This window comes from Pseudanabaena sp. BC1403 (genome assembly GCF_002914585.1).
Classification (GTDB): Bacteria; Cyanobacteriota; Cyanobacteriia; order Pseudanabaenales; family Pseudanabaenaceae; genus Pseudanabaena.
This window is the reverse complement of the sequence record NZ_PDDM01000020.1, coordinates 57,672-105,825: the sequence shown is the minus strand read 5'-3', so window position 1 is coordinate 105,825 and position 48,154 is coordinate 57,672. Positions and strand designations below refer to the sequence as shown.

Annotated in this window: 33 protein-coding genes and 1 pseudogene (1 of these 34 running past the window's edge); 18 read left to right on the top strand and 16 right to left on the bottom strand. The window is 43.5% G+C overall.

Annotated features, from left to right (window positions below; translation table 11 throughout):
- Positions 1-104 precede the first annotated feature (104 nt).
- Positions 105-626 (top strand): annotated as a pseudogene (locus CQ839_RS17420) (transposase); the annotation flags it as partial.
- A 334-nt stretch (positions 627-960) separates the two neighbouring features.
- Here the strand turns inward: CQ839_RS17420 and CQ839_RS17415 are convergent.
- Positions 961-2,061 carry a glycosyltransferase family 4 protein gene (locus CQ839_RS17415; RefSeq protein ID WP_103669560.1) on the bottom strand — a complete coding sequence of 367 codons (1,101 nt, stop codon included), beginning with the start codon at positions 2,059-2,061 and terminating at the stop codon, positions 961-963.
- Between CQ839_RS17415 and CQ839_RS17410 the strand changes: the two genes are divergently transcribed.
- Both CQ839_RS17410 and ykgO read left to right on the top strand, forming a co-directional pair.
- Entirely contained in the window at positions 2,042-2,326 is a 285-nt protein-coding gene (locus CQ839_RS17410; protein WP_103669559.1) for a hypothetical protein, read from the top strand. The two genes, CQ839_RS17415 and CQ839_RS17410, sit on opposite strands and share 20 nt — an antisense overlap.
- 83 nt (positions 2,327-2,409) lie before the next feature.
- Positions 2,410-2,535: a type B 50S ribosomal protein L36 gene (ykgO, locus tag CQ839_RS17405; protein ID WP_094534052.1), complete on the top strand. Its 126-nt coding sequence runs from the start codon at positions 2,410-2,412 to the stop codon at positions 2,533-2,535.
- A gap of 103 nt (positions 2,536-2,638) precedes the next feature.
- On the opposite strand, the gene CQ839_RS17400 is transcribed toward ykgO, so the two are convergent.
- From CQ839_RS17400 to CQ839_RS17360, 9 genes are all read right to left on the bottom strand, one after another.
- Positions 2,639-5,737, bottom strand: a complete 3,099-nt coding sequence (locus tag CQ839_RS17400) for a beta-ketoacyl synthase N-terminal-like domain-containing protein (protein ID WP_103669558.1) — start codon at positions 5,735-5,737, stop codon at positions 2,639-2,641.
- A complete protein-coding gene (locus CQ839_RS17395) occupies positions 5,734-6,963 on the bottom strand; it encodes a cytochrome P450 (RefSeq protein WP_103669565.1) in 1,230 nt (409 codons plus the stop codon). The genes CQ839_RS17400 and CQ839_RS17395 overlap by 4 nt, the downstream gene beginning before the upstream one ends.
- Positions 6,964-7,085: 122 nt before the next feature.
- Complete coding sequence (locus tag CQ839_RS17390; RefSeq protein WP_103669557.1) at positions 7,086-9,113, bottom strand: AMP-binding protein; 2,028 nt, start codon at positions 9,111-9,113, stop codon at positions 7,086-7,088.
- Positions 9,114-9,187: 74 nt separating this feature from the next.
- Positions 9,188-13,702, bottom strand: coding sequence for an S-layer family protein (locus CQ839_RS17385; protein ID WP_219817803.1), 4,515 nt, complete (start codon positions 13,700-13,702; stop codon positions 9,188-9,190).
- A gap of 181 nt (positions 13,703-13,883) precedes the next feature.
- A complete protein-coding gene (locus CQ839_RS17380; RefSeq protein WP_103669556.1) occupies positions 13,884-15,992 on the bottom strand; it encodes an OmpA family protein in 2,109 nt (702 codons plus the stop codon).
- 5 nt (positions 15,993-15,997) lie between these two features.
- Positions 15,998-21,058 (bottom strand): OmpA family protein, encoded by a 5,061-nt coding sequence (locus CQ839_RS17375; protein WP_103669555.1) that lies wholly within the window; start codon positions 21,056-21,058, stop codon positions 15,998-16,000.
- Complete coding sequence (locus CQ839_RS17370; protein ID WP_103669554.1) at positions 21,058-22,605, bottom strand: DUF11 domain-containing protein; 1,548 nt, start codon at positions 22,603-22,605, stop codon at positions 21,058-21,060. The genes CQ839_RS17375 and CQ839_RS17370 overlap by 1 nt, the downstream gene beginning before the upstream one ends.
- A 139-nt stretch (positions 22,606-22,744) precedes the next feature.
- The gene (locus CQ839_RS17365) at positions 22,745-23,311 is read right to left on the bottom strand and encodes a DUF11 domain-containing protein (RefSeq protein ID WP_103669553.1); all 567 of its coding nucleotides are present in this window, start codon (positions 23,309-23,311) and stop codon (positions 22,745-22,747) included.
- Between the two features lie 92 nt (positions 23,312-23,403).
- Positions 23,404-26,046, bottom strand: coding sequence for a hypothetical protein (locus tag CQ839_RS17360; protein ID WP_103669552.1), 2,643 nt, complete (start codon positions 26,044-26,046; stop codon positions 23,404-23,406).
- 702 nt (positions 26,047-26,748) lie between these two features.
- Here CQ839_RS17360 and CQ839_RS17355 point away from each other — a divergent pair.
- On the top strand, positions 26,749-27,342 hold the full coding sequence (locus CQ839_RS17355; RefSeq protein ID WP_103669551.1) for a PAP/fibrillin family protein: 594 nt from the start codon (positions 26,749-26,751) through the stop codon (positions 27,340-27,342).
- A gap of 211 nt (positions 27,343-27,553) precedes the next feature.
- Here the strand turns inward: CQ839_RS17355 and lepA are convergent, their stop codons facing one another.
- On the bottom strand, positions 27,554-29,365 hold the full coding sequence (lepA, locus tag CQ839_RS17350; protein WP_103669550.1) for a translation elongation factor 4: 1,812 nt from the start codon (positions 29,363-29,365) through the stop codon (positions 27,554-27,556).
- A gap of 624 nt (positions 29,366-29,989) precedes the next feature.
- Between lepA and infB the strand changes: the two genes are divergently transcribed.
- Positions 29,990-33,418 carry a translation initiation factor IF-2 gene (gene infB / locus CQ839_RS17345; RefSeq protein WP_103669549.1) on the top strand — a complete coding sequence of 1,143 codons (3,429 nt, stop codon included), beginning with the start codon at positions 29,990-29,992 and terminating at the stop codon, positions 33,416-33,418.
- 43 nt (positions 33,419-33,461) lie between these two features.
- Here infB and CQ839_RS17340 read toward each other — a convergent pair whose 3' ends face one another.
- Together CQ839_RS17340 and CQ839_RS17335 are read right to left on the bottom strand one after the other, a co-directional pair.
- Positions 33,462-33,833 (bottom strand): clan AA aspartic protease, encoded by a 372-nt coding sequence (locus CQ839_RS17340; protein WP_103669548.1) that lies wholly within the window; start codon positions 33,831-33,833, stop codon positions 33,462-33,464.
- Positions 33,830-34,105, bottom strand: a complete 276-nt coding sequence (locus CQ839_RS17335) for a hypothetical protein (protein ID WP_103669547.1) — start codon at positions 34,103-34,105, stop codon at positions 33,830-33,832. Before CQ839_RS17335 ends, CQ839_RS17340 begins: the two co-directional genes overlap by 4 nt.
- A gap of 155 nt (positions 34,106-34,260) precedes the next feature.
- Between CQ839_RS17335 and CQ839_RS17330 the strand changes: the two genes are divergently transcribed.
- The 3 genes from CQ839_RS17330 to CQ839_RS17320 all read left to right on the top strand — a co-directional run bounded on the left by CQ839_RS17330 (position 34,261) and on the right by CQ839_RS17320 (position 36,903).
- A complete protein-coding gene (locus CQ839_RS17330) occupies positions 34,261-34,962 on the top strand; it encodes a pentapeptide repeat-containing protein (RefSeq protein ID WP_103669546.1) in 702 nt (233 codons plus the stop codon).
- 87 nt (positions 34,963-35,049) lie between these two features.
- Positions 35,050-35,274 carry a type II toxin-antitoxin system Phd/YefM family antitoxin gene (locus CQ839_RS17325; protein WP_103669545.1) on the top strand — a complete coding sequence of 75 codons (225 nt, stop codon included), beginning with the start codon at positions 35,050-35,052 and terminating at the stop codon, positions 35,272-35,274.
- A gap of 402 nt (positions 35,275-35,676) precedes the next feature.
- Positions 35,677-36,903, top strand: coding sequence for an acyl-CoA dehydrogenase family protein (locus CQ839_RS17320; RefSeq protein WP_374937749.1), 1,227 nt, complete (start codon positions 35,677-35,679; stop codon positions 36,901-36,903).
- Positions 36,904-36,955: 52 nt separating this feature from the next.
- On the opposite strand, the gene lipB is transcribed toward CQ839_RS17320, so the two are convergent.
- Positions 36,956-37,636 (bottom strand): lipoyl(octanoyl) transferase LipB, encoded by a 681-nt coding sequence (gene lipB / locus CQ839_RS17315; protein ID WP_103669543.1) that lies wholly within the window; start codon positions 37,634-37,636, stop codon positions 36,956-36,958.
- Positions 37,637-38,052: 416 nt separating this feature from the next.
- Complete coding sequence (locus CQ839_RS25510; protein WP_219817801.1) at positions 38,053-39,135, bottom strand: FecR domain-containing protein; 1,083 nt, start codon at positions 39,133-39,135, stop codon at positions 38,053-38,055.
- 49 nt (positions 39,136-39,184) lie between these two features.
- Between CQ839_RS25510 and CQ839_RS17305 the strand changes: the two genes are divergently transcribed.
- Positions 39,185-40,009 carry an energy-coupling factor ABC transporter ATP-binding protein gene (locus tag CQ839_RS17305; protein WP_258040774.1) on the top strand — a complete coding sequence of 275 codons (825 nt, stop codon included), beginning with the start codon at positions 39,185-39,187 and terminating at the stop codon, positions 40,007-40,009.
- 36 nt (positions 40,010-40,045) lie between these two features.
- Here CQ839_RS17305 and CQ839_RS17300 read toward each other — a convergent pair whose 3' ends face one another.
- Entirely contained in the window at positions 40,046-41,053 is a 1,008-nt protein-coding gene (locus CQ839_RS17300; RefSeq protein ID WP_103669542.1) for a PleD family two-component system response regulator, read from the bottom strand.
- 353 nt (positions 41,054-41,406) lie between these two features.
- Between CQ839_RS17300 and CQ839_RS17295 the strand changes: the two genes are divergently transcribed.
- The 9 genes from CQ839_RS17295 to CQ839_RS17260 form a co-directional block, all read left to right on the top strand.
- A complete protein-coding gene (locus CQ839_RS17295) occupies positions 41,407-42,153 on the top strand; it encodes a carbon dioxide-concentrating mechanism protein (protein WP_103669541.1) in 747 nt (248 codons plus the stop codon).
- A 546-nt stretch (positions 42,154-42,699) separates the two neighbouring features.
- Complete coding sequence (locus tag CQ839_RS25200; protein ID WP_181016230.1) at positions 42,700-42,864, top strand: hypothetical protein; 165 nt, start codon at positions 42,700-42,702, stop codon at positions 42,862-42,864.
- Positions 42,833-43,141, top strand: a complete 309-nt coding sequence (locus CQ839_RS17290; protein ID WP_009625737.1) for a carbon dioxide-concentrating mechanism protein CcmK — start codon at positions 42,833-42,835, stop codon at positions 43,139-43,141. Before CQ839_RS25200 ends, CQ839_RS17290 begins: the two co-directional genes overlap by 32 nt.
- A 115-nt stretch (positions 43,142-43,256) precedes the next feature.
- Entirely contained in the window at positions 43,257-43,598 is a 342-nt protein-coding gene (locus tag CQ839_RS17285; protein ID WP_009625736.1) for a carbon dioxide-concentrating mechanism protein CcmK, read from the top strand.
- Positions 43,599-43,701: 103 nt separating this feature from the next.
- The gene (locus tag CQ839_RS17280; RefSeq protein WP_103669540.1) at positions 43,702-44,010 is read left to right on the top strand and encodes a EutN/CcmL family microcompartment protein; all 309 of its coding nucleotides are present in this window, start codon (positions 43,702-43,704) and stop codon (positions 44,008-44,010) included.
- Between the two features lie 200 nt (positions 44,011-44,210).
- On the top strand, positions 44,211-46,259 hold the full coding sequence (locus CQ839_RS17275; protein WP_103669539.1) for a ribulose bisphosphate carboxylase small subunit: 2,049 nt from the start codon (positions 44,211-44,213) through the stop codon (positions 46,257-46,259).
- 137 nt (positions 46,260-46,396) lie between these two features.
- A complete protein-coding gene (locus CQ839_RS17270; protein ID WP_103669538.1) occupies positions 46,397-47,260 on the top strand; it encodes a hypothetical protein in 864 nt (287 codons plus the stop codon).
- A 332-nt stretch (positions 47,261-47,592) separates the two neighbouring features.
- Positions 47,593-47,772 (top strand): hypothetical protein, encoded by a 180-nt coding sequence (locus tag CQ839_RS17265; protein WP_103669537.1) that lies wholly within the window; start codon positions 47,593-47,595, stop codon positions 47,770-47,772.
- 246 nt (positions 47,773-48,018) lie between these two features.
- Positions 48,019-48,154, top strand: partial view of a ribonuclease catalytic domain-containing protein gene (locus tag CQ839_RS17260; protein WP_103669536.1) — the start only. It continues 1,943 nt past the right edge of the window; only the first 136 of its 2,079 coding nucleotides appear in the window; its start codon is at positions 48,019-48,021; the stop codon falls past the right edge of the window.

Here is a 48,154-nt window from a genome sequence, read left to right as displayed (position 1 = left end):
GTGACAATTAGTGCTTTCGTTTTTTCTCTCTTCTCTCAACCAGACAAGTTAGTTGTCGCGACTGGTCAAGTTAATTGTCGTCTAATACTCCAGAACGACCGAAGCAGATTTTTAGAGTTGAGGTGATTAAACCCTTGGGACGCAACCGTAAGTTTCAGCCCATGTGGTTGGCTTGGTTGGGTAAAACTATGCCTGCTTTGGAGACTATGTGGTTAAAATATTTGCGTCGCTTTGCCCTAGAGCATTGGTATCGTTTTGCCAAGCAACGCCTACATTGGACTCTACCCCAGATTACCTCTACTCAGGCGGCTGAGCGTTGGAGTGCTTTGATGCCTTTAATGACTTGGCAACTTTGGTTCGCTCGTCTCGATTGTGTTGATTCTCCTTTACCTTGGCAGTCTCCTCAGGATAATCTTGCTCCTGGTCGTGTCGCTCAATCATTTGCGGTAATTATTGCCGCGATTGGTACTCCTGCAATCCCTCCTAAACTACGCGGTAAATCGCCTGGGCGCTCCAAGGGCGATCGCCTTCCTCCTCGTATTCGCTATCCGACTGTTAAAAAACACGCCTCAAAAAGAAAGAAAACTGAAAAGACTCCTGTGCCAACCCATCCAATTGCCATTTAGGTTCTGCTTCTCTTCTCAATTTTGAGCTGGATTTTGCTATTGCAAGCTCCTGCTCAATTTTCTCGTGTCTTTTGGTTCCTCTCTCATACCTGCCCATTAGTCCAAACTAAAGGAGTAAATCCAGTCTAGAAACTTTATTTGTTGCCGAAGCAATGCAAAACATCCAACGAATCAATCTTTTTGCAGATGGAGTTTGGACACTTCTGAGCCTGATAATTGTCTCAATAGGGATTCACGGCATTTGTTTAGTTCCTCGCATCAGAAGATAAACGAAAAAGCTAAAACAGGCTGTTAAAAACAAAAAAGGATGTGCAAAGCACATCCTTTTTTTGTTTTATTGATCGCTAATCGACTGTTCTTTTTGCGATCGCAGTTCTTGCGCCCTAATCCTTTGCCAGACTTTAAAGCAAGCATACGCCATCAATAAAGTACTAATCGCCGCATAGGTTCCCCCAGCAGGCATCCCTGAAACCGCCATCGCAATGCTGCCGACCCAGAGGGTGAGAGCATAGATAAATAAAACCGTGAGCCTTTTTGATACACCTGCCTGCACTAAGCGATGGTGCAAATGATTCTTACCTGCGGACATTGGCGACTCACCTCGCCTAATTCGCTGCAAAATTACCGCAGTCGCATCCACAATCGGCACTGCAAGAATCATGTAGGGCATAATCAGTGCCACCGTCGCCACTGCCTTGACTAGACCAATGACGCTCACACCTGCAAGGGTAAACCCCAAGAAATAAGCACCACCATCGCCCATAAAGATTTCCGCAGAACCTTTAGGCTTGAAGTTGTAGCGCAAGAAACCCAGACATCCCCCAGCTAGTGCCGCAGCAATCAAGGCTGCCGCAGGTTGCTGCATAAATAAACTAGTTATTAAAATTACGGCGGCTGCGATCGTGGTTACTCCTGCGGCGAGTCCATCAAGTCCATCCAACCAATTGATTGCATTTGCCATACCCGATAGCCAAACCATCGTAATTGGCAAGCTAAACCAACCAAATTTGATAATGCCAATAAATGGCACTGAGATAAAATCTATTCTCACGCCCACGCGCCATGCGGCAGCGGATACTGCTAACTGCGCAATTAATCTGGGCAATGGAGGTAAGTTAAACAGGTCATCAGCAAACCCAATTAAGAAAAATGCTGCGCCACCGATGGTTACGCCCCAAACTTCATATTCTCTAGTTTGCGGTAATATCCCAAAGTATCCTCCTACCCAAACTAGCAGCAAGGCGCTGACACTTCCCAAAAAAATTGCCACCCCACCTACACGCACAACTGGAGTTGTATGCATTTTACGGTGGTTAGGTTTGTCTACTAATCCTGCTTGAAGACCAAAATGTCGAATAATCGGCGTACTCAGCCACACCACGATCGCAGATACTGCAAAGGCGACCAAGTAAGGAATGGCAGTTGGATGCAGCATTACAAGAATAAAATTAATTATTGGAATTGAGCAGATTTATGCTGCAAGCATAACACTGGATTGGCTAAACGCAACTATATTAAAGCCAATTTTAAAAAGAGTGCTAGGCACTCTTTTTAAAATTGGCAATTCTCATTATGAAACAGATTTTGGTGTTTCCAGCACCTTTGGCGCTGGAAACACCAAAATCTGTTTTTGGAAAGCCCACATTAGGTCGGCTTTCCAAAAACAGGTTTTCATAATGAGAATTGCTGCTTTAAATTAGCTTTAATATCTTGTCAAAAATCGTGTTAAGATTATAAGCCGTGTGAAAAAATTTGATCATCAGTAAACGTTAGGCATTAGTTAATGAAAGTTGTTAGCTCCCTCAGATCGGCAAAAACTCGCCATAAGGACTGCAAAGTTGTGCGTCGTCGCGGCAGAATTTATGTCATTTGTAAGTCAAACCCAAAGTTCAAAGCTCGTCAAGGATAATCAACGATTTTGCGTTATTTATCGAAAAAAGGAAAAAGCCCGTCATATGACGGGCTTTTTCCTTTTTTCGATAAATATGAGATACAACACTTCTTGCTGTATCTCATATTTGGGCTTGCCTTGCTCTATGCAAGCATTCCTGTAATTTCTGCGCCAATATTTGTACATGTGGCTCACGGAACATTGACATATGATCGCCAGAAATAGTTTGGATCTCTAATCCACCAGCCGCCAAATCACCCCAACCAAGATCCCAATCTAGAGGCACAAATCCCACACCTTGGTCAGATTCCTGCGTATCAGCTCGAAATAAAGTTACCTTGTCAGGATAGGCTTGCATTACATAGTTTTTCATTGCCTCTGTGCCAGCCTTTTCTAATGAATCCTCGATCGCAGATTGACGTAAATAGATCGGTAGCTGCCATTGCAAACGTTGATAAAACCGTCGAATAAGTCTCTTTGTCCAATACTGATACCTGCCGCTTAGCCAGTCTTGCCATTCTGGAAACTTTTGAGAAAGATATGTAAAACCCATTTCTCTGAAGCTTTGATAATGTAAAAAAATTCGCTTGCGAAAAGGCTGCCTAACTATATTTGCGGATCTAATTTTGCCATCAAATAAAGCTAGTAAGGCGACTTTTTCACCTTGTGCATATAGCTGTTGAGACATCTCCCACACCACATGACTCCCCAGAGAAAACCCACCTAAGAAATAAGGGCCTTTGGGTTGCACTGTGCGCACCGCTTGAATGTAGTAAGCCGCTATTTCTTCGATACTGGTGAGGGGCGGATGGATGCCATCTATGCCTCTTGGTTGCAGCCCATAAAAAGGCTGATCTGCACCCAAATGTTTAGCAAGATCGGCATATATGAGTACATTGCCATGAATGCCAGAAATACAAAATAGAGGAGAGTGAATACCTTTTGCCCTAATTGGTACAAGGGTTGACCAAGATACACTTTGCTCCGTTGGTTCTTGCTGATCTAGTTGGCTCAACATCTTGGCAAGTTGAGCAATAGTTGGACATTGAAATAAAACAACCAGACTAAGATGGTATTTAAAAGCCTGCTCAATTTTGGCAAATAAGTTAACTGCAATTATCGAAGTTCCACCGAGATCGAAAAAATTGTCATCAATGCCAATGGGTTTCTTATCAAAAACCTTTTCCCAAATAGCGGCGAGTTTCTTCTCCATGCGATCGCGTGGAGCAACAAAATTGCTTTCTGAATCTCTTGCTAGTTTTGTCTTGGTTGGATTGGTTGTGAGTATGTCAGAAGATATTAAGGTTACTTCTGGCAGATTTGATTGAGAAGATGGATGCACCCAAAAAGACTGCCGCTCAAATGGATAGGATGGTAATGAGATTGGCTGTATATGCGAATTAGCGTATACACTACTCCAATCAACTTTTACGCCATTTACCCAAAGCTGAACAATCTGACAGCGTAGAGATTGATATACGTTGGCATCTAATTCTGGTAATGACGACAAATTGAAAACGATGTTCTCTAGGGTGAATTGGGGATAGTTTTGGAGAAGTTGACTAATCGCAACTCCCTGCTGAGTAAGAATTGTTTGAAGTGACTGTTTTTTATACTTTTTAGGACTTGCTTTGCCGCTAAACACTTGACTTGACTGGTGATCGCTAAGACGATCGCAAATGTATGCACTCAGATTTTGCTGTAAAGTATCGATCGGATTGGAGCCGATCGCATTTACCACGATCGCAAGGCGGTAGTTAAACTGCGATCGGCGCATTGCTGTAGCACATACTTGGGCGATCTCGACTTCTGGATGTTCTTGCAAAAAGTCATGATAATTAACTGCCATTTGCCGCAAAGCCTGTTCGGTCTTAGCGCTCAGAATCAAAACATGGCAAGCACAATTAATCGATGAATTTGGATTGAGAATAGAATCTGGAGGTGCAGATTCTAAAACAACATGGGCATTCGTTCCACCCATACCAAAAGCACTTATACCTGCGTATAGATTTCCCTCTAGAGGAAAAGGAGTAAGAACGGTCGGGACTTGGAAAGATAACTTCTCAAACTCGATATATGGGCTAGGTCGATCAAAATGTAAATGGGCTGGGATTTGGCGATGGTGCAAGGCTAAGGCGACTTTGATCAACCCCGCAATTCCTGAAGCAGTTTCTGTATGCCCAATATTCGTTTTCACTGTGCCAATTTGACATGATTTGTCAGCAGAATGATCTAAGGCGCTAGAGTTAAATACTCGTTCGATCGCTTTCATTTCCACGGCATCCCCTATCAGCGTGCCCGTGGCGTGCGCTTCGAGATAGTGAACTGTATGAGGATCAATCTCGGCTTGGTGATACGCGCGACGCAATAGTGATTCCTGTGCTTGGAGATTGGGAGCAGCGAGTCCATTACCTCGACCATTATGGTTAACGGCACTGCCACGGATCGTTGCATAAATGCGATCGCTATTCTTGAGAGCTTCAGACAAAGGTTTAAGAACGACAATTCCTACACCTTCAGAGCGAACATAACCATCGGCTGTTGCCGCAAAAGACTGGCATCGATGGTTTTTAGAAAGTAGTTCTGAGGATTCTGGAGATATGCCTAAATTGGCAAAGATATTTACCCCCCCTGCCAAAGCAAGGGAGCTTTGACCAGACCAAAGACTCTGGCAAGCTAGATCGACGGAAACTAATGCGGATGAACAAGTAGTATTGGTGGCGATACTTGCACCTTGCAAATCAAAGTAATGGGAAATGCGGTTAACGGCGATCGCATTACTTGTGCCAAAAGATATATAAGCGGTTTGGTCATTGCCTGCTTGCAAAAGTGCTTCATAACCATTTGCGGCAACGCCAATAAACACACCTGTTTGAGTGCCAGCAATTTGTTCTAACGTGAGGGCGGCATCTTCTAAGGCATCCCAACTCACTTCTAGCAATAGTCGCTGCTGTGGATCGATTACCTCTGCCTCACTAGGAGAAATTCCAAAAAAATCTGCATCGAATTGATCGACTCCATCTAGAAATCCGCCCCAGCTTCCATTGATAGCTTCAAGTGCATCGTCATCAAAGCTGCTAAAAGGATATAGTTGGCGACGATCGCTAGGCATGGGCGCGATCGCATCGACACCATCACGCAATAATTGCCAAAATGCTTGCACCCCATTGGCATGAGGGAAACGGCAGCCAATACCAATAATTGCGATCGGTTCTTTCATGATGCTGACAATCTCACGGACAAAGTTTTGAGACCTCTCAAAGTAATGCTTTCCCGCCACTGAAGATCGGAATTGCTAAAGTCTGTCAATGCTAAATGAGGATAACGCTGAATCAAACTCTTAATTGCAATCTGTCCTTGCACCCTTGCGAGAGCTGCACCTAAACAGTAATGCAGCCCGCCGCCAAACGGCAAATTATAATTATGGCGGTGAAAATTGATTTGGTCAGGTTCAGGAAAAGTTTTGCGATCGCGATTAGCTGCACCCAGACACAAAATGACTTTATCGCCAGCATGAATCGTTTTACCGCCATACTCAAAATCTTCAGTAGCAAGACGGGCAATCACTTGGACGGGGCTGTCATAGCGTAATAACTCCTCGATCGCTGCGGGAACTAAATCCAGATTTTGCTGTAATTCGGCTAAGGCTTGAGGATGCTGCAAAAGGGCTAGAACACTATTACCGATGAGACTTTTAGTGGTTTCCTGTCCCACAATTAACAGCATGATACAAAATCCTAAAATTTCGTCTTCACTTAGTTGCGTCCCCCGATCCCTTGCTGCCATGAGTTGCCCGATTAGCCCTGATGGTTTAGTTTCCATGAGGTTAATCAGATATTCTCGCGCTTCGATCGCAATTTCATTTTGCTTCTGATAGCCACTCAGAGACATCGGCTGATCGAATACAAAAAATAAATCGTAAGACCATCGCATTAACTTGTCATGATCTTCTAATGGCACACCCAGAATTTGAGTTACGGTCATCGCTGGCAAGGGTGCGGCAAAGTCAGTCATGACATCGATCTCACCATTATTTTGACTCGCCTTCTGCTCTGCTTGCGTAAGTAAGCGATCGACTAATTCTGCGATCGCTGGTCGCATGGTTTCAATCATCTGCGGCGAAAAAGCTTTTGCCACCAAACTCTTCAGCTTGGTATGGTGCGGTGGTTCTAGAAAAAATAGCCAGTTTTCGATAGTTTGTGCCAAGGCTTCAAAGTTACCCTGCTTGAGGTATTGGCTTTTTTGTCTTAACCGCATTGGCAAATCATCAACATGCAGTTGTGGGGCTTTGAGTAATGCATCAACATCATGATGGCGGGTGATTACCCAAGCTTGCATAAAGCTCCAATGAATTGGATCGTGCTGACGCAACCAATCATAAATAGGATAGGGATTAGCATGAAAATCTGGAGAAAATGGATCGAATTTGACCGAGTTCGTTGTCATACTAGTAGTGGTTTTCAAATGATTAGTAGCATTGCCCACCTTTGACCCAAATTTGTAAGGTTGCTCCTTCGCTGGAGGGCAACCTTACAAATTTGGGTTTGCAATTAATTATGATCATCTACTTACTTTAGTGTAATCAGATAAGCAGCTAGCTCGGCGATCGTGGGATATTCCCAAAACAAAGTTGGCATTAGTTGTTGCTTAAGCCAATCAGCTAAATCTGCGGTGAGGCTAAGCAAAACCGATGAGTCTAAGCCATGACGAGAGAGTGGCTCATCAATATCAATCTCATCTGGATCGAGGTTGGCAACTTGGCTAAGGCGAGTCACAATCCAGTCAGATATGGCTTCTTCGGTCAAAGAATTTCCTGATATTGATTCTGGGGTTTCTAGTATGGTGAGAGCATTTATATCTGATTGAGGTTGTGTCCACTGACCAACTATATCTAGGCTATTAACTAAAAATTTTTCTCGGCAAGCCTGACGTTGAATCTTTCCGCTTGAGGTTTTGGGGATGCTTGCTGGTTTGATTAGTGCGATCGCATATACGGAAATCTCATACTGCTCTGAAACTGCTTGACGAATTGAGGTGATGATCGCCTCAATATTGAGTTCACGTAATGCAGTACGCTCTACTTCTTGGACAATTACCAAACATTCTTGGCGATCGACATTGATCGAAAAAGCTGCTCCAGCGTCAATCCGCATTGCAGGATGACAGGTTTGGACGGTTAATTCAATATCTTGAGGATAATGATTGCGTCCCCACAGGATGAGCAAATCTTTGAGTCTTCCCGTGATAAAAAGTTCTCCGTCGCACACAAAACCTAAATCACCAGTCCGCAACCAATCTGCTGGATTACCCACAAGGTTTGCTTGAAATGTGGCTTTAGTCGCTTCGGGTTGCTGCCAATAGCCGAGAGCCACACTGCCACCCGATACCCAGATTTCACCGATGCGATCGGGATGGCATTCTGTATGTGTGTCTGGATCGACGATCGCAATTTTGGTATCCAACCATGCTTTGCCAACGCCTACAAAGTGTTTGGCATTCGGGGCAGTTTCGGCAACTGTGACAACCTGCTTTTGTTCGAGCGCTGGCGCGGCAATCACGCTATAAACTGGCTCTGCCTCAACATTACCACCCGAAATCATCAGTGTCGATTCGGCCATGCCGTAGCAAGGATAGAAAAATTTAGACTGGAATCCTAAAGGCTGAAACTTCGCTGCAAATTGTTCTAATGTCGATCGCCTAATTGGTTCTGCACCTGTATAAGCACTTTGCCAACTACTTAAATCGATTTGTGCCTGATTAATTTGGTCTTCACTAATTTTGCGGACACATAACTCATAGCCTTGATTGGGACCACCGCAATGGGTGGCTCGATAGCGCGAAATTGCTGCTAACCAACGCATTGGCTTTTGCAAGAAAGACGCAGGCGACATCAACACACCCAGAAAACCTGAATATATCGGCTGAATAATGCTATCAATTAGCCCCATATCATGAAAATTTGGTAACCAACTCACCGAAGCACTCTTTTGATCTAGTTCAAAAGCAGTCTGGATATAGGCGGAGTTGTGGAGTAGGTTTTGGTGGCTAACCACCACACCTTTGGGGCTGCCTGTCGAGCCAGAGGTATATTGCAAAAAAGCAATACTATCTAGCTTAATTTCTGGGTGTTGCCACTGTGCCGCCAGATCATCAGATAGGCGATCGCTTGCTATCCATTGCACAGATGGTAACTCTGGCAAACTCTGCCAAGCCTGCTTTAAGCTATCTAATAATGCTGATGTCGTTAGTACCACTGTAGGCTGAGCATCATTCACGATCGCCTGCAAGCGCGACTGCATCTGCCCCCGCTTGGGTGGGGCGACAGGAACGGCGATCGCTCCTGCATAGAGGCAACCAAAAAAGGCACTAATAAATTCAAGTCCTGATGGATAGCACAGCAGTACTCGCGAACCTGATGAAACCAGAGTTTGCAATTGCGCGGCGATCGCCCGTGCTTGTAAATCTAGTTCTCCATAACTGAGATGAACTGCATCTAATTCTCCATCTACCAAAAATGTAAATACAATCTGATTGGACTGATTTTGAGATCGCAATTGTAGACAATTTACTAAATCAGAAAAATTAGGATGGCTCATTTTGGCAGTTAGCTAAATTGTGGGACTGAATAATTTACAGCTAACAGAGATTGTACAGGTTCATACTATCTCCATCATTTAACTCTCACCTGAAAACGGATGAACCCATAGGAATTAGTAGGAGTACCTGATCCTGTAGCATTAGGGACATTGGTAGCTGCACCAAGTCGGACTAAGAGTGCACCGTCGGGATTTGTACTTCCATCGTTACAAGGCACTGGAGCATTAGTTACCGATACATTTGCCGCTATGAATTGACCTGCATCTGCATCTGGCACATTGTTGAGTGCAACTTTACCTGCGCCTAAAGTCGAATTTGTAGGATCGGGTAAAGGTAATGCTCCACCTGTAGTATTCCAACCCAGCAGAATTCCATTACCAGATCCATAGGTGTCAGGTTGGAAAATCGTATTCGCGGGGATGCGATCGCATAACTGTACATTTCTCGCTGGGATTGCACCATTAGATAGGAAGTAGATTGTATATTCTATTAATCCTCCAGGAGCAACACTTGAAATCGTCCCACCATTGCAAGGGGATGCTGTAGTACAGTCGATCGCCCCTCTTAAATATTGGGTATTAGCTGTGGGCCAATTGGTATCATTATCATTAGATGTGGCTGTATTTGCACCATCCACAAATCCAGTAATAGGAGTGCTGTTAATTGCTGTAATCCTTTTCACTAGATTAAGCCCTGGCACACCAGCGTTAGTAATGATGATTTGATAATCTTCAACTTCACCATTGCCCACAGCTCCATTAGGTGTCGCAGTAGTCAAAGCGCCATCACTAATACGGAAACGAGCGTAGGTATTACCCACAGTAGGTACAGTTATGCCTGTCCAGCTAAGGACAATATTTTGGGCGATCGCGCTACTTGGTACAGATGCAGTTTGAGCTTCAGTTGCCTCAAAATTACCATTTCGATTAAAGTCAACCCATCCTACTAAAGGTCTGTTCACTCCAGTGTTATTAAAGACATTAACTGTGACTGAGTAGGATGTGCTAGATGTGGTTAGGGCGGGGAAAGTGGCAACACCATCTTCATCATCAACACCGTTGGTATCGTCAGCATTAGCCGCCACATTTTGTAATAAGCCACTATCAGCATCAGGATCAATTGCCCCTAACCGAAGATTAGCGATAATTGTATGACTTGCACCACCGCTAGCACTAAGAGTTTCATAGTTATCCTGTCCTATACCTGCACCTGAATCTGGTGCATCACCATAGTCAATTGCATTAGTCACAACTAGTCGATAGTCTTCAACTTCACCGTTACCAATTAATCCATCGGGAGTAGCAGTAGTCAAGGTGGCACTATCACTTAGACGGAAATGTGCATAAAGAATATCGCCAGCAGTTAAGCCAGAAATTCCCGTCCATTGGAGCGGCAAATCTTGAGCGGTAGGACTAATAGCGATCGGCTGAATACCTGCTGTACCAGTGTCTGAGTCATAGGCTCTACCTTCGGTAACTTCAAACTGGCCATTTCTATTAAAGTCAATCCAACCCACTAAATAAGCTGGGGCTGCGGTATTGGTAACGTTGATGGTAGCTGTGTAAGAGGTCGTACTAGCGGTGATCGCAGGTAAGGTAACACCATCCTCATCATCGATACCTGTTGTATCGTCAAGATCGGCATTCGCGTTTTGTAAAGTACCATTATCAGCATCGTTAGTCGCACCAATTCTGAGAGTATTGACAATAATATGGCTGGCTCCTCCATTAGCTGCGGTAGTTTGATAGTTACCAATAGCAACTGCCGCAGTGGCATCAGGAGCATCACCATAGTCAACGGGATTAATCGCAACCAGATAATCTTCAACTTCACCGCTACCGATTAAGCCTGTAGGTGTGGCAGTGGTTAAAATTCCATTACTAATGCGGAACCGTGCGTAAGTATTGCCTGCCGTCAATCCACTCAACCCTGACCAAGTAAGAATAACGTTAGTACCATTGCTATTGTCAGCGACTGTTGCTGTTTGAGCTTCACCAACCTCAAACAGCCCATCTTGATCAAAGTCAATCCAGCCAACTAAAGTAGCTGGAGTACCGATGCTGTTAGTAACGTTAACTGTTGCACTGTAGCTAGTACTTGCAGTGGTCAAGGTATTTGTTAGAGTGACACCATCTTCGTCATCTGCCACACCTGTATTAGTGATGTCATCAGCATCAGCCGCCACACTTTGCAATGTGCCATTATCAGCGTCAGGAGCATTTGCGCCTAATCTCAAGTTCGTGTTAATCAGATGCGATGCTCCACTATCGGCACTTGTGGTGTTGTAATTTCCTATCCCCACGCCCACTGTTCCATCAGGAGCATCACCATAGTCTAGGGGCGAAGTTGCGCCAATGATAGTTAAAGCATAGTCTTCTACTTCACCATTTCTCTTACCGCCGATAAAATCACTAGTGGTTAAAGGATCGTTGTTAATCCGAAAACGTGCATAAGTGTTACCTTCGGCTAACCCTAATCCTCCCAATCCAGTCCAAGTTATATTGACGTTGCCATTGGTTCCTGTCGCGATTGGTGTTGGTTGGACTACACCTTCACCAGCCTCGAAACTGCCATTGCGGTTAAAGTCAATCCAACCAGCTAAGTAAGCATTGGCTCCAGATGTATTTTGAACTCTAATTGGAACAGTGTAAGTAGTATCAGTAGTTCTTAAAGAGTTAAAGCTAGTAACTCCATCTTCATCATCAGGTGCAACACCATTAATGTCATCACCATTAGCAGCAGCATTAGGCTGACCATTAGTATCTTTGTCGGTAACGGCCGTACCTAACCTAATGGTAGTACTAAGAATATGGCTAGCTCCTATCCCTTCAGTAGCACTATTAGTTCTATCAGTACCATAAGTATCTGGTGCATCACCATAGTCATTATCGTCACCATCAGAAATGATCGCTGGAATTGTACCTACGGCAAAACTCCCATAGACAAATGTATCAATATATCTGCGATCGCCCCAGCTACTATTATTAGCTCCTTGTGCGCCACCAGTAGAAGTCGTTCCCCAAGTGTGCCGACCTCCAGATAATCCACCTGGCAATGTGGTTGTACCTGCTGCGCCTAGAATTGTTTGGTCATCCCAATACACTAGAGTATTTGCGGTTGAAGATGGAGTTGTGGCTTGGTTGATTGTTAAACCAGTGCCGGGACCACTAGTTTCTACATCTCCCGCAACAAAGTGGTATTCTCCAACGATCGCTTTGACTTGAGCATTATAAGTTCCTTGAGGTACGATTACACCAGCATTATTTCTACCATTCCAAAGAGCGGAAACATTGCCAACAGCATCTGTATCGCCTCTTAACTGAACATCTCCTGCTCCATAAATGCCATCTTGATTGGTATCAACGATAATTTCATAAGTACCTGGAAGACTGGAGGTGAATCGAAAGAATCCTGAATCTTGGATTCCAGTAGTACCTCCTGGAGTAAATGTGTTATCTTCTCCAGCGCTATCTTCAAATCTTAAATTGGTGATAGTAGGACCTACCGTTGGGTTAACAAAAGTTTGATCGGGGTACTCAAGATACATTCTGTATTGTGGAGTAACACTATTACCTGAAATCGGAACGCTTAACCCTCGAACATTAGTACCCGCAATATTTGGCGAGTCAACACCTCGGTTATTTGCCACTAATTCATAAACATATCCAGCAAAGTCATTTAGGTCTAGTTGCCAAACAAAGTTTGTCCCTGGACTACCACCTGGGACAACAACATAAAAATTTTGGTCAGTAGATTCGGTCGCAGCAAATCCCTTAGCATTTAAAGCCCAAACATAGGACCAGACTCGTCCTTGTGAAATTTGAGGATTGGGGACGGCAGGGATTCTGGCTGTTGGACTAACAGTATTAGTGACTGAGATATCAAATTGACGAAAAACGGTATTATTGTCGGCTGCTGATGCCGTATTTTCAGTCAGGTTTTGTAAACGAATTTCATAAACTCCAGGGCCTGAACTGGCTGGAACACTAATGGCACTCCCATCATTTGTAAAAGGTGCAGCAGGAGTTACTAAGTCCATGTTCGCTGTATTCAGCAGATTATAGCCATAACAGTTGGCATTGTTGACGTTTGTACCAAAAGTACCCTGACCTCTGAAATTAGTATTTGTATTAACCGCTGTTCCTGCTTGCCCAAAGACTAACGTGCCAGAGGCAGGAGGATAGGAAGCAAGTGTGCCATTAAAGCTATAGGCAGAGGTGTCTGGTGAAGGCTGAGGACCGACGTAGTAAACATCTGCTTCCCAGTCATCTGTCCAAGCGTTGCCACAAGCACTGATATTGATGATTTCATTAGCGTCTTTAATGTCCACATAAATGGGACGGTTTAGAGACCGAATGTTGGTGTTTGTGCCAGTTGGATCATCATAAAGAGCAGTGTATTCAAATAAAGCCTGCCTACTTTCATTATTAGGACTAGGTCCAAATTGATAGCTACCTTCTGAATGTGCGGGTTGTATCCAACCAATAATCCCTGCGGCTTGAAGTGTAAATATAAATGCCAATAATGTAGAAATTAAGAAACGGGTTAAACGATCGCTATTTAATTTTTTGATTAACCGTTTAACCAAGTTCCTATTTAAAGAACTTGATTGCCATATATGGAATAAATTTATTGACTGTTGCTTTGAGTTTAACGATCTTCGGATAACTTTTTTAAGCGTTTTTTTGATTTTGGCAAACATTATTTTCGCACTCCGCATACTTCTGATAGATGTCAATTAATAAAAAGAACCGCTGAAAGAATTATTACTATTCCACTTGCAAATCTTCCTGTTGGGATTCAAAGCGGATTTCGACATCTCGAACGTCGGTAAATTCAATCTCGACACGCCGATCGCGAGCATAGTCGGTAATTTGATTACCCTGTGAGGATCGTTGAGTTTCGCCTAGCGATCGCACAGTCATTCGTTCAGAGGCAATACCCTGTCGCATTAGGTAATTACGCACTGCACGCGATCGCCTAAAGCCGAGTTCACGGTTATAGGTATCACTGGCTCTGGGGTCAGTATGTCCTGCGAGGGTAATCATAATTGTGGGATATTGCTTTAATACATCAGCGATCCGATCCAGAATTTTAGCGCTGATAGGACTGATTTCGTCGCGATCTAGCGCAAAGTGAATTTGGCGTGGTACGGATAAAGTGATTACTTCGGGAGGCGGCGGAATCTGCACGATTTGGGGAGGTGTCGTACAGGCAGGAATAGCTGCTTGCACATTGGCAGGAGTGGGAACTGAAAGATCGGGATTGACGATTTGGGCATTCAGGGCTGGCTCGGAAGTGCCATATTGGGGATCGGTAGCAATCGCGCTAATCGTATCGCCAACTTGGAGATTATTTAAAGAAACTGCAAATTTACCATTAGCATTGGTCTTGACTGTGGTGAGATATTCACTAAGAGAGCCATAGGGCAGGTTTGGATCGGTTTTGCCAGTGACGCGATAGAGATCTATTTCTGTATCAGGGTCTGCCGTACCATCGATATTCACTTGGCTAGAACTAAACATCGGAAAAGCTGTGGCTAAAAACGTTGGCGCGTTGATTGCCCCATTAGCAGTATCTACCCGCCGAAAATGAGAATCGCGTGGACGATTGATTCCATCGCCCGTGACAAAATCGCGGGTATTCACATGACTCTGAGCAATCAAATCAATGCTCAAGCCCTTCAGCGCCGTAAAAGTATTTTTGCGAATCAAATTGCGATCGCTTTTAGGATAAGCAGCGATCGCTACACCTGAACCGCGTTGATTGCGAATCTCGTTATTAGTAACTCGATGATCGTTGCCCATCAAGTAAATGGCAGCATAGTTGGTACTGCGATCGTTAAACAAAATACGGTTATCTTCGATCGCGATCGCGCCATTTGGTTTGAATAGATATACACCACTGCCATCATTAGCGCAGAGGGTATTGCCTTTGATTCGCAGATTGGCAATTTCGCCTTCGAGATAAATCCCGTGGGGCATTCCATCAAAACCATTGCTGGTAATCGCATTTTCGAGAATCTGCGTTCCTGTTGCCTTCACCGATGTGACGATGCCACTACCTTCGTGGAAGGCAATGCGATTGCGTCGAATCAGCGTGTCGGTACTATTAAATAAATAAACCCCAAAACTAGAAGGCTGTTTGGGCATTTTACCTGTGGGCGTGATGCCGAGCCAGTTAGCTTCGAGAATTACCGCTTGAGGTGGGCGATTGCTATCGTAGAAGGGCGAAAATTTGGCGGGCTGCTGCTGCTGTGTGGTGTCAGGCGGCGGCGCTTGGTGCGAAATGAAAATATCGGCGGATGGCGTGGTGGTGGGTACGCTTTCGATCGCATTAAAACCATAGATACTTAAGCCTCTGATCGTCACGCCATCAGCAACGATCGTCAAGCCGCGAAAAATCTCCACGCCATCGGCGGGCGCGATCGCCACAATTGGCTGTGGAATTGCTAGCTCTTGGGCAAATGAGCTTTGAGCGTCATACCCTGTTTGGGTCGTGCCATCAATAATCAGGTTTTGACTGCTGATATCAGGTAAAGCTTTGCGTAACTCGATCGTGGTGCGATCGCTAGGCAAATTAAAGCCAATCTGTGAACCTTTTTGATTAAGCAATGGCTGCACCTGAGCGCGTTCAGCATCACTAAGCCGTTCAAGCGTGAGACTACCATTAGCGATCGCAATAGCTTCACGCAAGGTCAATTCGCGATCGGCTTGAATGTCACCATCTTGATTGCTATTGACGGTAATTTGGTAACGAGGATTAATCTGGTTCGCGATCGCCAGATTTTCCGAACTAAAATCTGCACTGCAAATACCTATCAACCCTATAGAACCGATTAATGCAATTGATATTTTTCTGTTGGTTACTTTTCGCATGGTCTCTAATTCTTTAGATTTGAGAGTTGATCGGGATTGATCGCAAAACCGCTTTTTTCGGTGGTGCTAACACCTATTGCTCGCATGAACGCCGTTACGGTGTCGCCATTATTGCTCAACAAGAAGTTAAACGCAGTAGCGAGGCGACGATTAGCACTGTTATTAGCAGGAGCATTCACGATATCTTCGCTATTACTTGGCGGATTACTTGCTGTCAGCTCATTGCCAATCAACATGCTCAAGAGTTGAGTTGGTGATGACTCAAAGGCATAACTCCAGAGGCTGCGAACATCAGATGACAATGCAGGATCGGCAGGACTAGCGATCGCTAGCAGCAAGGATTCTACCTTAGGTAATTGAGTTAACAATGGTCTCGATCCCAGATTAGGTATTTGAATCGCGCTGTCAAATGCTGGCTTGAATTGAGGATCAAGTTGAGAATCTGGAATTGCACTTTCCAGCCAATTAGATAAACGGCGATCGGATGCTAGCAGAACTGCCAAAGGCGAAGTGGAAGTAGTTGAGCTTGCCAATGGTGTCGGAACAGTGGTGGTATTTGCTTGAGCCGTTGGTGATGCTTTTGGAGGCACTGCGGCAATATTGGTGTTGCTATCATCCTGACTTAGCGAAATATAGACTTGAGAATTTCCTGATTGATTCGCACTATTCGTATTTGCACCATTAGAACTTAACAAAATGCGATCCGAACTCACACCCTTGTCTAACAGATAACTCCTGACGGCAAGCATCTTAAACGTTTCGAGATCTTGACCAGCGGAAGCACTGAGAGTAGAACTGGTTTGAATCTCAAACATCGCATTAGGGTTGGCATTTAGTCGTTCAACCATGCGATCGAGTGTGGCATAGCTCAAGTCAGCGATTTTACCGTCATTGCCAACATTCACCCCTGTCGAGATGTTAGCGCTAGTATTATTGAGATTGTTGACTGGTGTCGCATTGGCTTGCAGTATCGGTGCGGCATTAGGCAAGATGCTCTGCAAGAACTCTGTCGCAGGTGAGTTGGATGATATCGTTTGCAAACGGGTAGCGATCGCATTAAAGACATCGGCTTTTCCACTAATTGCAAAACTGACTGGTGCCGCATTGGCAACAACACTAGCTTGATTGGAACTGTTGGCGCTAGCAATGCTACCTAAGGAGCGCAAGGTCATCTGCGTACTTGTCACACCGCGATCGAGTAGGTACTTTCTGGCTGCCATCATCCGATTAGCCGCAAGATTATCTCCTGAGTTCATATCCGCAAGTGAGCCAATATATCCTTGAATATCAATGGAGAGATTATTGTATTCCTTCAAGACTGCGGCTAAGTTTTCCAGAACCGCGATATCTGACGATGCTAACTCGGTACTACTGCCTTGACTGCCCTCTTTAAAGGTCAGCGATCGCGCCACATTCAGGCTGATGATTTGAGGGCTAGCGGGAATAATTGACGCTTGTTTCTGCGTGGGTTGTGGCGTTTGGGCGATGGGTGCTACAGGCTCAACTGGATCTTGTTGCTGGCGTGGAGGAGTCTTTTGCAAGCCAAAGCCATCAAACAATTCGTTCAACTTTACTGTGATTCCTGCATATAGCCCACCCGTAGAGCGAGAACCACTAAAATCGCGATCGACATTAACAGAACCACTACTATAACCTGCCGCTAAACGTAAATTTGGAGTCAGGAAATAACCAACTTCGCCAACTAGTCCTAGTTCGCTATAACCTGCGGTCGGTTGATTTAGTAATCTTGTTTCGCCGACTAGCTCGACGTTGTAGCCAAGACGATAGGTAACTCGAAACTGTGACAAATTGGTATTTGATACGCCTGTAAAATCGCGTGCGATCGTGGTGGTGCTATTTCGCAGGGCAAGTTTGCCATAAAATTCCCATTGCCAGTTAGGAGCATAAATTGCTTCTAGAGCAAGGGTGTGATCGTTATAGCCACTACCACTACCGAGCAGGAGCGAATCAGGGACAATACTGGGGTTTTGACGGTATTCATAACGTAAGAGAACGTTAAACTTGTCATCTTCAGGATCGCGATAGGCTAGCCCGACTTTGAGATTGGAGATCGTTCCCAATCCAGAGATTAATTGATTAGCGGCGCTAGATTGCTGGTAGTTAAACAACATCGTCAACGCAGGAGAAAGTTTGCCTAGCGCCGCAGCCGAAAACACCGTATTAGAGTTGGTATTATCACTGCGATGTTCAAATCTAGCACTTGCCTTGAAGTCTGGATTATCAGTATATTCCACACCAACGTTATAACTATGGCCATTTTGAATCGTCAGAGCGCTAGAGGCTTGACCAACCGCAAAGGGTTGTAAAAATGATGTTCCAGTAGTTGTAGCGGTGGTAAAACTACCAAATACATGTTCATAGCCAAAACTCATGCGTAGTCCTGGTAGTACTTGCCAGCGCTGGTTAATACCCAATGCTCCCTGAGTAGATGCGGCATTATTAGCACCACCGATCACAGAATAACGCCCCGTAAAGGTAGTATCAGTGCCGAGTTTATACTCTCCTAGCAAATCTGCACTAGTAATCGCCTGACCCGCTAAGGCTCCTGAATGGAACCACTGCTGCCCCAATCTTGCGGTCAATCCTTGAACAATTGTCCAATCTAGAGCTAAAACGCTGCGATCAGGAATGACAGCATCGGAACTTGCTGAAAGGCTAACTTCATTTTGGGCTGTGACTCGGAGATTATCGGCAATTGGCACGCTGAGACGCGATCGCAATTGGGTAGAGTTACTAGATAAAACATTAGGCAACTGCCGATCTTGGCGATCGCGATATAACACATCCAGATTAAGCAGTGCTGCACCGATATTTTGCTGCACACCTAAACTAATCGTGCGAAGCGAGTTATTTACAGCCGATCCAGGGATTGCTTCTTGCCTCACATTAAGCAGATCGTTAAGGCTAGTCAATGGACGTGGAGCAATACCAACATTGTCTTCTTGGTCATAGCGAAATTGCAGACTAGTTGTAGGACTAATCTTGGCACTTAAATCCCCTCCATATCGGGTCTGCCCTGGCACAAAACTAATCGTGGCATTATTGGCAAAACCCGTTTCAGCTTTGCTGTAATAGAGCTTACCGAGAATACCTGAAGCGATCTCACTGTTTAGCTCAAAGCGCATCGCCGAACCACTCACATAGCCCAGAACTTCCGAATCATTTTGCGATCGGGCATATTCAGCAATCAGTTGCGTTTTTTCGCCAAAGGAAATCAGCGCATTCGCTCCATAAAGAACAAAATTACGAATGCCGAGACTTTCTTTGAAATAATTTGCGCCAATCCAACTAGGTTGGCTCTGACTGCGGTTGAGATGATAACGCAGTTGTCCACCATAGATGTTACTATCACCACCGACCTGCTCGTTTTGATAGGTAACGACAATTTGACGGCGCAAGAGTTGTCCAACATCTCCCAATTGGGTTTGCAATAATGGCTGCCGAAATAGAATGGAACCATTGTCATAGTTGATATCGTAGTCTTTACCACGGACTAGCTCTTGGCGAGAAACCACAGTACCCGCACTAAAGAAATCAATTAACTCGATAGTTACATTTTCACTTCCATTAATCAACAGGCGTTTGGACAGAAAATAAGTTCCACTTGTGCCGTTAGGGGTGATCGTGTCGCGCTGGAATCCTTTGCCAACGTTGCTATAAAAGCCTGTGATTTGCAGATCGCCTAAATTAAAGTTCCCTTTAAATCCTTGCAATTGTCGTGAAATCGCACTAAACTGCTGCGATCGCGACGCAAACTCCTCTGTACTGTAATTTCCCCACATGAAGTAATCAGTACTCGCACCCTGCACAGGCGAGTTACGCTCAAAGCGCAAATACAAGCTGTCATAGGAAGGTGTTGTGCGCGTTACGGTAGAGCTATCGCCATAGACAGGATATTGCTGGTCACAATATTTTTCTGTGCCAGCTAAGCTACTGTTGCCAGCGCAGTCCTGATTGAGGGTGCGGCTGTTGTTATAAGCACCTGTAAATAGCCATTCACCCACACGCCCAGTCCCAAATACCGCACCATATAGGTCAACTTGAGTACTATTATTGAGATCGGCAGGTAAGAAATCGCGCAAGCTCCGATAGAAGTCAGTACCTCTCGCACCAACGCGCAGATCGATGACACCAGTCACTAAGGAAGGACGCAAATCAGTTTCAAACTGAACTTGCGTAAAAGCTTCCATTTGAGCATTGCGCGCTCGAATAGTCACCGTTCCTGTTTTTAGTCCAGCCTTTAACTGCGCCGAAAACTTACCTTGCTTAGCTTGGACTTGGAAGCCTGGCTGCTCTGATGAGGCATCAGTACCGATAAACTCACCTTCACTAGCTTCTAAAGTAACTAATGCTTCCCAGTTGGAACGATTGCCATCTTCATCAACTAGCTGTCCATCAACTGTCACATAGGAGCGCCCATCAGCAGGAACCTTCGACTCCAAGGTACTAACGACTAATTTGGTAGGAGCACCTCTAACTTTCAGATTAATAGAACTAGAAGCAGTATCTGAACCGATCGCCCTTGCCGTGATCTGATTATTACCTGCTTGCAGAGATACGCCGTACCAAGTTTGAGTAATGGTTTTATTAGTTTCATCTAGTTCCGATCGCCCAATCGAATTAGAATCAACAACCTTCCCATTGACCAAAAGCTCTATCTTGGTATTGCTTGGCATTTGGATCACCACTGTCGCCGCAGGTGCATCTAAAACAGTGCCAACCGTTGGCGAAAGAATAACGATGCGAGGTGATGAGCTATCGGAAGTATTAACAGTATTAGCAGTTTTAGGAATATCTGTAACAGATGCAGGAGTTTTTACAGGACTAGAAACTTTTTCAGTATTTGAGGATTGATCTAGGCTTTGACTAGGCTGCGTAGAAGCTGTCTCAACCTGATTAGTTAATGAGTCTTGTCGTTTAATTTCTGGATTGGGTTTTACATCTGTAACTAATTCTGCTTTCACAGTTGCCGACATTAGCAAAAGCAAGACTTGAGGGAACACCAAAATCCCTAGCTTCATCAGAGGTGCAGAAGTGTTTCTCATTACTTTGTACCTCCCTGATTTGCGTCACTGATACCACGAGCCGCAGGAGTCACAGCAAAGTTGACTCGCCCTAATCCTCCAGGAGCAAGACGCACCAAACGCGATTGACTATTGCGCTCAATAAAGTATAAATTTGGTGCAAGGGTATATCCCGGTACAGAAGTTAAGTCAAGCGCTAAAGTGCGGCTGCCAGATAGAACGCTACTGAGAGAATAGAGTCCATTTGGATCAGTGACAATTCGATTACCATCATCCATATAAATCACAGCATTTGGTACACCTGGCTCACCTGGTTGTTGTTCGCCATCAAAGTTTTTATCAACAAACACACGTCCTATTAAGGTTCCGCAATCTGACAAGATACCTGGGCGAATCCGCATCAAATAAGATACGGGACCAGTACGAACTTGTCGTTTATTATCATTACGAATACCTGATATAGTGGCTCGGTTAATGCCACTTCCGCGAATCGCATCATTGGTAAGTTGTGCAGCATAGACAATATTAAGGGGAATATTATCAGCAGCAACAGGAAGTGCAGCACTGGGACGGAAAATCAAGTTTCTGCCATTCCGTTCTACAGTCACAGCTACTGCATTTCCTCTAACCTCAGCACGAACGGAACCATCAACATATTGGAAACCTAGTGGTAATTCATCACGAAGTTCGGGATTAGTAATTTCCGTAGATGTAAGATTTTTCGCTGATAAACGATAAACGACAATATCGCCTGGCTCTGCTGCTGCGCGATCGCTTGTTTTTAAAAGTTGAATTGCTTGGGATTCACATGCGGCGACACTGAGATTGTTAACTGCAACGGCTAGACTCAAACCAACAGTTTCAGCATTAGAGATATTGATAACTCCATTTACAGAAGTAGCTGCATTAGTACCTGAGATGGGTTCCCCATCTAAGGAAGTCGCTGTATAGCCAGCAACATTGCCATTGCGTGACGTGATTGTAATTCTGACCCGCCGTTCTGCCAGTGTCGAGTTCGCTGGTGGTTTTACAGCCAGAATATATTCTCTGCCTACATCAACCTGTCCACGACTGACATCCAGCAAAAAGTTGAATTTGCCCTGATCGCCATTGACCAAGAAGAAAGGATTAGCGTTATAGAAATTGGGTGATATTCCAACAGATTGTTTTGTTTTAGGTGGAACTGTCGCTGTTAGCGAAACGGGTAAACCAATATCACCAGTTGAGTTTAATAATTCATACAAGCCCACACTAAAGCCTGTGTAATCTGGCAATAGATCGCCACTACAGGAGGTCAACTGCCCAAATGGATCAATTAAGGGCTCTGTTACTACTGGTGCTACTGCCGATGCTTGAAGCTGAGAAGAAACACCAGCATATGTAGAAGTTACTAATGTATCTGGATCGGTGTAACTATAACTAAAAGTAGCAGTGTTATTGATTTGGGTAGTTGTTTGTGCCAAGCTAGATTCGCAAACTTGCGCGATCGCACCAAACAGAAAAATCGCAGCAAGGTTTAAACTGTTCCGCAGAAAATTTTGTTTTATTACACAACTTAGATTCTTCATTTCTAACAGTTAACCAATTGCTGTAAATCTTTATTTGAGAGGAATAGCCATGTGAAGTAATGTCAAATGACGCTCTAAGCGATCGCATTTGACATTACTTCACATGGTTAAGGTTGCACTTAGCACAAGTTAGTAAACCTTAGCGAATGCGAACTTGATAGGTTGCATAAGCAACTGTTTTTGCTGAGAAATTATCACCAAATCTCCATCGGACATTGGTGTACATGCTGTCAGGAGCAGGACGAGTAACAATTTCACCGTTTTCAAGCTTGACCCGAATGGTGGGCTTTTCGCTGTAGGTTTTGCCGCCATCAATGCTGTAGTCTAATTTCGCCCCTTCTACTTTTGGCAGAGTTGCCGAACCTAAGACGTAAACTGAACCTTGGGGGATTGGTTGGTTGACAACTAATTTTTTGATTTGCCGATCGCTAATATTGCTAGCAGTCACAACATAGCGAATGGTTTCGCCTGGACGGAGTGAAGCATTGTCTGGTAGAGGTTTCCAATCAACTCTCCCAGAGGCAACTGCCACAATTGATTGTCTTTCAGCAGCAAGTTTTAGTTGCACTGGAGCTTCTTGCTTTGCAGTTTGAGCGATCGCAGGATCGCTATTTTGCAAGCTAGCTAAGCTAGGCATTACAGCAGAAAAAGAGATAGAAGAAATAAGGGCGATCGTGCCCAAGCTGATCATATTTATAGGTTTCATTTGGATCACCTGATTTATAGCAATCAAAAGTAGAAGTTTAGGATTTGAGAAGAGCAATCTCTTCTCAAATCCTAAACTTAGAGAGCAATTATCTATCTGACACGACGTTGGAACGTGAAGGTTCCAGAAGCACCTGGTGCTACCGTTGGAATGCTGTCGAGATATCTCGTGACGTTCACATCTGTAGGTGTCGTGGCTGTGACACCATTAAAGTAGGTGATCACCCCAGTAGTAGAATCTACCGCAGTACTAGGCACATTGAAAGTAGTAGTAGCCCAGTTGTTAGTTCCAGCCGCACCATCTTCTGTAATGACGAGACTGTTCGCATTCAAGATCACATTTCCAGTACCCGACGCAGGCGTGGAAATATTGTTGTAGGTAATCTGATACTCAATAATGTTGCCTGGAGCAGGCGTTTTATTAGTACCACTGAAGGTAGCATCTGCTGGGACAGACAATGCTGGGCCTGTTCCTACCAGAAGGCGAGATGCCTTGACGAGGTTCAAGTAGCCTGTGTAGACACGGTCAACTTTGATATTGAACGGATTGTCTTGAGCCAGAGATCCTACTGTTGTAGCGCCTGTTCCATTTGTGGTTCTCTTGAAAGTAGAGCCGTCGCCAGTATTACTATTTACGTAGGAAACGATCGGTACAGAGTAACCAGTCGTGACCACAGCACCAGCAGGTAGATCGACAATAACTGTATAGGTTTGAGAGATTCCTACTGCGAGAGTAGGAATGATGATCGGTGCTGCGATGGCATCTCCTGTACCAGCAGCATTTGATCCACTGGAAGTTAGGACGAACTCACCTGCAGTCAGGGTATAGAGAGCAGTGCGAGTACCAAAGGAAATTCTCACAATTGTGCCATTCGGCAAAGCTGCGTGATTGGCGAGGTTAGTTAAGTCATACACCTGAACATTGGCTGCCGAAGGCGTTGTCGTATTATTAACAGCTTGAGCCGCTAATGTTGCCGAAATTGGCTCCAAAGTTACGTTGTCTAACTGATTGGTGTTGGTAGCAGGGTTCTGAACCGTATTGGTAAATGTGATCGCCGCTGGATCGTAAGTGCTTGCTGGAGCCGCATTAGCAGGGACATCAGTTGCCGACTTGTTAACGAAGTCCGTTTGAGCTGTTCCATCTGGACCAAGAGCGCCAGGTACTCCTGGAGGACCATTCAAGATAATCCCAACAGGATTGATTGTGAATACGTTGGCTTCACCATTAGGACCAGTACCTGCGTTGTTGTTGGTGGTATCACCGATCGGGTCAGTACCGTCGGTAGCGGGGTTAGCGACACCAGTGGGAGAAGTTGCGGGTGTGGTGATCGGAGCTGGAGGAACACCAGCTTCATAGTTATTGGGGTTTTGGTCACCAGACTCGTCATAAACTAGGGGATTGGTAGGACTAATCACGCCAGCCGTAGATTGACCAAATACTTGAGCAATGTTGGCAATAGTGACGGGAAGAGCGGCAACACCAGTTGTGGTTACACGGAATTGGAAGCCAGTGGCATCGCCCACCGTAGTGGTTCCTGCTGGTAAAGGACCAACGGCAACATAACCAATTCGGGTCACGCCAGCAGCAGGGACAGCACCAGTTTGCCAGTTTTGCCCTACGGCTAGAGGTCCAGTCGCAGTGGCTACTGTGCTATAAACCCTTGTCCAAGTAACTCCACCAATGGTTACAGTGGCAGCTCCAAAAGTATTATCTAGAGTAGTCTGAGCAGGAATTGCATCAGATATTAAGATCCTCGGTGTATTAGCTGCACCATCAAGAGTAATGGCTGTAGGTAACAATGGAGCTGGAGTAATGCCAGTACTACCCGCAGGAGGGGTATTCTCAACCCTCAAATCTAAACGATAAGTAAGTTGGTCATCGGCGAGTGCGGCAGTTCCAGCAGCATAAGCAACGCGAGTCTTCAGGACTGTTGCTAATGCAACGTTATTAACGGCTGTCGCCAAAGGTACTGTCGTGAATGCAGCTGCCTCGCGAACGCCATTAACAGGTGCACCTGGTTGACCCGTAGCAGGATTGATCGTATAGACATCCGTAGGAAGAGCACCAGTTTGAACTACGTTTTGAGTTGCTGCGCTGTTGTCATTAGGGGCAACGTTACCGAGTTGCACTGATACTGGGTTACCTGCAACTGTTGCTGTGACTGTTACAGGGACTTGGACTCTAATTGTCCCGTTAGGAGCAATAGTGCCATCAAATGCAGGAATACCGCGAGCCTGAACCAAAGCTATAAATGCAGGATCGTTCGTTGCAACACCACCTGCGGCAACGTTGATCGGTGTCGTCAGAACAACACCATTAATTTCGGTGACAGTTATGGTTCCTTGGGTTCCACCTACAACCGTTGAAGTACCAGGAATATTGATGGCGGTAACATCGTTACCGACGTTAGTAATCAGGAAGTTGTAATTAACAACATCATTGGTGGTAACACTACCACCGTTAACATCAACGATACCAGTAGGAACGTTAGTAACGCCTGCAACTTCAGCTACTGTAGCTGTGACTTGATTTGATGTCGTGTTAATCGGTACACCAGGATTGTTTGGATCTTCGTATGTACCTGTAGCAGTATTTCTAATGACTGAGCCAGCTGGAGCTAGCTGTGCTGAGGCAATTAGCGGCATCAATAACGACACCCCACCCATCGTTAATGTGGCTGCTATCAACCGATAGAATGAAGATCTTTTAATGTTTTTGTTGTTAATATCAGGCATACAGGTTCACTTTTCCTCAGCAAATAAAGCACTAATGTCGTGTTGTTTCAATATGAAGTTACTGTCTAATTATCATTCCCAATTTTTTGCATGTTGATAACAGCAATCCAACAGTAGTTATTTTAACAGTTGGGTTTTGACTAAAATTCGGCTAAAATATTTGGGGTTCAATTAGATAGATTAATTTAGAGAGGCATGACTATCGGATGCGAACTCTAGTTGATTCTGAATTAAGTTCAAAATTTGTTTCCAAATAATAGAGTCTAATTGCAAATATTGTTTTTGATGTGCAAAAAAATGCTTCTAGTAGCCTCTTCTAGATCTCGCACATCATCGAAACTGCCTGATCAAAAACTACTCATCTAGACATGAGAAATCAATCAACAAACTTCACTAGCAAACACGGACTTACGATGAAATTCAGGTCTACATCACCTAAATTTTATTGAGTGTATTAATGTTAATACGCAGCATAGCGTACACTATATTCATAGTCTTGCACAAGACTTACACAAATTAATACCTGATTTTGCATGTTGAGAGTTTATCAAGAGACACATAGTCGGTAAACAAGCATAACTCTGAGATCAAGTCTCAGACTCACTAGTCGGCACTTAGCAAAGATTTCACCTCTGGGTTATTAAGATATATATAATTACTTACGTCAATTCTGTCTGATTTGGATTCGTCTAGAATAAAGTCATGACTAGTAATACTCGCAAAGCAAATCTAATTAATGCGATCGCACCTGTGAATCGCGGCTTACAAATGTCCGAGAATCAACGTAAAATGATTTTTTCGGCGGTTGCTTATCTTGAAGAATTAAATCCCACACCTGCACCAACTCAAACACCTGAGTTATTAGATGGAAATTGGTTATTGCTATTTACTACGAGCCAAGAGCTTTTAGGAATTGATCGCTTTCCACTGTATAAACTAGGCAATATCTTTCAATGTTTGCGCGTGGCGGAAGGCAAGATTTTTAATGTGGCTGAGATTAAAGGAATGCCATTATTAAGCGGAATAGTGAGTGTTTGTGCAAATTTTACGGTAGTTTCTGAGAAACGAGTCAAAGTGAATTTTGAGCGTTTAGTAGCGGGATCGCAAAGTCTAATTGGCTATCGAGATGTAAATAGTTTTATCGATACTTTGCGATCGCCTAAGAAATTATTAGCGATCGATTTCCAAATTAAGAGAGAAGATCAAAAAGGATGGCTAGAGACAACCTATCTCGATCATGATTTACGAATCGGTAGAGGCAATGAAGGAAATCTATTTGTTTTGAAAAAGATTTAATCTATACACCAAATTAATAAAGGCGGAGCTTTGCTCCGCCTTTATTAATTTGGTTTTTATGTCCTAAGCAAAGCTTACATTGCTATAGCAGAGCAGTACAACCAAGGGGGAATTGCCCCTACTTCCAAATTTAAAGGTTTCCGTAGGGACTGCGCCCCTTTACCAGCCACCAACCTATCCAATTTCAGGAATTCCTTCCACGTAACTTCAGTTAATCACCGTTCAATTGTAAAATTGCCATAAACGCTGCTTGTGGAACTTCTACTGTTCCAATTGACTTCATCCGCTTTTTACCCTTCTTCTGCTTCTCTAACAACTTCTTCTTTCGAGAGATGTCGCCGCCATAGCATTTGCTCAACACGTTCTTTCGCAACGCTGAGATATTCTCTCTCGCCAAGATTTTTGTGCCGATCGCAGCTTGAATCGGAATTTGGAACTGTTGTTTTGGAATCAACTCTCTCAGTTTAGATACCAATGCTCGTCCAACATTATAAGACTTGTCGCGATGGACAATACAAGCCAAGGCATCAACAGGTTCTTCGTTTACGAGAATATCAACAAGTACCAGATCGTTAGGACGATAGCCAATTACTTGATATTCCATACTGGCGTATCCCTTCGTTCGCGACTTCATCTGGTCGAAGAAATCTGTCACCATTTCGGCTAATGGAAGTTCGTAAATTAAAGTTGCTCGTTCCGTAGTGATGTACTTTGTATCTACAAATACGCCACGTCTTGCAACGCATAACTCCATCAAAGTACCAATGTAAGATTGCGGAGTCATGATTTCTAGCTTGACATAAGGCTCCTCGATCGACTTTCTGGAATTTGGTGGCGGTAACTCACTAGGATTATCTACCATCAAAATTTCGTCCGTATTTGTCGTCACCCGATAAATTACTGAGGGCGCAGTCACAATTAGATCGAGATTATATTCACGTTCGAGACGCTCTTGCACGATCTCCATATGTAGCATCCCTAAAAATCCACAACGGAAACCGAAGCCCATTGCATTCGAGGTTTCTGGCTCATAATTTAGAGCTGCATCGTTGAGCTTAAGCTTGGTGAGAGCTTCACGCAGTTCCTCAAATTGATCGGCATCAGTGGGAAACATGCCGCAGAAAACCATTGGTTTTGCTTCTTCGTAACCAGGAAAAGGCTCTGGTGCTGAGTCAAGTGCTGAAGTAATAGTGTCCCCAACCCGTGCATGGGCGACCATCTTAATCGCAGCCGCGAGATAACCCACTTCACCTGCATGTAATTCATCAACTTGAATTTGCCCAGGAGCGAGTACGCCAAGCTCATCGATTACATATTCTTGCTCTGAAGCCATGAATTTAACGCGATCGCCTTTTTTGACCGTGCCATCCATCACACGGAAATAAACGATTACGCCACGATAGGCATCGTAATAACTATCAAAAATTAAAGCTCGTAATGGTTGATCGACTGTATCTTTTGGTGGTGGCACTTGCAAAACGATCGCTTCAAGGATCTCCCTGATCCCGATTCCTTGCTTGGCTGATGCTCGAATCGCTGTCGAGCAATCTAACCCAATTAACTGCTCGATTTCATTGGCTATACGATCGGGATCTGCTCCTGGCAAATCGATTTTATTGAGTACGGGGACAATCTCCAGATCATTTGCTAATGCTAAATAGACATTAGCTAGAGTTTGCGCCTCGACCCCTTGTGACGCATCAACTACCAGCAAAGCCCCTTCACAAGCCGCCAAACTGCGAGATACCTCATAGGAAAAGTCCACATGTCCTGGGGTATCTATCAGATTAATCGTATATTCATCACCATTAAGCGCTTGATATTTCATCCGCGCTGCTTGCAACTTAATTGTGATCCCCCGCTCTCGCTCCAGATCCATGTTGTCGAGAAACTGCGCTTTCATATCTCGATCCGCTACTGTGCCTGTAAATTGCAACAAGCGATCGGCAAGCGTAGACTTGCCATGATCGATATGAGCAATGATTGAAAAGTTGCGAATGCGAGAGACGGGTACGTTGGTCATAAAATCACAATGCGGCGAGACTGTTCGATCCTACCTTAAATTAAAGTAAGTGGCTGGGCAAAAGAAACCTTTAAACCTAAAAAGACAAATCGTCTGCTAAGCGGGCGATTTGTCTTTTTAGGTTTTGTTTTCATTCTGCCTAGCTACTTAATGTAAATAACTGTAACAATGCTAAGGCACTTAAGTTCACTATAGTTAGGGATTTATAAATATAAGCAGACCTTTGATTTTTTAGGCAAAGCTACATAAAGCAGGGGTTTTCAAAAATCTAAGCTAATTATTCACGCAAATCGCCACATACATAAAAAATCTCTTCTCAAAAACTGTGTTTAGGGTTAATGTACAAGAGCTAGTAAACTGAGTGAGATTTTGCCAATGTTTGTGAGCCAAATTAGCTAACATCTCATATTACTAGGTTGTATGAGTAATAATAGCTATAGTAGTTTCATTTAAAAATTGAAACCTACTCGCTAGCCTGTTCAGCAGGAATAGCTAGGCGCTTCTAAGATTAACTATGGTCAATGTAATTCAGTCAATGTAATTCAACCTAGCAAAAGATAGGAAGCAACTTCTATGTAAATTCAATTTCACCGTGTACAACAGTTACGCAGGGCAGAGTAAGCAATGAGTATAAGCAATCGAGTTCGACTATATGAACTCTCACGAGAGTTAGATCTCGACACCAAAGATGTAATCGCGGTATGTGAGCAATTAAATATAGTTGTTAAAAGTCATAGTAGTACAATTACAGAATCAGAGGCGGAATTGGTTCGCATCAAAGCCCCTCAATATCATCAAGCTGCCGAACCTAAGGGCTCTGAAAAGAAGGCTGCGGCTGCGGCAAAAATCAAAGAATCCGATTCTCGTATTGCCAAGCAGCAAATTCTTGCGGTTACCAAGCCCACAATTCGTCTCAATACTCCACCTGTCTCTGGTAATGTAGGAGCTATACCTTCTGTAAATCCGCCTCTTAACTCACCTAGTGCGATCGCTGAGCCTAGCTCAGAGACTCCTGCTAAAACTGCTGTTATTAACCCTCCCCTGCCCATGCCCCCTGCTTCTTCATTAGTCAAGCCTCCCAGCCGTCCTTCTGTCTCAGAAGGTGAACAGTCCGAACCGAACCCTGCGCCCAAAATTGAATTGACCTTAGAAACAGCATTGACTCCACCAGTAAATCCCCAAGCGATCAAAGACTCACAGCCAGCATCGCCATCAGAATCAAAAACAGAATTAATTACGCAGCTAGCTCAACCCAAATCATCTGAAAAAGCTGTTGCATACACCCCTGCAAAGATCTCGGTTGACGAGTCAACAAAGTCAAAGATCGTCCAATCTAAACAAGCACCTAAAGAACAAGCACCCCGTAAAGAGACTCCAAGGGCTGAGAGACCACAAGCAGAAAAAGCTGAGCGTCCCCCAGTTGTGCCGAAACAGGCCTTAATAAGTGTGTCTCCACCTCAGGTGAAATTGAATAAGCCTGTTGCACCAGAGAGGCCTAAGCCTCCTATAGCCGTTGCGCCTAAAGCCGTTATTGCGCCAAAACCTCCTGCGCCAAAACCTTCAGATGAGTCAAGGGTTTCGGCAAAAGCCAATCAGACTTACTCTGAGCAAGACAGAATTGAGCAGATCGCAGGCGAGGAAACCAAAAAAACAGTTAAGGTAAACAAGCCTGAAAAACCAAAGCTGAACAAGCCTGTGGAACAACCTGTTGTTCCTGCTGGTGGTAGACCTCAAGGCCGTGGACCGAAGTTAGTCAAAGACTCTGTACTCATCGAACGTGGGATCACTGCTCCGACAGAGCCTCCGCATAACTTGCGTCCACCGATGCCAACCTTAATGCGTGCGCCTGAAAAGCCCGTAATTGCAGACAAAACTGGTAAAAAGCCAGAATCAACTGGTGGATTTAATCCTGCGCTACCAGAACTCCTAGAAAAACCAACTTTGCCAGGTAAGGGTAGTAAACGTAAAGGTAAGTCCAAAGAAGAAGAAGAAAAGGATTTACTAGAGCTTAAAGAAAAGAATCGTCTGAATAAGCCGAAGCGCTATTTGCGTGACTTTGCTGATGATGATGAAGATGGGGCTGATGCTGACGCAGCTGCTGAGCTAGCGCAGATCAGTTTGTCTCTGGCGCGTCCTGCGGCACGTCCTAAGGCAGCAGTTGTGCCATCAAAGCCAACCATGGCAGCCGACATTAAGCCAATGCAAAAGGGCAAAAAATCTGCCCCTAGTCGCGATCGCCGTCACCAACAAGTCGAAATTATTCCTGAAAAACCAACATCAGTAGAAATTGAAGAGGGTATGACCGTCGCTGTACTAGCCAAACGTTTAGTCCTTTCTGAGACAGAGGTAATTCGCACCCTATTTATGAAAGGGATCATGGCGAATATCAACCAAACCCTCGATGTGGGTACTGCCAAAATGGTGTCGGCGGAATTGGGCTATGAAGTCCATTCTCCTGAAGTCATCGAGCTTGCTCTCAAGACGGAAATGATCGACGTTGGGGATCTTGACAAACTGCAACGCCGTCCTCCAGTGGTCACAATTATGGGACACGTTGACCATGGTAAAACCACCTTGCTTGATGCAATTCGCAAGAGCAAAGTTGCACAAGGAGAGGCGGGCGGTATTACTCAACATATCGGCGCATATCATGTTGATGTTGAGCACAATGGTCAGAAACAACAAATCGTCTTCCTTGATACTCCAGGTCACGAAGCCTTTACCGCCATGCGTGCGCGTGGTACGAAGGTTACTGACATTGCTGTCCTAGTTGTTGCTGCCGATGATGGTGTTCAGCCTCAAACCATTGAAGCGATCAGCCATGCTCGTGCTGCTAAAGTGCCAATCGTTGTTGCAATTAACAAAGTTGATAAGGTTGAAGCTCAGCCCGATCGCATTCGTCAAGAGTTAACCGAATATGCTCTTGTTGCTGAAGAATGGGGCGGCGATACAATCATGGTTCCTGTCAGCGCTATCCGTCGCGAGAACCTTGATACCTTGCTCGAAATGATCTTGCTGGTTGCTGAAGTTGAAGATTTACAAGCCAACCCTAACCGTACGGCTAAAGGTACGGTCATCGAAGCTCACCTCGACAAGGCAAAAGGCCCCGTTGCGACATTATTGGTTCAAAACGGTACATTGCGAGTTGGTGACATCTTTGTGGCTGGCGCTGCCTTTGGTAAGGTGCGTGCGATGGTGGACGATCGCAATGTACGTGTTGATAAGGCTTCGCCATCCTTTGCGGTGGAAGTTCTCGGTTTGGGCGATGTCCCAGCAGCAGGTGATGAGTTTGAAGTCTACCTTGATGAAAAACAAGCTCGTGCGATCGCTGATCAACGCACGATGGATCAACGTCAAGCTCGCTTGGTACAAGCAATGGCTTCCCGTCGTGTCACCCTCGGTACTTTATCTGAAAAAGTCAAGGAAGGCGCTCTCAAGGAACTCAATATTATTCTCAAGGCAGATGTCCAAGGCTCCCTCGAAGCAATTCTGGGTTCACTTGCCAATCTACCTCAGCGCGAAGTCCAACTCCGCATTCTCCTCTCGGCTCCTGGTGAAATCACTGAAAACGACATCAGTTTGGCGGCAGCAAGCTCGGCAGTTGTTCTAGGGTTTAATACCACGATGGCTCCTGGGGCAAGACAGGCTGCTGACGAGATGGGTGTTGATTTCCGTGATTACAACGTCATCTACAAGCTCTTGGAAGATATCCAAGATGCGATGGAAGGCTTACTCGATCCTGAAATGGTCGAGGAATACCTTGGTCAAGCTGAAGTTCGCGCTATCTTTGCGATCGGTAAGGGTGCTGTGGCTGGCTGTTATGTCCAGAATGGTAAGCTGCTCCGCAACTGTAATGTCCGTGTCAAACGTGGCAATGAGGTTGTGCATACAGCCGTACTTGACTCGCTGCGACGCGTTAAGGATGATGCGAAGGAGGTCGCCTCTGGATTTGAGTGCGGTATCTCTCTTGCTAAGTTCTCCACATGGAAAGAAGGCGATATTATCGAAGCCTTCCGCATGGTCACCAAACGTCGTACGCTAGCTACTTCTTAATAAAAAAGCGCCCCTAGGGGGCGCTTTTTTATTAGTATAGTATTTATTCTGGCAAATCAATTGTGACTTTGCCACCTACTATTGCTCGAATTCGTAAGTCATAGCCATAAAGCAAACTCATGCCAACTAGGGGATCTGTCTCTGCTTCATTGACAGGAATATTTCGGTATTGACCATCCCAAATAACTGTCGCAGCATAAACCTCAAATGTCACTTCGCTACCATCGCCTAAAGTGCCGCGATCAACGCCTGTCCAAGGTAAGTCTAGAGCAGAAATAATTTCACTAGGTAAGCTTAAGTAACCTGTATAGCCTGTATCAATGACGGCATCAACTAGTTTTGTCTGACGCTTTTCGTTGATGATGACTAGTGGAATTGTCGCTTCACAACTTTGATTAACTACACCCTGAATCATACGGTTTTTTTAAGGCTCCTTGCGCCAAACCTATGGACGGCTCGATTTCCAATGCGAACGATCCAAGGTTGAGCATCAGGAATTCGTTTGAATAGGCTATCAGTTGCAGTCAATATCTCATCGGCAACTTCAAAGGCTCCTGTCTCAATGTCGATCGCAACAATTTTGCCATAGTTACCCATTTCGACCTGTGGGCGCACCTGAGCTTCATAAATGTCATCGCCGCGCCTAGCGAATTCTTCTTTGCTGTATCGGGGGTGTCTTACTGGCATAATATTTCCCTTTTGTGGGCTTGTCCGTGACTCAATTTTAACTTGGATTAAGTTTGAGTTTTCAAAATAATTAACAAGCTAATTGGAACTCCCAATAAATACAGAAACATTTTTATTTGAAATACACTTAAATCTTAAAAAAATTAATACTATTTATGAATTTATTACATGTTTGGCAGTCATTAGATCTAAAAGATAAGATAGAAGTAATTAGGCTTGCTGTAATGATTATTTCTACATTTGCGGCTGTTATTGGTGCAGTGTATGTATATCGAAACTTTAAGATTAACGAAAAAAAATTGCTTACTGATCGATTCTCTAAAGCTGTAGAACAGTTGGGAACAACAAACAATAGAACGGTCGTACTAGGTGGTATCTATGCTTTATCAAAAATTGCACAAGATTCTCCCGAATATCATTGGCTTGTCATGAAAGTTATAGCTTCCTTTATTAGAGGCAAGGTACTTGAATTTGCACCAAGTGGAGCTACAAATCCTAAAGATTACCCTAGAGTTTATCCTGAGATTCAGGAGGCGATAAATGTCATTGCACAACGCGATTACACTAAAGACTTACATAATGAAATGTTGGATCTAAGTGGCAGTGTACTTTTTAGAGCAAATTTAAATAACGCAAATTTTAAGAGGGTTAATTTGAGGGAAGCAAATTTTGGACGGACTAACCTTAAAGGAGTGGATTTTAGTGAGGCAAACTTAGAGAAAGCCATTTTCCTTGAAGCAGATCTCAGTCAAGCAATTCTGCAACGAGCAAATCTGAAAGAAGCTATATATTGTAATGAGACTAAATTTCCATCTAACTTTGATTCAGATGCAGAAGGTATGAAAAAAGAATCTTGATTACCCAACTCAATATTCGTAACTATATTTGTAACTACCATAATATTCACTAGCGATCGCCATTGAAGAAAGCTCTTAATAAAGAATATGACTATCCCCGAAGCCAGTCAGCAGTTTTCTCAACTAATGGGACAAGTCTTGCTCGGCAAAGAGATCATTATCTGTGAGAACGGTATAGGAGCTGCCACAATAACGCCTAGCAAAAAGAAGCGCCAAGCTCGACTAGCAGGACAAGACAAAGGTGAAATCTTTATCGCTCCCGACTTTAATGCTCCATTACCCGAAGAAATTCTTGCTGACTTTCTAGGCTAATTGGCATGAAAATATTACTTGATACTTAAGATTCGCGATCTCACAGTATCCTGTCAAAACTGTCTGGTGATTTGTTGAAGTATTTCTAAATTAAATATTTCGGCAAAGGTTTGCACGACCTTGAGATGCTCTTTGCAAACTTTACTAAGGCATTTGGTACTTTGTTTTCTCGCAAGTCCCTAAGTGGCTCTTTCATTTATTTTTGCTTAAATTTATTTTTGCAATTTCATTTAACTTAGAGGGGAATCTAAGTTAATTTACCCTTAAATATTGAAATCAAATCATCTTTGCGTTAAAATTCCAGCAATATCAATTTAATCTGTCAATACGATACTTGTCGATATCTCCGTCAATCAGACTGAGTAAGACCAAAAGTCCGCTGTAACTACCTCTATCTAATTTATTGGGATATCAAAATTGGACTTTGAAGATTTGACAAGCAAGCAAAAATACTTAATTGAGACAGTAAGACAATTGGGTATTAAAAATTTTGCGCCTCGTGCACACTTGTATGATGCACAGGCCACTTTTCCCCACGAAAATTATCAAGATTTAAGTGAGAATGGGCTTCTAGCATTATGTATTCCCCAAGAGTATGGAGGAATGGGTGCCGATTTTGCTACTTATTGCTTAATATCGGCTGAAATAGCTCGTTATTGTGGTGCTACAGCTCTTACTTATAATATGCACATTTGCTCAACTCTATGGTTAGTGTTGAGTAAAGAACTCCCAATGACCGAAATGCAAAGAGAAGAATGTGAGCTTTATCAAATAAAGCATTTCTCAAGAATAGTGAGAGAAAAAGCTATCTATTCTCAGCCTATTTCTGAGGCAGGTGCAGGGGTTTCTATGGGCAAATCCTATCAAACAAGAGCCAAAAAGGTGGATGGTGGATGGATCATTAATGGAACAAAAATCTTTGCTTCGCTTTCTGGATCTGCTAACTACTATGGTGTAGTTTGTACTGAACAAAAAGATATGGCATCTGTTGAAGATACCCTTTATTTAGCTATTCCTGCTCATGCTAAAGGTGTAGAGGTCACAGGCAATTGGGATCCTTTAGGAATGAGAGGTACGGTTTCTCGCACTTTGATTTTTAATGACGTATTTGTCAATGATGATGCTCAGCTACTACCAAATAATATTTACTTCAAACTTACTCAATACTATCCATATATATTTTTTACTTTAGCTTCTACTTATATGGGTATTGCCCAAGCGGCTTATGATTTCACAGTTAAATATCTCCGTGGAGAAGTAGAAGGAATACCTCCGATTAAACGTAGAAAAGAAAAAATAAAACAGTTTGTAGTTGCAGAAATGTTTATTAAACTGGAGCAAACCAAAGCTCTATTTCATAAAGTAATTCATGAGACTCAATTTAATCCAAGCAAAGCGAAAAGATTAAGAATTTATGCTGCCAACTATACAATCATGGAAAATTCTAATGAATTAAGTCGCTTAGCTATTCGAGTTTGTGGTGGTCAGTCTCTTCTAAAGACTTTCTCATTAGAAAGACTTTATCGAGATAGCTCTTGTGGAGCCATTATGAGACCATGGTCATCAGATCGTTGCTTGGATAAATTAGGCTTTGAAACTTTATATGAACCAGGAGAAATTGACGATTAGGTTTAATCTAAATGCAAATAGAGTTTTATCCCAATTGACTATACTTTTTGGGTTAATCGATCGCATAAAATTGCAATTCCAGATCAAATATTTGGGCAAATGTTTTTGCGATCGCAATTTTCACTTGTTCAATCTCCACATCATGCACAAATTGATTAAGATTACAAACTTGGCAATCTGTGATTCCACAGGGAACAATGCGATCGAAACCTGATAAGTCCATATTTACATTTAATGCGAAGCCATGCATTGTGATCCATTGACTAACTTTGATCCCAACTTGAGCAATTTTTTTGTTTTGTCCAGCTTGATTGATCCAAACACCAGTTAAGCCTTGAATACGTTGTGACGGCACATCAAATTTAGCTAATGCTTGAATAATTACCTCTTCGAGTTGGCGCAAATACCAATGCAAATCATGTTGATGATAGTCAAGATTTAAAATTGGATATGCTACTAACTGCCCGATCGCATGATGGGTAACCTCGCCACCCCGTTCGATGCGATGACATTCGATATTAGGAGCATCGGGGCTAAATTTTAAAAACTCTAAGCTTGACCCCTGTCCCAGAGTATAAACGGCAGGATGTTCAACTAGTAATAACACATCAGATAAGTCTTGCCCGTCTCTTCTAGCTTGTTTACGCTCCTCAACCAATTGCTTTTGCCATTGCCATGCAGTGAGGTATGGAATCGGGCGATCGCTTTGATAGAGCAAACAAGTTCGGCGCATCTCAAAACCATGAATAACATCCTGAAAAGCAAAATAAAAAGCACTGATTATGGTGCTTTTATTTTAAGTATAGTCATTCTCTAATCTTCCTATACCCTCTCGGTTTTTAAATTGATCCCTTCCCAGTGAATAATTAGGCGTGCGCGGCGAAGCCGTGCACGCCTAATTATTCTATAACGCCTATTCTTTGGGTGGGAAGGGAGTAAGTAAGCTAGGCGGAATTAAATTTAATGAGGACATCAAACCCAAAATAAAGAGAGGCGGCGCTTCGCGCCGCCTCTCTTTATTTTGGGTTTGATTTGTCCAAGCCATTTTTTGCTTTTAAAACCCTTACTGGGTTTATTTTTTAATTCACAAAAGTGTCATCACACTTTTGTGAATTGGTATTAGATGTTTAATTAATTATGCTGAAGTACTTAGAACGGTAATCTAAACCCAGGAATACTTGGTGTCGGAATACCAGGAATTGAAATTGGGAAGTTTACGCCTGGGAACAGACCTTCAAATGAAGCACGAATTTTGTCTATCCCAGGGACTTGATTAGTAAAGCCCTCAAATAAGTTGCCTTTAAGCAATGACGAAAATTCATTTTCACTAAGTTTTTGGATGATCCCTAAAGCTCCGCCAAGATCTACTTCAAGCTTTTCTCCTGACTTTAAAACAACTTCATCTGGCTGCTTCGTAGGTGATATTGGCTTCTCAATTTGAAGTATGGGTTTGTCATTAGCTGGTTTCCCAGTTAATGGCTCAATAGGTTTTCCATTCTGAGGGTTTGGAGGGTTTGGAGGGTTTGGTGGGTTTGGAGGGTTTGGAGGGTTTGGTGGAGTTATCGGAGGGTTTGCTGTTGGAGATGGCCCCGCAAATTGTTTAAACTTAGGTACTGTAGTTGGCGAAGTGACGTTAGGCTTTTGAGTTGAAGGAATCTTCGTTTTGGAATCAGTGGGTTTATTAGTGGGCTTATTATCTGTCGTGGGTAGATCATCATCTTCATCAACTATTGCAGTTGCATTGCGCTTGACCACAACCTCACCCTCTAACACTTTGACTTGTTGGTTGCCTGACTCATCTACTTCTAGTAAATAAGTTGTGCCACGTACACCTGTCGTAATTGAAGAGGAGCAAGCATTAACTGCGCCATTGATTAAAATTGTTCCTCGCTTGAGGCGAGCACATTGTCCAATACTTAACACTGAATTAGCTGATAGCCGAGCAACTGCACCAGTATTAAACAGAAGTGCTGTTCTGGAATTGCCAGTCCGAACTTGCTGTTGCTGTTTTGCAACATCATTTAGAGATGCTCGCTTATTTTGGATAAAAACTTGATTGCCATCAAGGATTTCCTGCACGGTTGCCTGAGTTGATTGAGCTGAGGCAGGAGCCAGTTGGGGAGCAGCTAGGGCAAAAATGCATAAACCTGCAAAGAAAAAAGCAAGTTGCTTTTGGCGATGCTGTCTAACAAATTTTTGTGAAGATTTCTTGAAAAGGTTCCATAAATACATATGTGATTGTTCTCCCTAATTGATCATGAGACAGGGTTTAATAAATTCAATGCTGCGTCCCAATTTCCTGATCGCTAATCTCAAAGACAGTTACATTATGCAAAAGGTTTCATTACCATCTCAGATACTTCCTGAAAATGTGGCGATCGCTACAAACCAAGTGAGCTATCAAACTAAATTTCGCACACTTTTGATGGATATTTCTGTTGAGATCACTAAAGGGAGTAAAACTGCGCTAATTGGCGCAACAGGATCGGGGAAAACGACATTTTTGCGGCTGCTCAATCGTTTAACGGATCCATCTGTGGGGACAATTACTCTCAGGGGCAAAAATATCCAAGAAATTCCTATTCAAACTTTGCGGCGGAGAGTGTTACTGGTTCCACAGGAGCCGAACTTATTAGGAATGACTGTTACTGAAGCGATCGCCTATCCTTTAAAGCTACAAAATTTGACTCAGAGTGAAATTAACTCGCGATCGCAAAAATGGTTAGACAAATTGCAGCTTGATCCCAAATTACTAAATCGCGCAGAGCTAGAGTTATCGCTTGGGCAAAGACAATGGGTAGCGATCGCCAGAGCCTTAGTCATGGAGCCAGAAATACTATTACTGGATGAGCCCACATCAGCTTTGGATCGTGGATTATCGCATTTATTACTAGATGTTCTAACTGAGTTAACCCAATTACCCCAACCAGTAACGGTGGTGATGATCAATCATCAGCTTGATTTAGTCCAAACATGGTGCGATCGGTTAATTTGCTTACATAAAGGTCAGCTAGTCCAAGATACGGTCGCTAGTCTTGTTAATTGGCAGGATATTGATAATTTGTTGAGACGTGATTCTACTTCCCCTGAAAACGATGAATTTTAAGACAAGGCGACGCTTCGCGACATCTTTTCTTAAAATTTAGCCAATTTGATAAGTTTGATTTCTTCCTAACTCTTTCGCTCGATATAGCGCATAGTCGGCAGCCGTCAGCAACACCGAAGGGTGAGAATCGGTCACAGGAACCAAAGAAGTTACGCCCATACTTAGCGTTACAAGCTGGCTAACTGCTGAATCTTCATGGGGGATTGCTAACTCTTGAAGGCTCTGCCGAATAATATCAGCAATTGCTATAGAGCCTTCAATGTCAGTATTCGGCAACACAATCACAAATTCCTCGCCGCCATAACGCGCCACCAAATCCGCAGGACGATGTACAGATTGCTTGATCACAAGGGAAACTTTACGTAGACAATCATCACCAGCCACATGCCCATAGGTGTCGTTATAGTTCTTAAAAAAATCAATGTCACACATGATCAAAGACAAAGGCAAACGCTCTCTTGCTAGTCTCTGCCACTCTTGATCTAGATACTCATCAAAGCATCGGCGATTGGCAAGCTGAGTTAAACCATCTAAATTAACTAAGCGCCCTAATTTTTCATTTGCCTCTTGCAGTAAAGTTTCCGCAATAATCCGACTATCAATTTCTTGCTTGAGTCGTTCATTTTGTTCTTGTAGCTGTCTTTGTAATCTTCTTAGTGTGAGCTGATTCTCGACTCTTGCCAGTACTTCTGCAATTTGAAATGGCTTAGTAATATAGTCAACGCCGCCCACTGCAAAGGCCTGTACTTTGTCTAAAACTTCGTCCCGAGCACTAATAAAAATCACAGGAATATCACGAGTGCGATCGCTAGATTTTAATTGCTCACAGACCTGAAACCCATTCATATTGGGCATATTAATATCTAAAACTACCAAGTCAGGCATTTCAGTCTGTGCGGCTGAAACTGCCTTTAAGCTATCACTTATACCAATTACTTCATAACCCCTACGTGTCAACATAGTTATTAGTAAATGTAAGTTAGGCTGCGTATCATCAATAACTAGGACGTACTCTTTTTTAGGCAAGGCTTCAGGCAGTTGCATTTTCCTATCTTCAGACCGTTGTGAACGCAGTTTTAAAATATATTGCTCTTATAGTATGGGTTTTTATAGCCTAATTACTCCATATCTTAAAGATATCTGAAGACCTCATTATTTACTAGACTATTTGTCTATGTATTATTTTTCTAACAGGTAAACTTTAGAATATTTGTAGCTTAAAATATTTAGTTAGCTGATCTTATTGTGATCGCCACATTGAACCTAAAGATGAAAGGCGGCGCGGCGCGCCGCCTTTCATCTTTAGGTTCCTAGCAATTGCCATATCAGTTAAGATACAGAGTAGTGTTGATTGCTTTAGGCTTCATCATAAAATTTTTTAATCATTGTGTTAGCTAATGTCTAGTAGTGCATCTCAAAGAATCGATCTCTCAGGAAGTGCTTTGGGAATGGTTTCAACTATTAGTTTCCCTGCGATCGTGGGAACAGCTGACATGATGCTCAAATCGGCAACTGTGAGACTGGTCGGATATGAAAAAGTTGGTAATGGCTTTTGTACAGCGATCGTGCGCGGACAGATTACTGATGTCCGTATGGCAGTAGAGGCTGGTGCAGAAACTGCGAGAGAATTTGGACAATTAGTCTCCACGATTGTAATTCCCCGCCCCTATCCTAATTTAGAGGCGATTTTGCCAATTAGCACTCGCCTTAGTCAGTTAACTGATGGGCGCTATAGCCGTCTGAGTAATCAGGCGATCGGGTTGCTAGAAACTCGCGGGTTCCCAGCGATGGTGGGAGCGGCTGACATGATGTTGAAATCAGCAGATGTGCATCTAGCAGGCTATGAAACGATCGGGGCAGGACTATGTACAGCAATTATTCGCGGTAATGTCGCTGATGTGGCGATCGCGATCGAAGCAGGCATGTATGAAGCCGAGCGCATTGGTGAGTTTCATACCTTGATGATTATTCCCCGCCCTCTTGACGATCTTGAAGAAACCTTACCAACATCAGAATATTGGCTCGAATCACCGATACCTGTAAATATTCCGATGATCGCTTTACAGGAACAAGAAAGAGAATTAGTCCAATTACCTAATCTAGAGATTGCCGAAGTAGAGACTATTTCGATCAGCGATCGCTAACCACTCCCAAAAACAAATTATTGGTTTATTGCTATAGCTGTAGTCATTCTTTTGAGGAACATAAAACCCAAAAGATGAGAGGCGGCGCTTCGCGCCGCCTCTCATCTTTTGGGTTTTGATATGTCTTAATACAATTGGCTACAGATATATTTGTTTTAGTTTTGGATCCTTGATTGCAAAATAGTACAGAAAGAGAATTTTCAGCCCAAAATAATTCCTTGCCAAGGAAATAAGCCCAGATTATATCCACTATTTAGATTTATCATGACGGCTTATATTGTCAAATGTACCGCCACTCGTTATCGTAGATATAAAGATAGAGTTGAATATATTAATATTATTCAGTTTCTCTGATTATTCAGATTTACAAAGGCTATGTCTGTAGTAATAAATACTTATATATTATTTTTTTAATAACTATGTTAAGTAAATAATTGCAACAACAAGTCAAAAAAATTCTGTAAATTAGCTGCGAAAAGCTACTCCCAAAAAAGTAGCTTCAAAAGTGCGCCAAGCGTCATCTCATTTTTATTTCGTATTAAAAATTTGAAAATTGATGTTTCAAGCGAACCGATCGTAGCTAAGATCAATAGTTGCGCTCGTGCATCTACATCTTTTGATAGATACAACCGCGAGAACTTCAGTTTTTTAGAGATTCGTAAGGATACTGGCTTAAATTATGCCGATCGCTATTGGAATGATCGAGACTAGAGGCTTTCCCGCAATTGTAGAAGCGGCCGATGCCATGGTCAAAGCTGCTCGTGTCACCCTTGTGGGTTACGAGAAAATTGGTAGTGGACGAGTAACTGTCATTATCAGAGGTGATATCTCTGAGGTGAAAGCGTCCATTGCTGCTGGTGTTGAAGGTGCAAATCGGGTTAATGGGGGCGAAGTTGTTTCGACTCACACCATTGCTCGACCACACGAAAACCTAGAATATGTACTACCTATTCGCTATACGCGAGAAGTAGAACAATTTGCTTTTTAGACTTGCTATATCTGATTGCTTTATCCGATTGTCTCAAAAAGACTTTCAAAAAAAAGTATCGAAAGACTAAATTTTCATTAATTTCATTATTTATTTTTCTAGGAGAACATGAATTATGGCGATCGCAGTTGGAATGATTGAAACCCTTGGTTTCCCTGCCGTTGTAGAAGCAGCAGATGCCATGGTCAAGGCAGCTCGCGTAACCTTAGTTGGATACGAAAAGATCGGTAGTGGTCGTGTCACCGTTATCGTTCGTGGCGATGTATCCGAAGTACAAGCTTCAGTAGCAGCAGGTACTGAGTCCGTCAAGCGTGTAAACGGCGGACAAGTACTTTCCACACATATCATTGCGCGTCCTCACGAAAACCTTGAGTATGTTCTACCTATTCGCTACACCGAAGAAGTTGAGCAGTTCCGTGACAATGTAAACTCTATCCGTCCTATGAACCGTCCATAGTTAGGACTTAACTAGCGCGATCGCCTTTCGCTTTGGTTTGTTGCCGATTTAGTTTAGCGATTGACTTTTTTGCTTTCGCATCTGTCCACGTACTTATAACAATATGCAAATCGCTAAAGTTTACGGTACGGTCGTCAGTACCTACAAAGAGTCCAATTTGTCTGGGACTAAGTTTCTGCTTTTGCAACTTGTTGATCTGCAAGGGCAGCTACTCCCAGATTATGAAGTTGCCACTGATACAGTTGGTGCTGGCGTAGATGAGTGGGTGCTATTTACCCGTGGTAGTGGCGCAAGACAAGTGCGAGACAGCGAAAACCGTCCGATTGATGCGGCAGTAATCGCCATTATCGACACAGTTAGCCTGAGCGATCGCACTCTCTATAGCAAAAAATACAGCGAGAGAATGCAATAGCGACATTTATTAATTATTTGTTAATAAATTATTTATCGCTAAAATAATTCATCTCCAATGTATTTGGCAATCAGCGCTAGTAAACAATAGTTCTCCGATGTCGTAGCTTAAGTTGTTATTTGGAGGAGTGCTTTTAAGTTCTTATACTCTCGATTTTTGACAATCAAGATATAGATAAACCTTAAAAGTGCAGTTTCACTATGGTAGTTCGTAGCTTTGCTGCCCCCCCTACACCTTGGTCTAGGAGTTTGGCAGAACCCAAAATCGATCCATCCGCCTACGTTCATTCTTTTTCCAATCTGATTGGCGACGTTTATATCGGCGCTAATGTTTTGATTGCCCCTGGCACCTCGATTCGTGCCGATGAGGGGAATCCTTTTCATATTGGTAATAGTACGAATGTCCAAGATGGCGTAGTTATCCATGGTTTAGAAAAAGGTCGTGTGGTTGGCGACGACGGCAAAGAATATTCCGTCTGGATTGGTGATAGCACCTCAATCACGCACATGGCTCTAATCCATGGGCCAGCATTTGTTGGCAATAATTGCTTTATCGGGTTCCGCTCGACCGTATTTAATGCGCGAGTCGGAGACGGCTGCATTATTTCCTTACATGCTCTTGTCCAAGATGTAGAAATTCCTGCGGGCAAATATGTTCCTTCTGGTGCAGTGATTACAACGCAGCAACAAGCCGATCTGCTACCAAATGTGCGGGAGTCAGACCAAAAATTTGCGAGTCATGTTGTCGGTATCAACGAGTCCTTGCGGCAAGGTTATCGCTGTGCTGCTGATATTGCCTGCATTACACCGATTCGCCAAAAACAACAGAACTCGCCACAACCAAGCGCTAGTGTTAATACGCAAATTAATACGCAAGATTTTAATACGCAAGATTTTAACCAGACAAATCAGACCAAGATAAATTTTACAAGCACAAATACAAACGCACAGAGGAACGAACCTATGAATGGGGATTTAGCGCAGCAAATACGACAACTTTTAGGTCAGGGCTACCATGTAGCAGTTGAGTACGCAGATGTACGTCACTTCCGCAGTGGATCTTGGCAATCTCACGCTATTCCACATACATCTGAAGCTACAACAGTAATTAACGCTGTACAAGCTGCTTTAGTTGAAAATGAAGGCGAATATGTCCGCTTAGTTGCGGTTGATCCCAAAGCAAAGCGCCGTGTTTCAGAAACTATTATTCAGCGCCCCAGTGATAAGCCTGTTGTAATCACTAATGCAACATCCAGTAATGGATCTAGCAATGGCTATAGCGCATCCAAAGCAACCTCGAATGGTGCTGCCAGTGCTGATATTTCAGGTCAAGTGCGACAATTGCTTGCTCAAGGCTATCGCATCAGTACTGAGTATGCTGATGCACGTCGTTTCCGTTCCGCAGCATGGATGACTGGCCCTGCGATCGATGCATCCAACGAATCTACAGTGATTGCTGCATTAAATACCATTCTTGCTGAGCATGAAGGCGAGTATGTCCGCTTGGTTGGGGTCGATCCTAAGGCAAAGCGCCGCGTTCTTGAAGTGATCATTCAACGTGCTGATAGCCAAGCTGTGAATATTCAATCTAATGGAAATGGCGCAGCGAGCTATAGTGCCCCTCGTGCCACTAATGGTAAGGGTGTTGCTAATGACTTATCAATCACAGTAAGTCAGCTTTTGGCACAAGGTCACCGCATTAGTGTTGAACATGCTGATGAGCGTCATTTTCGTACAACTTCTTGGCAGACTCTGCCTGCCATTACCGCTAAACAAGCGCCAGCCGCGATCGCAGCTCTAGAAAATTATATTGCTGAATACAGTGATGAGTACGTCCGCCTAGTTGGTGTTGATGTTAAAGCAAAACGTCGCGTCGTGGAATTGCTGGTTCATCGTCCAGGCGGTCAACCAATCACCGCAACCCGCACTGCGGTTAAAGTCAGCAACTCTAGCAATAGCTCTTATGGTGGTGGCAGTGCTGGCAAGATTAGCGCTGATATGATGTCGCGTATTCGTCAACTTTTGTCTCAGGGCTATCGGATTGGTACTGAACATGCCGATGAGCGTCATTTCCGCACTAGCTCTTGGTTTAGCTGCTCACCGATCGCAGCATCAAATGAGTCTGAAGTAATTCGTGCTTTGGAAGCTTGTTTGGCTGAGCATGGTGATGAGTATGTACGTTTGCTTGGTATTGACACCAAAGCCAAGCGCCGCGTATTTGAAGGCATCATCCATCGTCCTGCTAAGTAACATACATAGAGAACCTCGCAAAGCGAGGTTCTCTATGTATTGAAAGTATTGTTTTGCAATACTTTTAGCTAAAATATTCGGTTTTGATTTAGCGTAAAGCGCTGCTGAAGTCAGCGAATTAGAGAATTTAGAAAGTAATGCCATCGAACTACTTACCACCTTTAGAACCGATCGGAGATTTTCGCTCCTACGTTTGTGGTGATGTAGTAATCGATCAGACGGCAGCGATCGCATCAGGCGTATTAATTCAAGCGGATCAGGGTGGAAAGATTACGATCGCAGCGGGTGTTTGTATTGGTATGGGAGCTGTGCTTCATGCCCAAGGCGGGGTACTGGAAATTGGAGCTGGAGCAAATTTAGGGGCTGGGGTTCTGATTTATGGAACTAGCAAAATTGGGGAAGGTGCATGTATTGGCGCTTCGAGTTCGATCGTGCGTGCGGTAATTGCGAAAGGGGCGATCGTGCCGCCTTGTTCTTTGATCAGTGGGTTAGAGCAAAGTGCGATCGAGAAAGAGGCAAGTCCTGCGATCGCTCAAGAATTAGAGATTAACAATAACTACACTCCACCAACAAATCATTCGTTCACACATACCTATTCATCGGCGAAACCTCTAGTCAATAATCTCGGACATGGGATCGGCTTCAGTCAGGCAAATGTAAATGCTTCAAATGGTATTTCCAACGGTATTTCTGACAATATTGTTGAGCGATCAACCACAGAGACCTATGTGCATACAAGTGTCACAGCAACTTCTGAGAGTGTCGTTGCTAATTCTGTCGAGCGTACAGTTACAGAAACTCAGATGGAAATTCCCACTGACGCGATCGCTGAGCAGTTATTAGAAGAGGCTGAAGTTGTTGATAATGATCAAATTAATTCAGCCATAAATCCTACAGGGACTGATATTTCAACAATTGCAACTGCTAATTCTGCACAGGCTAAGGCACATGCTCAAGCTCAAATTAATCGCTTTATCAAAAGACTTTATCCACAAAATTAAATCACCCATCTAGAGCTTTGCACTTTTTGATAAAGCCCATAGAGTAGTAAGAAATGTTTCGCACTACTTTATAGTCTCATAGCGCTTACTTTATAGCAGCAATGCCATATGTGACTATAATCACTGCAAACTTGATATCTAAATTACACGCTCATTTAGTTTTAGCAATTATCATGAGTGTAACTACAGTAATTTTTTGCGGCTAAGTTTGTTTTCAATTAGTCGTAGTGAAACAAGTTTATAGATGCTGCTCAGCTACTGTATAGGAAACAAAAAAACGCAAATTTGAGTCATTGCGTTCGTTGGGACAAAATTGTTGGAGGAATATGAAGATGAATAGCATTTTTAGCCTTAAATCTAGTATTGCCTTTCTGGTTTTGGGTACTGCTATGCTTGCAGCTCCAAAACAACCAGTAAATTCAACGTTAGAAGCATTTAGTGCTTATCAGCCCGCGATCGCAGCTTCAGCTGTCGGAGCGATCGCTGACACTATGCAATACGACATTGTTTAGTTAAACAAAGTAAAGGCGATACTTAGGCATCACCTTTACTTTGTTTAACTAAACCCAAAAAACTAGAGGCAGCGCTTAGCGCTGCCTCTAGTTTTTTGGGTTTGTATGGCGACAGCTATTGGGAATTCCAAAAACCTTACTGGGTTTGATGTTTAATTCTTGGAAGTGTAGCCGTACTTTCGAGAATTGGTATAAAACGGTAGAATATTAAAGAAAATTTTTGGCTTTGGTGGACAAGGGGCAATTTTGGAAAAAGGTACGCTAGTCGAAGTGAAATTGCATGGCGATCGCCGCCTTGTCGTAATTGATCGCCCTGAAGGTAAAAAACATTTTCAAGCAATCGATGAAAATGGCAATACCCACACCATCCATCCACGCGAGA

What these genes read in the sequence shown, in the direction of transcription:
- CQ839_RS17410 (WP_103669559.1), top strand. Translation starts at nt 2,042, where the DNA reads ATGGCAGTTGGATGCAGCATTACAAGAATAAAATTAATTATTGGAATT.
- CQ839_RS17415 (WP_103669560.1), bottom strand. Translation starts at nt 2,061, where the DNA reads ATGCTGCATCCAACTGCCATTCCTTACTTGGTCGCCTTTGCAGTATCT.
- ykgO (WP_094534052.1), top strand. Translation starts at nt 2,410, where the DNA reads ATGAAAGTTGTTAGCTCCCTCAGATCGGCAAAAACTCGCCATAAGGAC.
- CQ839_RS17400 (WP_103669558.1), bottom strand. Translation starts at nt 5,737, where the DNA reads ATGAAAGAACCGATCGCAATTATTGGTATTGGCTGCCGTTTCCCTCAT.
- CQ839_RS17395 (WP_103669565.1), bottom strand. Translation starts at nt 6,963, where the DNA reads ATGACAACGAACTCGGTCAAATTCGATCCATTTTCTCCAGATTTTCAT.
- CQ839_RS17390 (WP_103669557.1), bottom strand. Translation starts at nt 9,113, where the DNA reads ATGAGCCATCCTAATTTTTCTGATTTAGTAAATTGTCTACAATTGCGA.
- CQ839_RS17380 (WP_103669556.1), bottom strand. Translation starts at nt 15,992, where the DNA reads ATGCGAAAAGTAACCAACAGAAAAATATCAATTGCATTAATCGGTTCT.
- CQ839_RS17375 (WP_103669555.1), bottom strand. Translation starts at nt 21,058, where the DNA reads ATGAGAAACACTTCTGCACCTCTGATGAAGCTAGGGATTTTGGTGTTC.
- CQ839_RS17370 (WP_103669554.1), bottom strand. Translation starts at nt 22,605, where the DNA reads ATGAAGAATCTAAGTTGTGTAATAAAACAAAATTTTCTGCGGAACAGT.
- CQ839_RS17365 (WP_103669553.1), bottom strand. Translation starts at nt 23,311, where the DNA reads ATGAAACCTATAAATATGATCAGCTTGGGCACGATCGCCCTTATTTCT.
- CQ839_RS17360 (WP_103669552.1), bottom strand. Translation starts at nt 26,046, where the DNA reads ATGCCTGATATTAACAACAAAAACATTAAAAGATCTTCATTCTATCGG.
- CQ839_RS17355 (WP_103669551.1), top strand. Translation starts at nt 26,749, where the DNA reads ATGACTAGTAATACTCGCAAAGCAAATCTAATTAATGCGATCGCACCT.
- lepA (WP_103669550.1), bottom strand. Translation starts at nt 29,365, where the DNA reads ATGACCAACGTACCCGTCTCTCGCATTCGCAACTTTTCAATCATTGCT.
- infB (WP_103669549.1), top strand. Translation starts at nt 29,990, where the DNA reads ATGAGTATAAGCAATCGAGTTCGACTATATGAACTCTCACGAGAGTTA.
- CQ839_RS17340 (WP_103669548.1), bottom strand. Translation starts at nt 33,833, where the DNA reads ATGATTCAGGGTGTAGTTAATCAAAGTTGTGAAGCGACAATTCCACTA.
- CQ839_RS17335 (WP_103669547.1), bottom strand. Translation starts at nt 34,105, where the DNA reads ATGCCAGTAAGACACCCCCGATACAGCAAAGAAGAATTCGCTAGGCGC.
- CQ839_RS17330 (WP_103669546.1), top strand. Translation starts at nt 34,261, where the DNA reads ATGAATTTATTACATGTTTGGCAGTCATTAGATCTAAAAGATAAGATA.
- CQ839_RS17325 (WP_103669545.1), top strand. Translation starts at nt 35,050, where the DNA reads ATGACTATCCCCGAAGCCAGTCAGCAGTTTTCTCAACTAATGGGACAA.
- lipB (WP_103669543.1), bottom strand. Translation starts at nt 37,636, where the DNA reads ATGCGCCGAACTTGTTTGCTCTATCAAAGCGATCGCCCGATTCCATAC.
- CQ839_RS25510 (WP_219817801.1), bottom strand. Translation starts at nt 39,135, where the DNA reads ATGTATTTATGGAACCTTTTCAAGAAATCTTCACAAAAATTTGTTAGA.
- CQ839_RS17305 (WP_258040774.1), top strand. Translation starts at nt 39,185, where the DNA reads ATGCTGCGTCCCAATTTCCTGATCGCTAATCTCAAAGACAGTTACATT.
- CQ839_RS17300 (WP_103669542.1), bottom strand. Translation starts at nt 41,053, where the DNA reads ATGCAACTGCCTGAAGCCTTGCCTAAAAAAGAGTACGTCCTAGTTATT.
- CQ839_RS17295 (WP_103669541.1), top strand. Translation starts at nt 41,407, where the DNA reads ATGTCTAGTAGTGCATCTCAAAGAATCGATCTCTCAGGAAGTGCTTTG.
- CQ839_RS17290 (WP_009625737.1), top strand. Translation starts at nt 42,833, where the DNA reads ATGCCGATCGCTATTGGAATGATCGAGACTAGAGGCTTTCCCGCAATT.
- CQ839_RS17285 (WP_009625736.1), top strand. Translation starts at nt 43,257, where the DNA reads ATGGCGATCGCAGTTGGAATGATTGAAACCCTTGGTTTCCCTGCCGTT.
- CQ839_RS17280 (WP_103669540.1), top strand. Translation starts at nt 43,702, where the DNA reads ATGCAAATCGCTAAAGTTTACGGTACGGTCGTCAGTACCTACAAAGAG.
- CQ839_RS17275 (WP_103669539.1), top strand. Translation starts at nt 44,211, where the DNA reads ATGGTAGTTCGTAGCTTTGCTGCCCCCCCTACACCTTGGTCTAGGAGT.
- CQ839_RS17270 (WP_103669538.1), top strand. Translation starts at nt 46,397, where the DNA reads ATGCCATCGAACTACTTACCACCTTTAGAACCGATCGGAGATTTTCGC.
- CQ839_RS17265 (WP_103669537.1), top strand. Translation starts at nt 47,593, where the DNA reads ATGAATAGCATTTTTAGCCTTAAATCTAGTATTGCCTTTCTGGTTTTG.